The sequence below is a fragment of the Enterobacter sp. A103 genome (genome assembly GCF_034427535.1).
GTDB classification, from domain to species: Bacteria; Pseudomonadota; Gammaproteobacteria; order Enterobacterales; family Enterobacteriaceae; genus Enterobacter; species Enterobacter asburiae_B.
In genome coordinates, this window is sequence record NZ_JAXQPQ010000009.1 from 56,605 (window position 1) to 114,275 (window position 57,671).

General features: G+C 56.0%; 48 protein-coding genes and 3 tRNA genes (2 of these 51 only partly in view). 17 read left to right on the forward strand and 34 right to left on the reverse strand.

The window, feature by feature from the left end; genetic code table 11:
- The 8 genes from SPH27_RS19060 to syd form a co-directional block, all read right to left on the reverse strand.
- Positions 1–201, reverse strand: the 5' end (the start) of a protein-coding gene (locus SPH27_RS19060) for a glycerate kinase (protein WP_182071552.1). Its footprint begins 939 nt before the window's first position; only the first 201 of its 1,140 coding nucleotides appear in the window; its start codon is at positions 199–201; the stop codon falls past the left edge of the window.
- A 77-nt stretch (positions 202–278) separates the two neighbouring features.
- Positions 279–1,616: a glucarate dehydratase gene (gene gudD / locus SPH27_RS19065; protein WP_182071551.1), complete on the reverse strand. Its 1,338-nt coding sequence runs from the start codon at positions 1,614–1,616 to the stop codon at positions 279–281.
- A 15-nt stretch (positions 1,617–1,631) separates the two neighbouring features.
- On the reverse strand, positions 1,632–2,972 hold the full coding sequence (locus SPH27_RS19070) for an enolase C-terminal domain-like protein (protein WP_182071583.1): 1,341 nt from the start codon (positions 2,970–2,972) through the stop codon (positions 1,632–1,634).
- The gene (gene gudP / locus SPH27_RS19075; protein ID WP_023309021.1) at positions 2,972–4,327 is read right to left on the reverse strand and encodes a galactarate/glucarate/glycerate transporter GudP; all 1,356 of its coding nucleotides are present in this window, start codon (positions 4,325–4,327) and stop codon (positions 2,972–2,974) included. Before gudP ends, SPH27_RS19070 begins: the two co-directional genes overlap by 1 nt.
- Positions 4,328–4,622: 295 nt before the next feature.
- Positions 4,623–5,072, reverse strand: coding sequence for a flavodoxin (locus tag SPH27_RS19080; protein WP_029741558.1), 450 nt, complete (start codon positions 5,070–5,072; stop codon positions 4,623–4,625).
- Positions 5,073–5,096: 24 nt separating this feature from the next.
- Positions 5,097–5,873, reverse strand: coding sequence for a tRNA pseudouridine(65) synthase TruC (gene truC, locus SPH27_RS19085; RefSeq protein ID WP_182071550.1), 777 nt, complete (start codon positions 5,871–5,873; stop codon positions 5,097–5,099).
- Positions 5,870–6,199 carry a YqcC family protein gene (locus SPH27_RS19090; protein ID WP_047060002.1) on the reverse strand — a complete coding sequence of 110 codons (330 nt, stop codon included), beginning with the start codon at positions 6,197–6,199 and terminating at the stop codon, positions 5,870–5,872. The genes truC and SPH27_RS19090 overlap by 4 nt, the downstream gene beginning before the upstream one ends.
- Positions 6,200–6,829: 630 nt before the next feature.
- A complete protein-coding gene (syd, locus tag SPH27_RS19095) occupies positions 6,830–7,375 on the reverse strand; it encodes a SecY-interacting protein (protein WP_045888075.1) in 546 nt (181 codons plus the stop codon).
- A gap of 69 nt (positions 7,376–7,444) precedes the next feature.
- On the opposite strand from syd, the gene queF reads away from it, so the two are divergent.
- The 5 genes from queF (at position 7,445) to xni (ending at position 13,879) form a co-directional block, all read left to right on the forward strand.
- Entirely contained in the window at positions 7,445–8,287 is an 843-nt protein-coding gene (gene queF, locus SPH27_RS19100) for an NADPH-dependent 7-cyano-7-deazaguanine reductase QueF (protein WP_021241894.1), read from the forward strand.
- A 116-nt stretch (positions 8,288–8,403) separates the two neighbouring features.
- Complete coding sequence (gene ppnN, locus SPH27_RS19105; protein ID WP_047060004.1) at positions 8,404–9,768, forward strand: nucleotide 5'-monophosphate nucleosidase PpnN; 1,365 nt, start codon at positions 8,404–8,406, stop codon at positions 9,766–9,768.
- Positions 9,769–10,282: 514 nt separating this feature from the next.
- The gene (locus SPH27_RS19110; RefSeq protein ID WP_029741560.1) at positions 10,283–11,578 is read left to right on the forward strand and encodes an HAAAP family serine/threonine permease; all 1,296 of its coding nucleotides are present in this window, start codon (positions 10,283–10,285) and stop codon (positions 11,576–11,578) included.
- 65 nt (positions 11,579–11,643) lie between these two features.
- On the forward strand, positions 11,644–13,011 hold the full coding sequence (locus tag SPH27_RS19115; RefSeq protein WP_033146431.1) for an L-serine ammonia-lyase: 1,368 nt from the start codon (positions 11,644–11,646) through the stop codon (positions 13,009–13,011).
- 112 nt (positions 13,012–13,123) lie between these two features.
- A complete protein-coding gene (xni, locus tag SPH27_RS19120; protein WP_048979245.1) occupies positions 13,124–13,879 on the forward strand; it encodes a flap endonuclease Xni in 756 nt (251 codons plus the stop codon).
- A 110-nt stretch (positions 13,880–13,989) separates the two neighbouring features.
- Here xni and rlmM read toward each other — a convergent pair whose 3' ends face one another.
- The 4 genes from rlmM to SPH27_RS19140 all read right to left on the reverse strand — a co-directional run bounded on the left by rlmM (position 13,990) and on the right by SPH27_RS19140 (position 17,012).
- Positions 13,990–15,090: a 23S rRNA (cytidine(2498)-2'-O)-methyltransferase RlmM gene (gene rlmM, locus SPH27_RS19125; RefSeq protein WP_023309030.1), complete on the reverse strand. Its 1,101-nt coding sequence runs from the start codon at positions 15,088–15,090 to the stop codon at positions 13,990–13,992.
- A complete protein-coding gene (locus SPH27_RS19130; RefSeq protein ID WP_023309031.1) occupies positions 15,083–15,478 on the reverse strand; it encodes a DUF423 domain-containing protein in 396 nt (131 codons plus the stop codon). The genes rlmM and SPH27_RS19130 overlap by 8 nt, the downstream gene beginning before the upstream one ends.
- A gap of 39 nt (positions 15,479–15,517) precedes the next feature.
- On the reverse strand, positions 15,518–16,435 hold the full coding sequence (gene gcvA, locus SPH27_RS19135; protein ID WP_023309032.1) for a glycine cleavage system transcriptional regulator GcvA: 918 nt from the start codon (positions 16,433–16,435) through the stop codon (positions 15,518–15,520).
- A gap of 349 nt (positions 16,436–16,784) precedes the next feature.
- Entirely contained in the window at positions 16,785–17,012 is a 228-nt protein-coding gene (locus SPH27_RS19140) for a YgdI/YgdR family lipoprotein (protein WP_008499648.1), read from the reverse strand.
- Between the two features lie 192 nt (positions 17,013–17,204).
- Between SPH27_RS19140 and csdA the strand changes: the two genes are divergently transcribed.
- Both csdA and csdE read left to right on the forward strand, forming a co-directional pair.
- Positions 17,205–18,410, forward strand: coding sequence for a cysteine desulfurase CsdA (gene csdA, locus SPH27_RS19145; protein WP_047743884.1), 1,206 nt, complete (start codon positions 17,205–17,207; stop codon positions 18,408–18,410).
- Positions 18,410–18,856: a cysteine desulfurase sulfur acceptor subunit CsdE gene (gene csdE, locus SPH27_RS19150; protein ID WP_096151044.1), complete on the forward strand. Its 447-nt coding sequence runs from the start codon at positions 18,410–18,412 to the stop codon at positions 18,854–18,856. The genes csdA and csdE overlap by 1 nt, the downstream gene beginning before the upstream one ends.
- Here csdE and tcdA read toward each other — a convergent pair.
- Entirely contained in the window at positions 18,847–19,653 is an 807-nt protein-coding gene (gene tcdA, locus SPH27_RS19155) for a tRNA cyclic N6-threonylcarbamoyladenosine(37) synthase TcdA (protein ID WP_182071549.1), read from the reverse strand. The genes csdE and tcdA overlap by 10 nt on opposite strands.
- A 75-nt stretch (positions 19,654–19,728) precedes the next feature.
- Positions 19,729–20,826, reverse strand: coding sequence for a murein transglycosylase A (gene mltA, locus SPH27_RS19160; protein ID WP_048979242.1), 1,098 nt, complete (start codon positions 20,824–20,826; stop codon positions 19,729–19,731).
- Positions 20,827–21,034: 208 nt separating this feature from the next.
- Here mltA and SPH27_RS19165 point away from each other — a divergent pair.
- The 3 genes from SPH27_RS19165 (at position 21,035) to SPH27_RS19175 (ending at position 21,353) form a co-directional block, all read left to right on the forward strand.
- A tRNA-Met gene (locus SPH27_RS19165) sits at positions 21,035–21,111 on the forward strand.
- Positions 21,112–21,155: 44 nt separating this feature from the next.
- A tRNA-Met gene (locus SPH27_RS19170) sits at positions 21,156–21,232 on the forward strand.
- 44 nt (positions 21,233–21,276) lie between these two features.
- Positions 21,277–21,353 (forward strand) — tRNA-Met (locus tag SPH27_RS19175).
- A gap of 88 nt (positions 21,354–21,441) precedes the next feature.
- On the opposite strand, the gene amiC is transcribed toward SPH27_RS19175, so the two are convergent.
- Positions 21,442–22,695, reverse strand: coding sequence for an N-acetylmuramoyl-L-alanine amidase AmiC (gene amiC / locus SPH27_RS19180; RefSeq protein WP_029740496.1), 1,254 nt, complete (start codon positions 22,693–22,695; stop codon positions 21,442–21,444).
- Positions 22,696–22,922: 227 nt separating this feature from the next.
- On the opposite strand from amiC, the gene argA reads away from it, so the two are divergent.
- Positions 22,923–24,254: an amino-acid N-acetyltransferase gene (gene argA / locus SPH27_RS19185; RefSeq protein WP_039263334.1), complete on the forward strand. Its 1,332-nt coding sequence runs from the start codon at positions 22,923–22,925 to the stop codon at positions 24,252–24,254.
- A 57-nt stretch (positions 24,255–24,311) separates the two neighbouring features.
- Here the strand turns inward: argA and recD are convergent, their stop codons facing one another.
- The 12 genes from recD to rppH form a co-directional block, all read right to left on the reverse strand.
- Complete coding sequence (gene recD, locus SPH27_RS19190; protein WP_182071548.1) at positions 24,312–26,132, reverse strand: exodeoxyribonuclease V subunit alpha; 1,821 nt, start codon at positions 26,130–26,132, stop codon at positions 24,312–24,314.
- Positions 26,129–29,671: an exodeoxyribonuclease V subunit beta gene (recB, locus tag SPH27_RS19195; protein WP_182071547.1), complete on the reverse strand. Its 3,543-nt coding sequence runs from the start codon at positions 29,669–29,671 to the stop codon at positions 26,129–26,131. Before recB ends, recD begins: the two co-directional genes overlap by 4 nt.
- Entirely contained in the window at positions 29,668–32,535 is a 2,868-nt protein-coding gene (gene ptrA / locus SPH27_RS19200) for a pitrilysin (RefSeq protein WP_048979868.1), read from the reverse strand. The genes recB and ptrA overlap by 4 nt, the downstream gene beginning before the upstream one ends.
- Before the next feature lie 140 nt (positions 32,536–32,675).
- Positions 32,676–36,050 (reverse strand): exodeoxyribonuclease V subunit gamma, encoded by a 3,375-nt coding sequence (recC, locus tag SPH27_RS19205; RefSeq protein ID WP_048979867.1) that lies wholly within the window; start codon positions 36,048–36,050, stop codon positions 32,676–32,678.
- A gap of 12 nt (positions 36,051–36,062) precedes the next feature.
- Positions 36,063–36,386 carry a prepilin-type N-terminal cleavage/methylation domain-containing protein gene (locus SPH27_RS19210; protein ID WP_023309042.1) on the reverse strand — a complete coding sequence of 108 codons (324 nt, stop codon included), beginning with the start codon at positions 36,384–36,386 and terminating at the stop codon, positions 36,063–36,065.
- Entirely contained in the window at positions 36,371–36,772 is a 402-nt protein-coding gene (locus SPH27_RS19215; RefSeq protein WP_048979866.1) for a DUF2509 family protein, read from the reverse strand. Before SPH27_RS19215 ends, SPH27_RS19210 begins: the two co-directional genes overlap by 16 nt.
- Entirely contained in the window at positions 36,769–37,329 is a 561-nt protein-coding gene (locus tag SPH27_RS19220) for a prepilin peptidase-dependent protein (protein ID WP_048979865.1), read from the reverse strand. The genes SPH27_RS19215 and SPH27_RS19220 overlap by 4 nt, the downstream gene beginning before the upstream one ends.
- Positions 37,320–37,784: a prepilin peptidase-dependent protein gene (locus SPH27_RS19225; protein WP_048979875.1), complete on the reverse strand. Its 465-nt coding sequence runs from the start codon at positions 37,782–37,784 to the stop codon at positions 37,320–37,322. Before SPH27_RS19225 ends, SPH27_RS19220 begins: the two co-directional genes overlap by 10 nt.
- A 184-nt stretch (positions 37,785–37,968) precedes the next feature.
- Positions 37,969–38,763 carry a thymidylate synthase gene (gene thyA / locus SPH27_RS19230; protein ID WP_014885081.1) on the reverse strand — a complete coding sequence of 265 codons (795 nt, stop codon included), beginning with the start codon at positions 38,761–38,763 and terminating at the stop codon, positions 37,969–37,971.
- A gap of 6 nt (positions 38,764–38,769) precedes the next feature.
- The gene (gene lgt / locus SPH27_RS19235) at positions 38,770–39,645 is read right to left on the reverse strand and encodes a prolipoprotein diacylglyceryl transferase (protein ID WP_023309046.1); all 876 of its coding nucleotides are present in this window, start codon (positions 39,643–39,645) and stop codon (positions 38,770–38,772) included.
- 193 nt (positions 39,646–39,838) lie between these two features.
- On the reverse strand, positions 39,839–42,085 hold the full coding sequence (gene ptsP / locus SPH27_RS19240) for a phosphoenolpyruvate--protein phosphotransferase (protein ID WP_023309047.1): 2,247 nt from the start codon (positions 42,083–42,085) through the stop codon (positions 39,839–39,841).
- A 12-nt stretch (positions 42,086–42,097) separates the two neighbouring features.
- On the reverse strand, positions 42,098–42,628 hold the full coding sequence (gene rppH, locus SPH27_RS19245) for an RNA pyrophosphohydrolase (protein ID WP_013098553.1): 531 nt from the start codon (positions 42,626–42,628) through the stop codon (positions 42,098–42,100).
- 683 nt (positions 42,629–43,311) lie between these two features.
- Between rppH and mutH the strand changes: the two genes are divergently transcribed.
- The 3 genes from mutH (at position 43,312) to SPH27_RS19260 (ending at position 45,523) form a co-directional block, all read left to right on the forward strand.
- The gene (gene mutH, locus SPH27_RS19250; protein WP_033146444.1) at positions 43,312–44,004 is read left to right on the forward strand and encodes a DNA mismatch repair endonuclease MutH; all 693 of its coding nucleotides are present in this window, start codon (positions 43,312–43,314) and stop codon (positions 44,002–44,004) included.
- 128 nt (positions 44,005–44,132) lie between these two features.
- Complete coding sequence (locus SPH27_RS19255; RefSeq protein ID WP_008499668.1) at positions 44,133–44,351, forward strand: YgdI/YgdR family lipoprotein; 219 nt, start codon at positions 44,133–44,135, stop codon at positions 44,349–44,351.
- A gap of 131 nt (positions 44,352–44,482) precedes the next feature.
- Positions 44,483–45,523 (forward strand): NADP(H)-dependent aldo-keto reductase, encoded by a 1,041-nt coding sequence (locus tag SPH27_RS19260; RefSeq protein ID WP_038417288.1) that lies wholly within the window; start codon positions 44,483–44,485, stop codon positions 45,521–45,523.
- Positions 45,524–45,616: 93 nt separating this feature from the next.
- On the opposite strand, the gene lplT is transcribed toward SPH27_RS19260, so the two are convergent.
- Together lplT and aas are read right to left on the reverse strand one after the other, a co-directional pair.
- A complete protein-coding gene (lplT, locus tag SPH27_RS19265) occupies positions 45,617–46,810 on the reverse strand; it encodes a lysophospholipid transporter LplT (protein ID WP_182071546.1) in 1,194 nt (397 codons plus the stop codon).
- On the reverse strand, positions 46,803–48,962 hold the full coding sequence (aas, locus tag SPH27_RS19270) for a bifunctional acyl-ACP--phospholipid O-acyltransferase/long-chain-fatty-acid--ACP ligase (RefSeq protein ID WP_048979860.1): 2,160 nt from the start codon (positions 48,960–48,962) through the stop codon (positions 46,803–46,805). The genes lplT and aas overlap by 8 nt, the downstream gene beginning before the upstream one ends.
- A gap of 623 nt (positions 48,963–49,585) precedes the next feature.
- Here aas and galR point away from each other — a divergent pair.
- Complete coding sequence (gene galR / locus SPH27_RS19275) at positions 49,586–50,602, forward strand: HTH-type transcriptional regulator GalR (RefSeq protein WP_023309052.1); 1,017 nt, start codon at positions 49,586–49,588, stop codon at positions 50,600–50,602.
- Here the strand turns inward: galR and SPH27_RS19280 are convergent.
- The gene (locus SPH27_RS19280) at positions 50,563–51,039 is read right to left on the reverse strand and encodes a GNAT family N-acetyltransferase (protein ID WP_069303922.1); all 477 of its coding nucleotides are present in this window, start codon (positions 51,037–51,039) and stop codon (positions 50,563–50,565) included. The genes galR and SPH27_RS19280 overlap by 40 nt on opposite strands.
- A gap of 228 nt (positions 51,040–51,267) precedes the next feature.
- On the opposite strand from SPH27_RS19280, the gene SPH27_RS19285 reads away from it, so the two are divergent.
- Positions 51,268–52,305: a LacI family DNA-binding transcriptional regulator gene (locus SPH27_RS19285; RefSeq protein ID WP_045888659.1), complete on the forward strand. Its 1,038-nt coding sequence runs from the start codon at positions 51,268–51,270 to the stop codon at positions 52,303–52,305.
- Here the strand turns inward: SPH27_RS19285 and lysA are convergent.
- On the reverse strand, positions 52,275–53,537 hold the full coding sequence (lysA, locus tag SPH27_RS19290; RefSeq protein WP_033146450.1) for a diaminopimelate decarboxylase: 1,263 nt from the start codon (positions 53,535–53,537) through the stop codon (positions 52,275–52,277). The two genes, SPH27_RS19285 and lysA, sit on opposite strands and share 31 nt — an antisense overlap.
- Before the next feature lie 121 nt (positions 53,538–53,658).
- Between lysA and SPH27_RS19295 the strand changes: the two genes are divergently transcribed.
- A complete protein-coding gene (locus SPH27_RS19295; RefSeq protein WP_048979858.1) occupies positions 53,659–54,585 on the forward strand; it encodes a LysR family transcriptional regulator in 927 nt (308 codons plus the stop codon).
- Here the strand turns inward: SPH27_RS19295 and SPH27_RS19300 are convergent.
- From SPH27_RS19300 to SPH27_RS19310, 3 genes are all read right to left on the reverse strand, one after another.
- Complete coding sequence (locus SPH27_RS19300) at positions 54,580–55,272, reverse strand: aspartate/glutamate racemase (protein ID WP_096150338.1); 693 nt, start codon at positions 55,270–55,272, stop codon at positions 54,580–54,582. The two genes, SPH27_RS19295 and SPH27_RS19300, sit on opposite strands and share 6 nt — an antisense overlap.
- 88 nt (positions 55,273–55,360) lie before the next feature.
- Positions 55,361–56,485: an LPS O-antigen length regulator Wzz(fepE) gene (gene wzz(fepE), locus SPH27_RS19305; protein ID WP_045888663.1), complete on the reverse strand. Its 1,125-nt coding sequence runs from the start codon at positions 56,483–56,485 to the stop codon at positions 55,361–55,363.
- 218 nt (positions 56,486–56,703) lie between these two features.
- Positions 56,704–57,671, reverse strand: the 3' portion of a protein-coding gene (locus SPH27_RS19310) for a sugar porter family MFS transporter (RefSeq protein ID WP_182071545.1). It continues 448 nt past the right edge of the window; the window shows 968 of its 1,416 coding nt (coding positions 449–1,416); its start codon lies beyond the right edge, outside the window; its stop codon occupies positions 56,704–56,706.

The following is a 57,671-nucleotide window of genomic DNA, read 5'->3' on the forward strand; positions in this document are numbered from 1 at the left end:
GCCGGTCACCGGAACATGCACAATGCGTCCCTGCGTTGCCGCGATCATCGCCTCAACCGTCCCTTCGCCACCGTCCGCGACCGGCAGTTTGACGTAAACCGCCTCGGGAAAGATCTCGCGAAAACCACGTTCTATCGCTGTCGCAACCTCAAGCGCACTCAAACTTTCCTTATACGAGTCCGGTGCGATAACAATTTTCATAAGCCATCCTTACGCATAGTCGTTACGTTAAGCATACACCACGTAAAAGACCGCTTGTGGGAGCGGTCCCAATGCGTTTATCGTACCATGCACGGGCGTTTATTGTCGAATGTCCAGTCGGGGATCAGATACTGCATCGCCATGGCGTCGTCACGGGCGCCCAGACCGTGTTTTTGATACAGCTCATGGGCTTTCATGACCTGGTCCATATCCAGCTCAACCCCCAGCCCCGGCGTGGAAGGCACCTGCACCATGCCACCTTTGATCTCAAACGGCTGCTTAGTCAGACGCTGATTACCCTCCTGCCAGATCCAGTGCGTGTCGATAGCGGTAATCGTGCCCGGCGCGGCGGCGGCAACGTGCGTGAACATCGCCAGCGACACGTCGAAGTGGTTATTAGAGTGCGAGCCCCAGGTCAGGCCAAACTCGTGGCACATTTGCGCCACGCGCACCGACCCCTGCATCGTCCAGAAGTGCGGGTCCGCCAGCGGAATATCGACGGACTGCAATGACAGGGTGTGTCCCATCTGACGCCAGTCGGTGGCAATCATATTGGTCGCGGTCGGCAGCCCCGTGGCGCGACGGAACTCCGCCATAACTTCACGGCCCGAGAAGCCCTGTTCAGCCCCACACGGATCTTCCGCATACGCCAGCACGCCTTTCAGCTGCTTGCCAATTTTGATCGCTTCATCTAGCGACCACGCGCCGTTCGGATCCAGCGTCACGCGGGCCTGCGGGAAACGTTTTGCCAGCGCGGTAACGGCTTCCGCCTCTTCCTCACCTGCCAGCACGCCGCCCTTCAGTTTGAAATCGTTAAAGCCATATTTTTCGTACGCGGCTTCCGCCAGGCGCACCACCGCATCCGGGGTCATCGCCTCGTCGTGGCGAAGTCGGTACCAGTCGCATTGTTCATCCGGCTGGCTCTGATAAGGCAATGGCGTCAGCCTGCGGTCGCCGACAAAGAACAGATAGCCCAGCATTTCCACTTCGCTGCGCTGCTGACCCTCGCCCAGCAGCGACGCAACGTTGACGCCCAGATGCTGACCCAGCAGATCCAGCAACGCGGATTCAATCCCGGTCACCACGTGGATGGTGGTGCGCAGATCGAAAGTCTGCAGGCCACGCCCTCCGGCATCGCGATCGGCAAAGGTGTTACGCACGGTGTTGAGGACATTTTTATACTCACCCAGCGTTTTGCCTACCACCAGCGGAATGGCATCTTCCAGCGTCTGGCGGATTTTCTCCCCGCCCGGAATTTCGCCCACGCCCGTATGCCCGGAATTGTCTTTGATAATGACAATATTGCGGGTGAAGAATGGCGCATGCGCGCCGCTCAGGTTCATCAGCATGCTGTCATGGCCCGCAACCGGAATGATTTGCATGGAAGTGACGACAGGGGTCGTAAAAGTACTCATCGTGTAATCCTTTTATCAGTGACGTCCAAAAACAGGGCGCTTACGGTCAAATGTCCAGCCGGGGATCAGGTACTGCATCGGGCCCGCGTCGTTACGCGCGCCGCCCGGTAGCTTTTTATACGCCTCATGGGCTTTATGGATCTGATCCCAGTCAATCTCCACGCCCAGCCCCGGCGCATCCGGTACGGCAATCTTGCCGTTGATGATTTCCAGCGGATTTTTCGTCAGGCGGGCTTCCCCTTCCTGCCAAATCCAGTGGGTATCGATGGCGGTCGGGTTACCCGGCGCCGCCGCGCCAACGTGGGTAAACATCGCCAGCGAAATATCAAAGTGGTTGTTAGAGTGACAGCCCCAGGTCAGCCCCCAGTCATCGCACAGCTGCGCCACGCGCACTGCGCCTAAAAGCGTCCAGAAGTGAGGGTCCGCCAGCGGTATGTCGACGGCGTTCAGCATCACCGCATGACCCATTTCACGCCAGTTGGTGGCGATCATATTGGTCGCGACAGGCAGCCCGGTGGCGCGGCGAAACTCGGCCATGACTTCACGGCCCGAGAAGCCCTGCTCCGCACCGCAGGGATCTTCCGCATAGGTCAGGACATCCCCCAGCCCCTTGCACAGGCTAATCGCTTCCTCCAGCAGCCAGGCGCCGTTGGGATCGACGGTGATCCGCGCATCAGCAAAGCGTTTTTTCAGCGCCCGGGCCGTATCAATCTCCTGCTCGCCGGGCAGCACGCCGCCCTTCAGCTTGAAATCCTTAAAGCCGTAGCGATCCTGCGCAGCCTCGGCCAGCCGCACCACCGCGTCGCTGGAGAGCGCTTCCTGGTGGCGCAGGCGATACCAGTCGTGATCGCCCGTGGATCGAGCCAGATAGGGGAGATCGGTCTTAGTGCGATCGCCAACGTAGAATAGATAGCCCAGCACGGTAACCGCATCACGCTGTTTGCCGGGCCCCAGCAGCTCGCAAACCGGAACATTGAGCGCCTTACCCAGTAAATCGAGCAGGGCGGCCTCCAGCGCGGCGACCGCGTTGACGCGCAGTTCAAACGTCCAGGCACCTTTACCGAACGTATCAAAGTCTGCCGACTGATTGCCCTTATGCACCCGCTGAACCACCTTGTTCAGACGGGCGACCTCCTGGCCCACCACTTGCGGAATGGCATCGACCAGCGTCTGGTAAATCACCTCTCCGCCCGGGGCCTCGCCCACGCCGGTATTCCCAGCGCTGTCTTTCAGCACGACGATATTACGGGTAAACCAGGCGTTATGTGCCCCGCCGATATTGAGCAGCATGCTGTCCTGCCCGGCCACCGGAATAACCTTCATCTCCGTAACGGTTGGGCTCGATTGCGTTGTCATCATCCACGCTCCGCAACAGGTTTAAGTTCGACGCGTTTGATATCCCCTACCAGCACCAGGTAACTCAGCACCGCCACCAGCGCATGCACACCCACGTAGATTAGCGCACCGTTGAAAGAGCCGGTGGTGCCGACGATGTAGCCGATAGCGATCGGCGTAACAATCCCGGAGATGTTGCCGAACATGTTGAACAGGCCGCCGCTCAGGCCGCTGATCTCTTTCGGTGCCGTATCCGCCATCACCGCCCAGCCCAGCGCGCCAATGCCTTTGCCGAAGAAGGCCATTGCCATAAAGCCGATAATCATCCATTCGGCGTTGACGTAGTTACAGAACACCATGGTCATGGAGAGCAGCATGCCGAGCACAATCGGGGTTTTACGCGCGATGTTCAGCGAGCCGGTACGGCGCATCAGCCAGTCGGAAATCACTCCGCCGAGCACGCCGCCGACGAAGCCGCAAATTGCCGGGACCGACGCGACAAATCCCGCTTTCAGAATCGACATGCCGCGTGCCTGCACCAGGTATACCGGGAACCAGGTGATGAAGAAGTAGGTTAAGGCGTTAATACAGTACTGGCCCAGATAGATACCGATCATCATGCGCGAGCCGACGAGCTGCTTGATCTGCGCCCATTTCTGGCTGAACGGGACTTTTGCTTTTGCGGATTTCTGATCCATATTGATCAGCGCGCCGCCTTCCGCGATGTACTCCAGCTCTTTTTTGTTCACGCCAGGATGCTGATTGGGTTCGTGGATCACTTTCAGCCAGACGAAGCTGATGACGATCCCAAGCCCGCCCATGAAGAAGAAGACGTGCGACCAGCCCACCTCATGCGTCAGCCAGCCCATGATTGGCGCGAAGATCACCGTCGCGAAGTACTGTGCGGAGTTGAAAATCGCCACCGCCGTTCCCCTCTCCTGCGCCGGGAACCAGGCAGCGACAATGCGGCTGTTCCCCGGGAAGGAAGGTGCTTCCGCTAAGCCTACCAGGAAGCGCAGCGTGAAGAGCGCCACGATAATGCCGAAGCCGCTGAAGATATCGACGAAACCCTGCAACAGGGTAAACATCGACCAGATAAAGATAGACCAGAAATAGACGCGTTTAGATCCAAAACGGTCCAGCAGCCAGCCGCCAGGAATTTGTCCGATGACGTAGGCCCATGAGAATGCGGAGAAAACGTAACCCATGCCCACCGGATCAAGGCCGATATCTTTTGCCATTTCCGAACCGGCAATCGACAGCGTGGCGCGGTCACCATAGTTAAAGGATGTGACGATAAACAGCATCACCACTATCCAGTAGCGGGCATTAGTGCGCTTTTCAGCGCTGCTCGCTGCGTGGCTTAATGTACTCATTGTTGCACTCCTGAAACATAGCTTTCGCCTGGTTCATTCTGTACAGCACCGGTAGGGTAATCAGAATGAGATTGGTGTTTTGTCGTTTTGGTACGGCCTGACGCCGTTTTATAGTGACCGGAAAAGTATATGAAGGAGTGCCTCATCACCTCACCGTGCAGAAACACAGTATTAAAGGGTGTATGAGAGGTTGTTTATGGCATAAGCCCAGGGGAATGGAAGGTGGTTCACGGATTTGGCGTTTGGAGCGGGGTGTATCGCCGGGTGGCGGCTATGCCTTACCCGGCCTGGATAACTATTTAAGGAGAGTTGCCCAGTGCTCGACCCATGGGTTCGATTCGCTTTCGGGTTCAGGATGCTCCCCGGCATCAATCAGCAGCATCTCGCCGACGCGCTGAGCGCTCTGCTCCTGCAGGAGCGCATCGAACTGCTTGCCGCCGCCGCAGAAGTTGGCGTAAGAGCTGTCGCCCAGGGCAATGATGCCGTAGTGCACGTCTGGCTGATAGCCAAGCTGGTCTTTAATGCCCTGAAACAGCGGCACGATGCTGTCCGGCAGATCGCCCTGCCCGGTGGTGGAGGTCACCACCAGAATGTATTTATCTTTATACTTTTCCCAGTCTGCCAGTTCCGGGTCTTCATAGACCGTGGCTTTATGGCCCTGGCTGGCGAGTATTGCCTCAGCCTCTTCCGCTACCAGCAGCGAGTTGCCGTACATTGTGCCGACAAAAATGCCTACTTCAGCCATGATATTTTCCCATAATGAATGCGTTTACCGTTCATCCTGAACGTTGCCCGATACAAACTCAACCCTTTCATTTTCGGGGAGTTGTCCCAGCCAGCCAAACTGTGACAGCGCCTGCATCCAGACGTCGTCCAGCCCCGCACGGATGGTCAGCGGCTCGCCGGTAAACGGGTGCATCAGGCTCAGCTCGCTGGCGTGCAGCATCAGACGATGGCAGCCAAAGTGTTCGGCCGCACTACGGTTCTGGCGCAAATCACCGTGTTTGCTGTCGCCAATAATCGGGTGGCGCAGGTGCGCAAGATGGCGTCGCAGCTGGTGCTTACGCCCGGTTTTAGGCAAAAGCTCAACCAGGCTGTAGCGTGTGGTCGGGAATTTGCTGGTTGCAACCGGCATTTCGGTCGTCGCCATGCCGCGATAATCCGTTACTGCGGGCTGCGGACCTTTGTCATCGCGGGCAAATTTATCGGCGATTTTGTCCAGCTCCTCCACCAGCGGATAGTCCAGCGTGGCGGCTTCCGTCAGCCAGCCGCGCACGATCGCGTGGTAGCGCTTTTGCATCTGATGCTGTTCAAACTGCTGTGACAGCAGACGCCCCGCCTCGCTGGAAAGCCCCATCAGCAGCACGCCGGAGGTCGGCCTGTCGAGACGATGGGCGGTAAAAACATGCTGACCAATCTGGTCGCGAACGGTCTGCATCACCACCACTTTCTCATCGCGATCGAGCCAGCTGCGGTGTACCAGCCAGCCTGACGGTTTATTCACCGCCACCAGCCACTCGTCCTGATAGAGGATCTCAAGCGTCATGCATCTTCACCGGCAAACAGGGCATCCAGTTTTTCCAGTTCGACCAGCATCACGTCGCGCGCCGGGTGTGTCGCCTCGAGCGCCATTTCATAGTAGGGAGAGACAGCAAACGCCTGCGGAAGCGGGTGATCGCCCTCAAGCAGGGCGTGCATGCGCGGAATTAACACCCACTGCAGCCATTCAAACGGGGCCAGCGTATCCAGGCAGAAGGGCTGAGTGCTCGCGAACGCTTCTGGCTGCGGCGCGGTCTCCTGCCACAGCTGATGTTGGCGCAAAAGGGCTTCGATGGCGTGCAACTGAGCACGAACGCTATCGTGTTGCGTCATAGTAACCTCAACTGAAAAAGTGAACGGCGCGCAGCATAGCATTGCGGAAGGCAGAAATAAAAAAAGGGAGCACTGTAAAAACAGTGCTCCCGGTTCGTTTCGCAGCATTCCAGCTACAATTCGTGCTCCCTGCTCATCCGTGACAACTTTTCCTGACGCCCGAAGGCCTGGTCATCCGTAAGCCGATGCATCCTGCACACATCTTCCTGACGTGTTTGTCTCATCCTGAAACGTCCTGGCCTTCCTGACCCACCGACCATCCTGACCGGCTCTCGTTCTCCTTCCTGGAGGTGTCCCTTACGCATCCTGCGTTATCCACTTCGCTTCATCCTGAAGCCTTCCTGAAGCGCCATCCTGACGAGTCCTGTGTAAGAAACGCCATCATCCTGATGTTCGTTTCTCGTGTCGGCGTCCTGTCGACAGAAATAGAATCCGCTATTCCGCTTCGTCTTACAACCCACCCTTTCTGGGTTGTAAGCCGTAAGAAATCCCTAAAAACAATACGATGAACAAGTAATTCGTTGAAAAATAGAGTGATATTAATCTGAATTAAATGAGGTAATACTGAATCTTCAGCGATCTCTCACAAACGTTGTAAGAGATCTCTCACACGCGCTATAGCATCAAGGATTACAGAAGTGGCTCAAGTCGGGTAAGGAAATCCGCAAGAGAGGGGGCGAGAGTCTCGCGATTGCGGGTGCCGATAGTCTCTTTAACCACTTCACCTGACAGGTTACAGACGGAGATAACGTCCAGTTCGCTGTCCAGCGTGGCAATAAAGAGCGTCGGAGAAAGCTTCAGGCGTTTTTGCGTGACCAGGTGACCAATCAGGTTTTCCTGAACACGCTGCAGATCGTCTTCGCTCCAGGTCTGCAACAGCGTCAGCGTGATATCAGCAAAGCGCGCAGGCATATCCCCTGCGAACTGCGTGGTATAAAACGCATGAACTGCTGGTTGTACCACAATGTCCATTGCCCGCTCAACCGCATTTACATTTTGCTCGCCGTCGAAAGGTTTTGGCTGCCAGATAACGTAATCGTCGACTGAAGAGATAATGCACGGCGAAGGTACGCCATACAAATCAGCACTTTGCGGCCATGTCTGGTCCTTTTCATGCCATGCGTCGCAATAGCGGGTCGTGAAGCTAGTGAGGGCATTTGCAGTTTCGATGTCCACCGATTTCTCTCTTCTTGTCAGACAGGATAAACTCAGGCCATAAGTGTACCTGTAAAGTGGCTATGAAACATGTCTTACGAAAATCATCAGGCGTTAACCGGCTTAACGCTGGGGAAATCGACCGATTACCGCGATACCTACGATGCAAGCCTGCTGCAGGGCGTGCCGCGCAGCCTGAACCGCGATCCTCTGGGCCTGCATGCAGACGCATTGCCGTTTGTCGGCGGTGACATCTGGACGCTGTACGAACTCTCGTGGCTTAACGCGCGCGGTCTGCCGCAGGTGGCGGTGGGCCACGTTGAGCTGGATTACGCCAGCGTTAATCTCGTGGAATCCAAAAGCTTTAAGCTCTATCTCAACAGTTTTAACCAGACAAAATTCAACAGCTGGGACGACGTTCAGCACACCCTGGAACGTGATTTAAGCGCCTGCGCGCAGGGAAAGGTGAGCGTTTCACTGTATCGCCTGCACGAACTGGAAGGGCAGCCGGTCGCCCACTTCAACGGGACCTGCATCGACGATCAGGATATTGAGGTGGAGAATTATGAATTCAGCGCCGATTACCTCGAAAACGCGGCGAGCGGAAAGGTGGTCGAAGAGACGCTGGTCAGCCATCTGCTGAAATCCAACTGCCTGATCACCCACCAGCCGGACTGGGGCTCGGTGCAGATCCAGTACCGCGGTCCGAAAATTGACCGGGAAAAGTTGCTGCGCTACCTGGTGTCGTTCCGCCATCACAACGAATTTCACGAGCAGTGCGTGGAGCGTATCTTTAGCGATATTCAGCGTTTCTGCCAGCCAGAAAAACTGAGCGTTTACGCGCGCTACACCCGCCGTGGCGGTCTGGACATCAACCCGTGGCGCACCAACACCGATTTTGTGCCAGCAACGGGGCGGCTGGTGCGTCAGTAATATAAATATTTTCACAATATGCGCGGTATCTTCCGCGCTTTAGGTTGTGAAACGTCACGCGCCAGGGCTATTGTAATCAACAGGGAAAGACGATAATCGTCCCGTAAGGAGCTCACTTGATTACACATATTAGCCCGCTTGGCTCAATGGATATGTTGTCGCAGCTGGAAGTGGACATGCTTAAGCGCACGGCCAGCAGCGATCTTTATCAACTGTTTCGTAACTGTTCACTTGCCGTACTGAACTCCGGAAGCCTGACAGATAACAGTAAAGAACTGCTGTCCCGCTTCGAAAGCTTTGATATCAACGTGCTGCGCCGCGAGCGTGGCGTGAAGCTTGAAGTCATCAACCCGCCGGAAGAGGCCTTTGTCGACGGCCGTATCATTCGTTCACTTCAGGCTAACCTGTTTGCCGTGCTGCGTGACATCCTGTTTGTTAACGGGCAGATCCACAACGCAGGCCGTTTCCAGCATCTCGACCTGGAAAGCTCAGTCCATATCACCAACCTGGTGTTCTCCATTTTGCGTAACGCCCGTGCCCTGCACGTTGGCGAAGCGCCGAACATGGTCGTCTGCTGGGGCGGCCACTCCATTAACGAAACCGAATACCTTTATGCGCGTCGGGTGGGCACACAGCTTGGCCTGCGCGAGCTGAATATCTGTACCGGCTGCGGTCCGGGTGCGATGGAAGCGCCAATGAAAGGTGCCGCAGTGGGACACGCGCAACAGCGTTACAAAGAGGGACGGTTTATCGGCATGACCGAGCCGTCAATCATAGCCGCTGAGCCGCCTAACCCGCTGGTTAACGAGCTGATTATCATGCCGGATATCGAGAAACGTCTTGAAGCGTTTGTCCGTATCGCCCACGGCATTATCATCTTCCCGGGCGGCGTGGGGACAGCGGAAGAACTGCTCTATCTGCTGGGTATTCTGATGAATCCGGCCAACAAAGATCAGGTTCTGCCGCTGATCCTGACCGGTCCAAAAGAGAGCGCCGACTACTTCCGCGTGCTGGACGAGTTTATCGTACACACGCTGGGCGAATCCGCGCGTCGTCACTATCGCATCATCATTGACGATGCCGCAGAAGTGGCGCGCCAGATGAAAAAAGCGATGCCGCTGGTAAAAGAAAACCGTCGCGATACCGGCGATGCGTACAGCTTTAACTGGTCAATCCGTATCGCGCCGGACCTGCAGATCCCGTTCGAGCCAACGCACGAAAATATGGCGAACCTGAAACTCTATCCGGACCAGCCGGTGGAAGTCCTGGCTGCCGATCTGCGTCGTGCCTTCTCCGGGATTGTTGCGGGCAACGTGAAAGAGATGGGCATCCGCGCCATTGAACAGTACGGTCCGTACAAGATCCACGGCGACCCGGAGATGATGCGCCGCATGGACGACATGCTGCAGGGCTTTGTCGCTCAGCACCGCATGAAGCTGCCGGGCTCAGCCTATATTCCTTGCTACGAAATCTGCACATAACGCTCAACAGCATCTGATCAAAGCCGGGTCGCCCTGTTGCGCGTCCCGGCTTTTTTTATTACGAGGTAATTCATACGCATCACTTATGTCTTTTACAAACTATGCGCAAACGCAAACGATTACCTAGTTTTTTCAACCGTAAATTATCAGCCTTAATCCAAATTATCTGCCAGAAAATACTAAAAACCCATTTCTTTACAGCTAAAGACACCTATATCACGGGCCAGTCTTTCAGCTCACATGTCGTTGGTGGTAGCCTTCGCGCCCGTAAATTCTCTTTGACGTTTTTTTAACAGATAAATGGTCTAAAGATGCCCACATCATAAGTGGATTATTGCATTTGGGATCAGGATCACTGATAGATTCATAACTAGAATGTATCTTTCCGCCCGCCAATAGTTACGGGCGAAAATTATTAAAAAACCGTCACTGAACGAATTTCATATTACCGTCAGGCACTTTTTCATCGGATTTGACTAAAAACCTGACAATTTGCTTCCTCCAGGAGATACAGATGGAAACCACTCAAACCAGCACCGTTGCTTCGATTGAATCCCGAAGTGGTTGGCGCAAAACGGATACCATGTGGATGCTTGGCCTTTACGGCACAGCAATCGGCGCTGGTGTACTGTTCCTTCCTATCAACGCAGGCGTCGGCGGTCTGATCCCGCTGATCATCATGGCTATCATTGCTTTCCCGATGACCTTCTTCGCACACCGCGGTCTGACCCGCTTCGTGCTGTCCGGTAAAAACCCGGGCGAAGACATCACTGAAGTTGTTGAAGAGCATTTCGGCGTTGGCGCAGGTAAACTGATTACCCTGCTCTACTTCTTCGCGATTTACCCTATTCTGCTGGTCTACAGCGTGGCGATCACCAACACCGTTGAAAGCTTCATGATGCACCAGCTGCACATGACGCCGCCGCCGCGTGCGATTCTGTCGCTGATCCTGATCGTGGGCATGATGACCATCGTTCGCTTCGGTGAGCAGATGATTGTGAAAGCAATGAGCGTACTGGTCTTCCCGTTCGTTATTGCTCTGATGGTACTGGCTTGCTACCTGATCCCACAGTGGAACGGTGCAGCGCTGGAAACCCTGTCCCTGAGCAGCGCATCGGCAACCGGTAACGGCCTGCTGATGACCCTCTGGCTGGCAATTCCGGTGATGGTATTCTCCTTCAACCACTCTCCAATCATCTCTTCTTTCGCTGTGGCGAAACGTGAAGAGTACGGTAATGGCGCAGAGAAGAAGTGCTCCAGCATCCTGGCGCGCGCTCACATCATGATGGTACTGACCGTAATGTTCTTCGTCTTCAGCTGCGTACTGAGCCTTTCCCCGGTGGATCTGGCGGCAGCGAAAGAGCAGAACATCTCTATTCTGTCTTACCTGGCGAACCACTTTAACGCACCGGTCATTGCGTGGATGGCACCAATCATCGCGATTATCGCCATCACCAAATCCTTCCTGGGCCACTACCTCGGCGCGCGTGAAGGCTTCAACGGTATGGTGATTAAATCTCTGCGCGGTAAAGGCAAGAGCATTGAAATCAACAAGCTGAACAAAATCACTGCGCTGTTCATGCTGCTCACCACCTGGGCGGTAGCGACCCTGAACCCAAGCATCCTGGGCATGATTGAAACCCTGGGCGGCCCGGTCATCGCGATGATTCTGTTCCTGATGCCGATGTACGCGATTCAGAAAGTCCCTGCTATGCGCAAGTACAGCGGTCATGTGAGCAACGTCTTTGTGGTTATCATGGGTCTTATCGCAATCTCTGCGATCTTCTACTCCCTGTACACCATGTTCTGATTATCACCCGCGCCGTCTTCGGACGGCGCACTCCTCCCTCTCTGACTGAAAGCAATGGACGCATCATGATTAGCGTATTCGATATCTTCAAAATCGGTATTGGTCCTTCCAGCTCTCACACCGTCGGACCAATGAAAGCCGGTAAGCAGTTCACGGATGACTTGATTGCACGCGGCATCTTGCATGACATTACCCGCGTGGTTGTCGATGTATACGGCTCGCTTTCCCTGACCGGGAAAGGCCACCATACCGATATCGCCATTATCATGGGCCTGGCGGGAAACCTGCCGGACACCGTTGATATTGATGCGATCCCTGGCTTCATCCAGGATGTGAACACCCACGGCCGCCTGCTGCTGGCGAACGGTGAGCATGAGGTTGAATTCCCGGTTGACCACTGCATGAATTTCCATGCGGACAACCTGTCGCTGCACGAAAACGGCATGCGCATTACCGCGCTGGCCGGCGACAAAGCGGTATACAGCCAGACGTATTACTCTATCGGCGGCGGCTTTATCGTCGACGAAGACCACTTTGGTCAAACCAATACCTCTTCTGTAGAAGTGCCGTATCCGTACAAAACGGCGGCGGATCTTCAGCGTCACTGCCAGGAGACGGGCCTTTCCCTCTCCGGCCTGATGATGAAAAACGAGCTGGCGCTTCACAGTAAAGAAGAGCTCGAACAGCACTTCACTAACGTCTGGGAAGTGATGCGCGGCGGTATTGAGCGCGGGATCACCACCGAGGGCGTTCTGCCGGGCAAGCTTCGCGTGCCGCGTCGCGCTGCTGCGCTGCGCCGTATGCTGGTGAGCACCGACAAAACGACGACGGACCCGATGGCCGTTGTAGACTGGATCAACATGTTCGCCCTGGCGGTAAACGAAGAGAACGCCGCAGGGGGCCGCGTGGTCACCGCGCCGACTAACGGTGCCTGCGGTATCGTTCCGGCGGTGCTGGCGTACTACGACAAGTTTATCCGTGAAGTGAACGCGAACTCACTGGCACGCTACCTGCTGGTCGCCAGTGCGATTGGTTCGCTGTATAAGATGAACGCGTCTATTTCCGGTGCGGAAGTGGGCTGTCAGGGTGAAGTCGGCGTGGCGTGCTCCATGGCGGCGGCGGGTCTGGCCGAACTGCTGGGTGCAAGCCCTACACAGGTGTGCATTGCTGCGGAAATCGGCATGGAACATAACCTGGGACTGACCTGTGACCCGGTTGCCGGACAGGTACAGGTACCGTGCATCGAACGTAACGCGATTGCCTCCGTGAAGGCGGTGAACGCGGCACGTATGGCGCTGCGCCGCACCAGCGAGCCGCGCGTCTGTCTCGATAAGGTTATCGAAACCATGTACGAAACCGGTAAAGATATGAACGCCAAATACCGCGAAACCTCTCGTGGCGGCCTGGCGATGAAGATTGTGACCTGCGATTAAGCCTCTCAGGAAGCCTCGTTTTGCGAGGCTTCTTCCTGTTTTCCCCACCATTCATAGTTTCACGCTGCTGACAGTGTTACCCTTCACGCATGAGATAGAAGGGAGATTATCTGTGGCCGTTCATTTACTTATCGTCGATGCTCTTAACCTGATCCGCCGTATCCATGCGGTACAGGGGACGCCTTGTAAAGACACCTGCCTGCACGCGCTGGAGCAGCTTATCCGCCACAGTGAGCCCACCCACGCGGTCGCAGTATTTGATGACGAAGCCCGCAACACGGGCTGGCGTCACCAGCGTCTGCCCGACTACAAAGCCGGACGCGCCCCGATGCCGGACGATCTTCACGCTGAATTGCCCATGCTGCGCGCTGCATTTGAACAGCGTGGCGTTCCCTGCTGGGGTGCACAGGGAAATGAAGCCGACGATCTCGCTGCCACTCTGGCCGTAAAGGTGGCAAGCGCCGGGCATCAGGCCACTATCGTTTCAACTGACAAAGGCTACTGCCAGCTGCTTTCTCCGACTATCCGCATTCGCGACTATTTTCAAAAACGCTGGCTGGACGCGCCGTTTATTGCCAGCGAGTTCGGCGTCTCGCCTGAGCAACTGCCGGATTACTGGGGGCTGGCAGGCATCAGCAGCTCTAAGGTTCCGGGTGTCGCCGGTATTGGGCCGAAGAGCGCCGCGCAGCTGCTGAAGGATTTTCAGAGTCTGGAAGGGATTTACGCCCGTCTGGATGAGGTGCCAGAAAAGTGGCGCAAGAAGCTGGAGGCGCATAAAGAGATGGCGTTTATTTGCCGGGAAATCGCAACGCTACAGACGGATTTACAGCTGGACGGGAATTTACAGCAGTTGCGGTTAGAACGTTGATATCCCCTCACCCTAACCCTCTCCCCATGGGGGAGAGGGAACTGCCCGGTGCGGTCTTTTCCCCCCTCGCCCCTTTGGGGAGAGGGCCGGGGTGAGGGGCAATCAGCGCACTATCGCTCGTCGCGACGCCCGCCAACCGCTGCCCACCAGCGACGAATATGCACCGTCACCTCTTCACGGTCGTGATACAGCTGACGCGCCTGGATCTCCACGTTAATACCGTGCTCGTCCATCTGCTCCTGAATGTAGGCCAGGTTCTGCGACACTTCCTCATAGCGCTTTTTCATCGGCAGCTTGAGGTTGAAAATGGTCTCACGACACCAGCCGTTCACCAGCCAGGAGGCCATCAGCGCGGCCACTTTTGCTGGCTTCTCAACCATATCGCACACCATCCACGAGATGTTGTTACGGTTCGGGCGATAGCGGAAACCGTCTTCCCGCAGCCAGGTAACCTGCCCGGTGTCCATCAGGCTTTGCGCCATTGGACCGTTATCAACGGACGATACCCACATATTGCGTTTCACCAGCTGATAGGTCCAGCCGCCCGGGCACGCGCCAAGGTCGACGGCGTACATGCCGTTTGCCAGACGTTCATCCCACTCATCCGCCGGGATAAAGACGTGGAACGCCTCTTCCAGCTTGAGCGTGGAACGGCTTGGCGCATCGGACGGGAAGCGCAAACGCGGAATGCCCATAAAGAAGGGAGAGTTGTTGGTGGTGTACGAATAGCCTGTATAGCAGCAGCCTGGTGCGATAAAGAAGATATGCACCACCGGACGCTTCGGCGTTTCGTAGTTCGTCAGCACGCCTGCATCACGCAGCGCCGCACGCAGCGGCACGGTGAACTTACGGCAGAACTTCATCAGCTCTTTACTTTCGTTGGTATCCGCCACTTCAACGCGCAGATCGCCGCCCTTCTCCACCACGCCCTGCAGCATGCCGACAATTGGCGTGATGCGGTCTTCCGGCGGAAGATCCTTCAGCAGCTCACCCGCGACAAACATCTGGCGAGCAAAGATCAGCGAGCTGAACGGCAGCTCGCGCGCCAGCTTGTCTGCGTCTTCAGGCTGATAGCACTCGAATACCACATAGCCCGCGTTTTCTTTAACGCGGGCAAAGCCGAAGACTTCGCGCTTCGCCGCTTTATCGGTAATTTCCGCGGCGCACTCTTTCTCAAACCCCGGGCGACAATATAAAACAACCTTATTCATGAACAACGCCCTTGCGTTTCAGACGGATAGCTCCGATAAACATTAATACCCAACCCGCCAGGAAGCTGAAGCCGCCGACAGGTGTAACGAACGCCCACAGGCGCAAATGTGAGAGCGCAAGGCAGTACAAGCTACCGCTGAACAACACGGTACCCAGCGCCATAAACACGCTGCTCCAGTAAAACCAGATACTGATACGACGCTGCATCGCCACCGCCAGCCCAAAAATAGCCAGCGTGTGGAACGCCTGATATTCAAGGCCGGTCTGGATCCAGCCCATCTCTACTGCGCCTAAAGACTTGCTTAATACATGTGCGCCAAAGGCGCCCAGTGCAACAAAAATAAAGCCACTCACCGCGGCAAAAATCAGCATGAATCGGCTGGTCATGTTTAAGTCCTGAGTTGATGCGTGCCCGGCACACAAACGTTATTGCTCATACCTGAAGCGGAATTTTTCTTGCTCGGTTGCCGCTTTCGCCAGTATCCACTGCCGGAAGGCGGCTATTTTACCCAGTTCTGCCTGACTGTCATGACAAACCAGATAAAACGCATTCTTGCTGACCAGTACATCATTAAAAGGGCAAACCAGGCGGCCTGCCTCAATTTCGGACTGCGCCATGACGTTGTTCGCCAACGCCACGCCCTGCCCGTGAATGGCAGCCTGTAACACCATCGCACTGTGGCTAAAAATGGGTCCCTGCTGCACGTTAATATGTGTAAGACCTAATTGACGGGTATAAGTTTGCCAGTCGCGGCGAGAGGCATCATGCAAAAGCGTATGCTGAGCCAGATCGGCGGGTGACTTCAGCGCCTTCTCACCTGTTAACAGCAGAGGAGAACAGACCGGCAGGAGATATTCTGCGTATAATTTTTCTACGCGCAAGCCCGGCCAGTTACCGCGACCATAAAAAATGGCGACATCCACGTCATCGGCCAGCTTGTCCTCCTGACGATCTACCGCCTGGATTCGAACGTCGATCCCCGGATAAGCTGAGTTAAAGCTTGAGAGTCTTGGCACCAGCCAATGAATGGCAAAACTGGGCAATAAACTGACGGTCAGAGCACCTTTTGCACTGCGAGCCTGCAGCTTACGCGTGGCTTCCGTAAGCTGGGAAAAAATCTCTTTAATATCCTGAAAATAGCTCTGCCCCTCTTCAGTCAACAGCAACGAACGGTTGCGTCGACGAAACAGCTTAAGGCCCAGAAAATCCTCCAGAGACTTGATTTGGTGACTTACTGCGGCCTGTGTCACAAAAAGCTCATCTGCTGCGCGGGTAAAGCTCAGATGACGTGCTGCTGCATCAAAAACTCGTAATGCATTAAGAGGTGGCAATCGCTTTGACATGGTTATCTGGCTTAGATGTTAACGGAATTTAACAAACAGGAAACAACGTTTAACCTATTAGTTTTTTTTATCTGAGCCATTATAATTTGTCCGTTGAGGAACTACCAGCAAATACCTATAGTGGCGGCACTTCCTGAGCCGGAACGAAGAGCTTTTTTCGGAATGCGTGTTCTGAAGGGCTTTTGGCTTACGGTTGTGATGTTGTGTTGTTGTGTTTGCAATTGGTCTGCGATTCAGACCACGGTAGCAACGCTACCAATTTTTCACTTCCTGTACATTTACCCTGTCTGTCCATAGTGATTAATGTAGCACCGCCAATTTGCGGTGCTTTTTTTTCGCCTGCGATCTGTTAATGCTCGATCTCTTTCATCTCTTTCACGTCCGTGCGGTTGATCTGCTGCTTGTTCCCGTTAGCATCTTTGTACGAAATCATCCCGGTATCATTATCGGTAGTCGGTTTCCCTTCCGAAACGATAGAACGACCATCGTTGGTGTGCATCACGTAGTTGTTACCGGAACAGGCGCTCAGGGCAAAAGTAAACGCACAGGCAGAAATGATTGCAGCTGTCTTATTCATGATTATTCTCCTTTAGCAATTAATGCTATTCAAACCTCGATTTATAACAGGCTAAAACATCCGCCTAACACTATTTAGCATAACCTGCTTTTTTGAGGCCGTAAGGATAAGCAGACAATTCTGATAGATATCAACCTCCTTGCCCTGCCGCTGAAATTGCGCGACGATCGCTATATTGAAATGAGGAATCCCATGAACGCTTTCAGTCCTGCGCAGTTCCGCGCACAGTTTCCGGCCCTGGCCGATGCCGGTATTTACCTGGATAGCGCCGCCACCGCCCTTAAGCCACAGGCGGTGATTGAGGCCACGCAGCAGTTCTACAGCCTGAGCGCCGGGAACGTGCATCGCAGCCAGTTTGCCGAAGCGCAGCGATTAACCGCGCGCTACGAAGCCGCACGCGATCAGGTCGCTCGCCTGATCAATGCCGAAAGCGGGAAAAACATCGTCTGGACGCGCGGCACGACCGAAGCCATCAATATGGTGGCCCAGTGCTACGCGCGCCCGCTGCTTCAGCCGGGCGATGAGATCGTCGTCAGCGAGGCGGAACATCACGCCAACCTGGTGCCATGGCTGATGGTGGCGGAGCAAACGGGTGCGCGCGTGGTGAAACTCCCACTGGGTGCAGACCTTCTGCCCGACGTAGCCCGTCTCCCCGAACTGATTACCCCTCGCAGCCGCATTCTGGCGCTCGGACAGATGTCGAACGTCACGGGTGGTTGCCCGGACCTGGCTCAGGCTATTCGCATCGCCCATGCCAGCGGGATGGTGGTGATGGTCGACGGCGCTCAGGGCGTGGTGCACTTCCCCGCTGATGTGCAGGCGCTTGATATCGACTTCTATGCCTTCTCAGGACATAAGCTCTACGGTCCAACCGGTATCGGGGCGCTGTACGGCAAGCCAGAACTGCTGGCAAAAATGACGCCGTGGCTCGGTGGCGGCAAAATGATTACCGAAGTGTCGTTCGATGGCTTCAAAACTCAGGATGTTCCCTATCGTCTGGAAGCGGGTACGCCGAACGTGGCGGGGGTGATTGGCTTAAGCGCGGCGCTGGAGTGGCTGGCAGAAACAGACATCGTTCAGGCTGAAAGCTGGAGCCGGGGGCTGGCGACGCTGGCAGAGGAAGAGCTCAAAAAGCGCCCGGGTTTCCGCTCGTTCCGCGTTCAGGACTCAAGCCTGCTCGCCTTTGATTTTGCGGGCGTTCACCATAGCGACATGGTGACGTTGCTGGCCGGATACGGCATTGCCCTGCGTGCCGGACAGCACTGCGCCCAGCCGCTGCTGGCGGCGCTTGGCGTTAACGGTACGCTGCGCGCCTCGTTTGCGCCGTACAATACCCAAAGCGATGTCGACGCGCTGGTTGCCGCCGTTGACCGCGCACTTGAAATACTGGTGGATTAATGACTAGCGCTGCTTTAGCCGGACATCCGTTTGGCACCGTCATCACAGAAGAGACCTTAAGACAGACCTTCGCCCCGCTCCAGCAGTGGGAAGATAAATATCGACAGCTGATCCTGCTGGGTAAACAGCTCCCGGCCCTTTCAGACGATCTTAAAGCGCAGGCGAAAGAGATCGCAGGCTGTGAAAACCGCGTCTGGCTGGGGGTTAGCGTTTCCGGCGAGAAGCTGCACTTCTTCGGCGACAGCGAAGGCCGCATCGTCCGGGGCCTGCTGGCCGTATTGCTGACCGCTGTGGAAGGGAAAAGCGCGGCGGAATTGCTGGCACATTCGCCGCTGGTGTTATTTGATGAGCTTGGGCTGCGCGCGCAGCTCAGCGCCTCGCGCGGTCAGGGGTTGATCGCGCTCAGCGACGCGGTACTGGATGCCGCACGTCAGGCTCAGGCCTGACGTTCCGCCTTCGCCATCATTTTCTTGAGGGCGTGAGACACCGCAACAAAGCCGAAGGAGGCGGTCACCATGGTGGCCGCACCAAAACCTGAGGCGCAGTCCATTCGTTTTGGCCCTTCCGCCGTGCTTTTCATCGCGCAGACTGAGCCATCCGCCTGCGGGTAGACCAGCGCTTCGGTCGAGAACACGCAGTCGACACCGAGCTTGCCTTTGCTGTTCTTCACCACGTTAAAATCGCTCTTCAGGCGCTCGCGCAGCTTGGCCGCCAGCGGATCCTGGATCGTTTTCGCCAGGTCGGTCACCTGGATCTGCGTCGGATCGATTTGCCCGCCCGCACCGCCCGTCGTGACCAGCGGCACCTTGTACCGACGGCAGTAAGCGATCAACGCCGCTTTTGGCCGCACGCTGTCGATGGCGTCAATCACATAGCTGTAGCCTTTGCTCATGTACTCCGCGACGTTATCTGCCGTCACAAAATCATCAATCACCGTGACCCGACATTCCGGGTTTATCAGGCGAATACGATCCGCCATGACCTCAGACTTCGCCAGGCCGACGTTATCGCGCAGGGCGTGGATTTGACGGTTGGTGTTGGTGACGCAAACGTCATCCATGTCAATCAGCGTGATTGCGCCAATACCGGTTCTCGCCAGCGCTTCTGCCGCCCACGACCCCACACCACCAATGCCCACGACGCAGACGTGCGCATCCGCAAACAGCTGCAGGGCTTTTTCACCATATAAACGTGCCGTCCCGCCAAAACGCTGGCGCCAGGCGTCGCTGATTACCACAGACATAAAACCTCAAATGTAAAAAGGGTGAGGTTTTCCTCACCCTGAACAGTAATCCGTATTGTGCTCAGAATACCACAATCAGCCGCTGAATACGTTTCCAGCTCCCGGAGCTGCCTTCAGTACCCACACGCGTCCGTAGTGGTTATACCAGCCCGCGCGATGGCCTGCGTCAGGGCCAATGCCCTGATAGATGTCAAAGTGCTGGCCTTTAATCGCCCCGCCAACGTCCAGCGCCACCATCAGACGCAGCTCATACTGGCCGTTGAACTTACCGTTATTGTCCAGAAGAGGGACTTCAGCCAGCAGCGTGGTGCCTGCAGGAATAATCGAACGATCCGATGCTACCGACGCGCGGCCAATCAGGGGAACCGCACTCGCCCCTTTCACCGGCGCGAAGTTTTGCGGTTTGAAGAAGACGAACGACGGGTTCTGCTCCAGCAGCTCGCGAACCTCGGCTTCGCTGTGTTTCTCGCCCCACTCGCGGATCGCCTGCATCGACATATCTTCTTTCTTCACTTCGCCGCGGTCGATCAGCACTTTACCGATGCTGCGATAGGCGTGGCCGTTTTTACCGGAATAGCTGAAGAAGTTAAGCGGCGACCCGTCGCCAAAATCAATGTAGCCGCTGCCCTGAACGTCCATGATGAAGTTATCCATCAGGGAGTTGCTGTAGGCCAGAACATAGTTTTCGCTCAGCGCACCGGCGTAGATCTCAGCGCGAGACGGCAGACGACCGCGTTTTGGCGGCATACGATAGATAGGATACTGGAACTCGCCCTGACGCGAGTGTCGTGCCTGGATAACCGGGGTGTAGTAACCGGTAAACTGGACGTTGCCGTAGTTATCGGCCCCTTCCATCTGCCAGGCGTCGATACCAAACTGGCGCATGTTGCGCGTATCGCCGCCTGCTTTAAGCCAGTCCTGGACCGCGCTATAAACATTGTTCTGTGAGCTATACAGACGCGGCGACGCGTTGCGGATCTGGTAGACCTGCTCGGAGAAATCACCGGCATTAATCGGTGCGCCGACAGCATCAGGCTGATTAACTAAAGAGAAAGGCTGGGATAACTTCCCGTCTTTATACTGTTGACCGCGATCGGTCGGTTTGGAAGAACAGGCCGCAAGAATCGCTACCATTGCGCCCGCCATCAGATACTTCGCCCAACGTCCTTTCATTATATCTCGTCTTTAAGTTGCCCATTTCCGCGTGATGAAGATAACAAACCGCCAGGGCTAATGAAATGCGATCGCATGCCCTTTGGCAAATTTTGCGCAAAAAATAGTCCGAACAGAGCCATGTCGTTCAATTTGCATACAAAATCATGATTTATGTGAAAAAGGGGTTGCATCACAAACCTATCCGAGTATAGTGCGCATCCACGGACGCGGGGTGGAGCAGCCTGGTAGCTCGTCGGGCTCATAACCCGAAGGTCGTCGGTTCAAATCCGGCCCCCGCAACCAATTAAAATTTGATGAAGTATCTTCTACGACGGTAGAAAGACGGACGCGGGGTGGAGCAGCCTGGGAGCTCGTCGGGCTCATACCCCGAAGGTCGTCGGTTCAAAGCCTGCCCCCGCAACCAATCAAATTTGAAGAAGTAAGTTTCTACACGAGTAGAAAGACGGACGCGGGGTGGAGCAGCCTGGTAGCTCGTCGGGCTCATAACCCGAAGGTCGTCGGTTCAAATCCGGCCCCCGCAACCAACACTTCTGAAAACAATAAACACCCTCAAGGGTGTTTTTTTGTATCTGTCGTTTGTGAATTTGCCGGGCGTTTACCCGGCTGAAAGCATTATCCGCGTCGCGCCAGCGTCGCCCCGTCAGAGAAATACGCCCGTATCCCCGCCAGAATCGACTCCGCAACCTCCTGCTGGAATTTTGCCGTCTTGAGCTTACGCTCCTCTTCGACGTTACTGATAAACGCGGTTTCGACCAGGATGGACGGGATATCCGGTGCCTTGAGTACCGCAAACCCGGCCTGTTCAACGCTGTTTTTATGCAGCTTATTGATGTTCCCCAGCTTGCCCAGCACCGCTTTACCAAACTTCAGACTGTCGTTAATGGTCAGCGACTGCACCATATCGAACATAGTGTGGTCGACGTAGCGGTCGCCGCTTTTGCTCACGCCACCAATCAGGTCAGAGGCGTTCTGGCTGTCTGCCAGGAATCTTGCTGCGGTACTGGTCGCGCCTTTGGTTGAGAGCGCAAACACCGACGAGCCGCTTGGCTGGCGGCTGGTAAAGGCATCCGCATGGATCGACACGAACAAATCGGCGCGCTGCTTCTGCGCTTTCGCCACCCGGACCTTCAGCGGAATAAAGATATCTTCATTGCGCGTCATATAGGCGCGCATATTGCCTTCTTTATCAATCAACGCCTTCAGGCGACGTGCAATTTGCAGCACCACGTCTTTTTCACGCGTGCGGTATTTACCCACCGCGCCGGAGTCTTCGCCGCCGTGGCCGGGATCGAGCATGATCACAATCGGACGATCGCGCCCTGCTTTTCCGGGCTGCGGACCGCTTTGCGCAGGCGGCACCTGACGCTGAAGATCGCCCTTGTTGTAGTCTTCCAGCAGAGCGAGAAGCGGATCCTGGATATCCGTTGCGTTGGCCGGGTAGAGATCCATCACCAGGCGCTCTTTAAACGTCGCGACGGGCGCCAGGGCGAACAGCTGCGGCTTAACGTTCTGTTTAAGCTCAAACACCATGCGCACGGTTTGCGGATCAAACTGCCCGACGCGCGCCGATTTAATAAACGGATCGTCGCCGCGGATCTGCGCCGCCATCCCTTTCAGCACGGAGTTGAGGTTAACGCCTTCGAGATCCACCACCACGCGTTCCGGGTTGCTGAGGGCAAATTGCTTATATTTCAGCACGCGATTGGATTCGACCGTCACGCGCGTATAGGTCGACGACGGCCAGACGCGCACCGCCACCACCTGACTCGTGGCGGCAAGACCGACCTGACTGACGCTAAGCAACCACATTGCCCCGGCCCCTTTTAACAAACGGCGGCGGCTTATTGCTGAATTGGATCCCGACATGCTTCTCCCGAGCAAGAACACTGACTGATATACAAAATGTCCAAATTGACCGAAAACTTTAACGAATGACGCATAAACTGTCATCTATAAAAGGGTAAACAATCATACGCTAACGCACGGATTACTTACCAATTTCTGTGGGTCGCGGAAAATTTGCGCTTGCACACGCGGCCACAATCGAATAAAAATACAGAAATTACGAATAAACATTCATTAAGGGTTGTGCCATGGTGAAGGAACGTAGAACCGAACTGGTCCAGGGATTCCGCCATTCTGTTCCCTATATCAACGCCCATCGGGGAAAAACGTTTGTCATCATGCTTGGCGGCGAAGCCATTGAGCATGAAAATTTTTCCAGCATCGTCAATGACATTGGCCTGCTGCACAGCCTCGGGATCCGCCTGGTGGTGGTTTATGGCGCGCGTCCGCAGATCGACGCCAACCTGGCCGCTCACCACCACGAGCCGATTTACCATAAACATACCCGCGTCACCGATGCCAAAACCCTGGAGCTGGTGAAACAGGCGGCGGGTCTGCTGCAGCTGGATATTACCGCGCGTCTCTCCATGAGCCTGAACAATACGCCGCTGCAGGGCGCGCATATCAACGTCGTGAGCGGCAACTTTATCATTGCCCAGCCGCTCGGCGTGGACGATGGCGTGGATTACTGCCACAGCGGCCGTATTCGTCGTATTGATGAAGAAGCTATTCACCGCCAGCTGGACAGCGGTGCCATCGTGCTGATGGGCCCGGTCGCCGTTTCCGTGACCGGCGAAAGCTTTAACCTGACGTCAGAAGAGATCGCCACGCAGCTGGCAATCAAGCTGAAGGCGGAAAAAATGATTGGGTTCTGCTCCTCCCAGGGCGTCGTGGACGGTGAAGGAACAATCGTACCGGAACTCTTCCCGAATGAAGCCCAGGCTCGCGTGGAGGCGCTGGAAGCCGAAGGTGATTACCACTCCGGCACCGTCCGCTTCCTGCGTGGCGCCGTGAAGGCCTGCCGCAGCGGCGTGCGCCGCAGCCACCTGATCAGCTATCAGGAAGACGGGGCCCTGCTGCAGGAGCTGTTCTCCCGCGACGGTATTGGTACACAGATTGTGATGGAGAGTGCGGAGCAGATCCGCCGCGCCACCATCAATGATATCGGCGGCATTCTGGAGCTGATCCGCCCGCTGGAACAGCAGGGCATTCTGGTACGTCGCTCACGCGAACAGCTGGAGATGGAGATCGATAAATTCACCATTATTCAGCGCGATAACCTGACCATTGCCTGCGCCGCGCTCTATCCGTTCCCGGAAGAGAAGATCGGTGAAATGGCCTGCGTGGCGGTGCATCCTGATTACCGTAGCTCTTCACGCGGCGAAATGCTGCTTGAACGCGTGGCGGCACAGGCGCGCCAGATGGGACTGAGCAAGCTGTTCGTCCTGACGACGCGCAGCATTCACTGGTTCCAGGAACGCGGATTCACGCCGGTGGATATCGATTCTCTGCCGGAAACGAAGAAAGAGATGTACAACTATCAGCGTCGTTCAAAGGTGCTGATGGCTGACCTGGGATAATACAACGCTTGCCGGGTCGCGCTGCGCGTACCCGGCCTGGATGTCTGGCGTTGTTGTTCAGAGTGACTCAAATATCGCGCCCAGCCCGCTTCGGCGTTCCGTTCGGGTGGCGATCGCCTGCACCAGCACCCGTTCATCGGCATACAGCGACAGACGCTGACGCGCGCGCGTAATGGCGGTATAGATCAGCTCGCGGGTAATGACGGGTGAAAGCTGCGTGGGCAGGATCAGCGCCGCATGGTTAAACTCGGAGCCCTGGGATTTATGCACCGTCATCGCCCAGGCGGTTTCATGCTCGGGCAAACGGCTGGGCTGGAAGGACTTCACGCTCCCGTCCGGCATCTGGAACCAGACGCGCAGGCCCTGGCCGCAGTCGAGCGCAATCCCGATATCCCCGTTAAACAATCCCAGCGCGCTGTCGTTGCGGGAGATCATCACCGGTCGCCCTTCATACCAGCGCGAGTGCTGGGTACGGTTAATTTTGCGTTTTTGCGCCAGCAGCTGTTCCAGCCTGTCGTTCAGACCCCGGACGCCAAAGGGGCCTTCCCTCAGCGCACAAAGCAGCTGGTATTCGCCAAACGCGGCAATGACCTGCTCCGGCGTACTTTGCTGTTGTACGCCCGTCAGAAAGTGCTGGTACCCCTGCTGGGCATCGTCCAGCATCGCCTGATACTCTTCCCCGTTTTGCAGCGATTTTTTCTCAATATCCGTAAAGGTACCGTCAAATACCGCTGTGGTGGTGCGCCGGTCGCCCCGGTTCACCGCCGCCGCAAGCTGGCCGATGCCGGAGTCGCTGCCGAAACGGTAGCTTTTTTGCAGCAGACACAGGCTGTCGCGCAGCGCCCCTGCAAGCGAATGGTTTTCAGACGTGAGCGAACATCCGGTGAGACGGGCTAACTCCTGCGCGCGTTCCGCGGTATATCCCAGGCTGGCATAGGTGCAGATATCCCCCAATACGGCCCCGGCCTCAACGGAGGCAAGCTGGTCGCGGTCGCCGAGGAAAATGACGCGCGCGTGCGGCGGCAGCGCATCGATCAAACGCGACATCATCGTCAGGTCAATCATCGACGCTTCATCCACGACCAGCACGTCAAGGTGCAGTGGGTTACCGGCATGATAGCGCAGACGCTGGCTACCCGGCTGTGCGCCAAGCAAACGGTGCAGCGTGCTCGCCTCATTGGGGAAAAGCGCAAGCTGATCCCCGGTTAGCGGCAGTTTTTGCAGCGCGCCGCCTAACGACTCCGTCAGACGTGCCGCCGCTTTACCGGTGGGGGCCGCCAGGCGAATACGGCACTTTTGCTCACCCGATAACTGAATCAGCGCGGCAAGCAGTTTTGCCACAGTGGTCGTTTTCCCGGTGCCCGGGCCACCAGAAATCACCGAGATCCGTCGGGTTAAGGCCACGGCTGCCGCCACTTTCTGCCAGTTTGTCTCGTCGTCAGAGGTAAACAGCGTATCCAGCGTTTGCCGGAGCTGCGCTTCATCGCAGGGAAGCGGGGCGTTGGTCTCGCTGAAGAAGCGCGCTACCGTCAGTTCGTTACGCCACAGCCGGTTAAGATACAAACGCTCGCCGACAAGGATCATCGGCGTCCCGGTATCGGCTCCGCTCACGGCAGGCGAGCCGAGTAATATCCCCTGCCAGTCCACTTCGTCACCCAGCAGCGCGAAACACGCCTGTAAAGCCGGAGGCATTTTCTCATCCACCGCCAGACGCGACAGCGGCAGACATACGTGCCCTTCCCCCGCGTCTTTGCTCAGAATGGCTGCGGCCAGCATGACGGCAGGCTCCTCGCCTGCCACCATCATGGCGAACTGCACATCCAGGTGACGCAGTAACCGTTGTTCAACCGCGTCCAGCAGTAGCGCCTGCATCGTCATGCCACCTCCTCCGTGCTTGCAGCAAACAGGTTATCCATTTTTTCAATCAGTTCCGCAGCCGGACGCGTGCTAAAGACGCCGGAACGCGGGTCGTTAGCATCCACTCCGCGCAGGAACAGGTAAATGACGCCACCAAAATGATCTTCGTAGCGGTAATCGGCCATGCGATGGCGCAGGTAACGGTGCAGCGCAAGGGTGTAAAGCTGGTACTGCAGATCGTAGCGATGCATTTGCATTGCCGAGGCCATCGCGTCCTGGGTGTAGGCTTCGCTGCTTTCACCCAGCCAGTTCGATTTGTAATCCAGCAGGTAGTAGCGCCCTTCGTGGCGGAAAACCAGGTCGATAAAGCCTTTAAGCATCCCCTGCACCTGGCGGAAATTCAGCGTCGGGCACCCGGCGGATAACGGATCGTACTCGCGGATCAGCGCATCAAGCGCCTCGGCCCTGAGCGGGCTGGCGATGGGGAGATAAAACTCCATCTCCACCTGCTTATCTTTGGCAGTCAACTGGTTCAGCGAGATCCCCTGCGTCGTGAGCGGCGCGTGCAGTACCGCGCGGATCCAGTCGGTGAGAACCGGCTGCCACTGCGCGTCGTAGCCGCCACTCTGTAACATTTTCAGCACCCACTCTTCGGAAACCGGCTGGGTAAAATCCAGCTCTTCAAACAGGCTGTGCAAAAACGTACCCGGCGAGGCGCCGCGCGGGAACTGGTGCGGCGTGAGCACCGGCTCAGCGGGTACGCTACCGGCTCCTGCGGCATCCACGTCCAGTTTTGGCATCAGATCCTGCGCAATACTCTGCCCGTGCTGCTGTAAACCGGAGTAGCTGGTGACGCGCCAGTCGTCGGCAATGGTACGTACAACCTGGCGGGCATGGAGCGCTGACTCACGCAGCTCCGGCATCTGCCAGCGGCTGTTGTCGGGCTGCGACGGAATATGCAGGGCAACATGCTCCGTGCAAAGCGATTCGATGCACTGGCGCAGGCCCACCGCATCTTTGGGTTCGCCGTGCTGAATAAGCCGCCCCAGCGCGCTCAGATGAAAATCACTCTCCCCGCTCTTTTCGCCACGGCGACGGAACAGCGGCGCAACGCCCAGGCTGCAGTGCCAGACCGAACGGGTCAGCGCCACGTAAAGCAGGCGCAGGTCTTCCGCCAGACGCTCGGCTTCGGCCAGCTCAACGCTGGACTCCGCGTTGCTGAGATCGAGCACCGCCTCAAAAGACTCGCGATCGTGGTAAAAGGCCTGATCCTGCACGCGATAATTGGCGATAAACGGCAGCCAGACCAGCGGATATTCCAGGCCTTTCGACTTGTGAATGGTGACGATCTGCACCAGATGTTTATCACTCTCTAGTCGCATCTGCTGGCTGGACGAATTACTGTTCGGATCGGCAATCTGCTGCGCCAGCCAGCGTACCAGGGCGTGTTCGCTCTCCAGCTGCGTACCGGCTTCCTGCAGCAGTTCGCTGATATGTAAAATATCGGTCAAACGGCGCTCGCCGCCTGCTGTCGCCAGCATATTCTCCGCAATGTGGCGCTGCGCCATGAGCTCACGCACCATCGCCATGACTCCACGCTTCTGCCATTTTTCGCGGTAGTGAACAAACTCTTCTACTACGGCATCCCAAGCGGCTTCGTCATTGTTGAGCGCATCAATATCCCGCGCGTTCAGCCCGAGCATCGCGCTCGCTAATGCGCTACGCAGCGTGCTTTCCCGCTCCGGGGCCAGCACGGCCTGCAGCAGCCATAGCATCTCCTGCGCTTCCAGCGTTTCAAAGACGCTGTCGCGGTTTGAGAGATAGACGGAGGGAATATTCAGTAACGTCAGGGCATCGCGGATGAGCGCGGCCTCCTGACGGCTGCGCACCAGCACCGTGATATCGGATGCCTTTACCGGGGTTGGTTTATCCCCCTTCCACAGCAGCGCTTTACCGTGCGCGCCCGCACTGAGCCAGTCGCGGATTTGCGCGGCACAGTACTGGGCCATGGCATTTTGATAGTCGGCAACGCCGCAGCCTTCCCCGTCCAGTAGCCAGAAGTTCATGGCAGGCTGCGTCTCGCCGTTGAACTCAAAGCGCAACGAGGCATTTTTCTCGGCGAACTTTACCGGCTGAAACGGGATCTCCCGGAACATAAACGCCGTATCCATGCGGCTGAAGAGCGCGTTGACGCTTTCCACCATGCCGGGAGAGGAGCGCCAGTTGGTGTCGAGCGTATAGTGCGCGTCAACCTCGCTGCGGGCTTTCATGTAGGTGAAAATATCCGCACCGCGGAAGGCGTAGATGGCCTGTTTCGGATCGCCGATTAACAACAGCGCGGTACCGGGCTGCTGGCGCCAGATACGGCGGAAAATGCGGTATTGCTGAGGGTCGGTATCCTGAAATTCGTCAATCATCGCCACCGGGAATCGGGTGCGGATCGCGGCGGCAAGCGCTTCGCCATTTTCACTGCACAGCGCAGCATCGAGGCGGCTCAGCATATCGTCAAACCCCAGTTCACCCCGGCGGCGTTTCTCACGCGCGACGGCGTCGCGAATTTCCGTCATGGCGCGGGTAATCATCAGATCGTTGAGCGTTAAGGGCTCAGCCAGCAGGGTTTCAATCGCCACAAACAGAGGATGCTCAGGCACAATGCCGTCGGCTTTGGTCCGCTCAGCCAGGAAACGTTGGGAGAATTTCTCCAGCGCATCCGGGAGCTGGTAGCCTCGCGTCTCCTCCTGCGCCCAGGCGCTGATCTTGTCGATCCATTTTCCCTGATTGCCACGGTTAAACTTGCGTCGGTCAATCCCGGAATTTTCGATGATTGCGTCAATCTCGCCAACGGACTCAATCCATTTTTGCTTGATGTCGGCAATTCTCGCGATGATTTTTTCATGCCGTGAGGCCAGGGTTTCATCCGCTGGCGGCGGGGATTTTATGACCGGCGCTTCACCCTGCAGATAACGATCGATAGCGCGCAGCAGCGCCTCCGGACCCTTCCACAGCGCATGAACCGCTTCGGCGATATCGCGCTGTAACGGGTAGCAGTGGCGACGCCAGAAATCCGCGCAGGCCTGATAGCGAAGCACGGATTCATCTTCAATGAGCTGCTGTTCAAACAGCATCCCGGATTCAAACGCATTCAGGCTCAGCATACGCTGGCAAAAACCGTGAATGGTGAAGACGGACGCTTCATCCATCTGCCGTTCAGCGAGCAATAGCCACTGGGCTGCCTGTTGCTTATCGGCAATTTCTTCCAGAAGGCTCGCGTAGAGAGGGTTATCCGTGCTCTGACGCAGACAGGCGATGCGCAGCTCGTGGATATTGCTGCGAATACGGCCCCGCAGCTCAGCGGTGGCAGCCTCGGTGAAGGTCACCACCAGCAGTTCCTCCACGCTCAAAGGACGTGGAAAAGCGGCGTTGCCGCCAAGCCCCAGCAGCAGACGCAGGTACAGAGCGGCAATGGTGAAGGTTTTTCCCGTTCCCGCTGAGGCTTCAATCAATCGTTCACCCTGCAGAGGTAAACGTAAGGGATCAAGGGACTCAGCGGTATCGGTCATTCTTTCTTACTCCAGGGCATAGATTGCTGCAGCGCGCTGACGCTCTTCCAGACTTTCCAGCCTTTCGGGTTCACGTACTCCGTTTTCCCGTTCTGGCTACCGGAAACCTGAGACAGGATGGTGATTCCCTGCGGCTTAATGACCGCCTGATGGAAGAAGTCGGCAACCTTCTGCGGCGTCAGCTGTTTTATCTCGGCCACTACTTTATCACGCGAATCAAATTTCAGATTACCGCGATCGAAATCTTTGCTCAGCTGCGAGGCTTCTTCACCCAGCGTCTGCGGCGGCTGCATCACCTGTGCGATGACGGCCTGCTGGATCTGCGCAAACTCTTCCGGCTTCATGGCGCGCAGTTTCGCTTCCACCTGCGGGAAGAAGGCCTGGTAACGCTTCCAGAGATACGCCGGCTGTTTATCGCTGCTTTGCAGCAGGAAACCCAGCCCCCACTGTCGGCCTACGTTCATGGAGAAGGCAAACACCGCGTAGCCAAGCTGCTCCTCTGTGCGTAACTGGTTGTAGAACCACGGCTGAATAATTTGCCCCAGTACGGCACTCTGCGCTGAGCTGGCGAATTCATCGTAGCCCGTTGGCACAAATACCGCGGCCAGCGCGGAATCCGTGCTGTTACCCGCCTTTTCAAAAATCACATTCTGTATTTTCTCAACCAGCACGTCCTGGTTGCGGCACCACTCGTCGCCTTTCGAACCGAGCTGAGTGCGTACATTCTCTGCCAGGGTTTTGGCCTGATCCTCACTCATGTTGCCGACGATCAGGAACTCCGGACGCGTGTTGGTTTTCAGCGCATCACGGTAAACCAGCACGTCTTTTAAGGTGATCGAAGGCAACAGCGCGCGGCGATCCTCTCGCTGGAAATAAGGAACTTGCGACAGCATTTGCGCCGGCATAAGCGCCATATCGTAAGCTTTGCCCTTCTCCGCAGAATCCATCATCTGCGCATACCACGATTTAGCCTGTTCAAGCTGCTCTTCCGTTGGCGTATAGCTGAAATAGCCCTCCAGCAGTGCCTGGAATAGCTGAGGCAAACGCTGGGTATAGCCGTTTGCATTGAGCATCAAACCGTTGTTGGCGTTGGTGGAGAAGCTGATCCCGCCCACGGCCGCCTGGTTGCTGAGCTGATCGAGCGCAATCCCGGCGAGATAGTCATTGAGCGCGAACATCACCTGATTTTTAGCGCTGTTCATCGCTTTCGGGTTACGCAGCACCACGCTGACATCGGCCTTTGGCTCGCTTGCGAAGTAGCGGCTGGGGGTGTACACCACGCGCAGCGTCGGTTCATCAACGATGAGCGCCGGGTGCGGGTAATCTTTAGTCGTTTTGGTCAGCGAGAAGTCATCCGGAATATAGGGGTTCAGCTCCGGCAGCTTCAACGCAATCTCCCCGGCCTTCTTCTGCCAGTCGGCGAAGGTCTGCGCGCTGATTTTGTCCACCTGATAAGGAGCATCGACAAAATACGCCGTCTTGTTATGCGGTTCGTTCGGGCTGATGTACCAGATGCGGGCATTCTCCGGCGTCATCATCGCCAGGCGGGCTTTTACCGCATCGGCATCATAGCGGTCGGCAATATTGACCGCATCGAGGGTGTGTTCCACCGGCACGCGGATCATGGTATCCGCCAGCCACTCAACGTAATCCATATCGCGGGTAATGGACGGGTAACGGAAATCGAGATCCAGCACGTGGGCGAGCTCATCAAAGTAGCGCTTATCGACGCCTTTCTCACGCAGTAAAGAGAGGTAGCTGAAGATCGCCGCCACCACTTCGTCACGGTTTGCCAGGCCCTTGTCGGTCAGGGTGGCGGAGATCGCCAGCACGCCGCTATTGCCGTTCACAACCGGATCGGAGTCGGCGCGAATACCTTCCACCAGCCCCTGTTTTTGCAGCCAGTCAGAAAGCGTACCCGGGCTACGGTTACCTATCAGATAGGTCACCAGCTCATCGGTTTTACTGCGAAACTGTGCGGTGTTGTTATCGATGCGGAATTCCACGCGCAGCACTTTGCGCGGCAGCGCAGGCACGTAGTGGATCACGATGCCCTTTTGCGCATCCGTGACCACCGGTACGTCTATCTGCGGCAGGTCGATATTTTTATTCGGCACCCGGCCAAACGTTTTAGCCGCCATGCCTGCCAGTTCTGGCAACGGTTTATTGCTGTAGATGACCGCTTTCATCAGGTTGGCGGAGTAGTATTTATCGCGAAACGCGTGCAGGGCATCAAGCACCGGGCTGTTCGGTTTGTCGCTTAACGTCTCAAGGTTACCGCCGGAGAAGCGCGAACCCGGGTGCGCAGGGTTGATGGTTTCGGCGCTGACCTGGGCCATGCGCATACCGTCTCGCGTGCGGGCAAGGGTCAACTCAGCATTGACGGCATTGCGTTCACGGTCGGCATATTTTTTATCCAGCAGGGGGGCGGCGATGGAATCAGCAAGGCGATCGACCGCGCCTTCCAGCGCATCATTTTCGACTTCAAGATAAAAGGCCGTGCGGTACGGTGCCGTACTGGCATTGTGGCTCCCGCCATGCATTTTCAAAAATTCGGACAGGCTATCCGGCTGCGGGTATTTTTTTGACCCCATCAGCGTCATATGTTCCAGATAGTGTGCAAGCCCAGGATGCGCGTCAGGATCTTCCAGCGATCCAACCGGCACCACTAATGCCGAGAGGGACTTCACCGCCTGCGGATCGGAAACCAGCAGCACGGTCATGCCGTTATCAAGACGAATAGCCTGATATTGACGGGTATCTTTTTCGCTTTTACGAATAGTTTCCTGAACGGGTTGCCAACCGGAGTCTGCCTGAGTGACAGGTACCCAGAGGGCGAAAAACAAAACAAACGCTTTAAACAAGGTGCTACCTCTTTATCACGGCTACATCATTAATACATTGCGTGCTGGACACGCCAACATCTCTTTATTGGGTACATCAGTCCGTGATAAGAAGTGCATCATAATTGAACACCCCACACTGCGCAATTTTTATACAGCGCTCAGGACTGATTAAATTTAAACAACGGCAGCAGGTAGCGCTGCGCCTCTTCCGTGATGGCCTCAAAGTACTCTGGCTCAAGCGTTCGCCATAAGCGCTGATACCAGACATCTTCACCTTCGCCCCGCACCATCATGTTTCCTTCGTAGGCCTGCATAAATTTACTGCGCGCTTTCTGCAGTGACGCCTCATCCGTTAACATCGCATCATTCTGTGCGTCATAACAGGCTTTTATCCAGGCCCCGCCACTTTCCGGCAACAGCAGGAGCGGTTTGTTCATTCCCTGACGGTAGCCCTCAATGTACAAAGACAGATACCGTAACGCCTGCTCAGACTCCATCGGCGGGAAGCGCCATTCGCCCTCTTTGCGCACGAAAATCCGACTTTCACCTTTATGACCATCCGCACTGTAGACAAGATGTTCCAGCCAGAGTTGCAAACCCTGTGAAACGCTCAGTATAGAAGGCCGCCAGCGCAGCAGCCCGTCCGGCTGAACCTGGGTTAACCAGCCCGTAAGCTGTACACCATTGCAGTTGAGATCGATTTCAATGCTTTTCCCTGGCTGTCGGCACGCTCTTACGCGCTCTGCCAGGGCGGTCATCTCCTGACACTGCGCCTCCCACACAATTTCTCCGAACGCCCCATAGGGCAGCTGTCCTGCAGCACGGTAGCGGCGGTAAAGTTTGTCCGCATCTTCCTCTTCAACCAGCGCATTCAACAGCTGCAGGTTTAACTGGTAGCGCTCCAGCCCTTCCAGCGTAAAAGGCTCTGCATCAGGAATTTCACTCTCTTCAGAACGGAAGTTGACCTGCAATCGCTGCTGGAAGAAGGCGCGCACCGGATGCGCCCAAAACCGCTGAAGCTGTTCGAAGGTCAGGGTATCGACAGGGCGCGGGTCAAGCTCCTGAATGAAATCGGTATGCGCACTCCCCTCCTTTTTCGCCGCCGGTAGCCACTCCTGCGCATAGCTCTGGCGCTCGCTGGGCGTGTAGTTCACCGGGTCAAACGGCATGCGGCTGTGGAAACAGGTGATATGGGCTTTCACCCTCATCTCGCTTTCATCGCAGTTGCGCTCTTCATCCCCCGTCAGATAGTGACTCTGGCCGATATAGTCCACCAGCTCCTGCACCAGAACGGAGGGAAAACGCTCGCTGTTGTCCTGAATGGAACGGCCGATATAGCTAATATAGAGCTTACTCTGGGCGGAAATGAGCGCCTCAAGGAAGAGGTAGCGGTCATCATCGCGGCGGCTACGGTCGCCCCGCTTTGGATTTGCGCTCATCAAATCGAACCCCAGCGGCGCCAGCGCGCGCGGATAAACGCCGTCGTTCATGCCAAGCAGACAGACCACTTTAAACGGGATAGAACGCATTGGCATCAGGGTGCAGATATTGATGGGGCCTGCCAGGAAACGCTGGCTGATTCGCTCCTGGTCAAGCCGCTGCGTTAGCTCATCCCTCAACAGCGACAGTGGGATTGCATCCTGATAGTGGGAATTCACGCCTTCATCGACGATCGCCTGCCACTGCGTTTCAATCAGTGCCATTGCCGCTTCGGTGTCACTGTCTGGCAGGAAGAAATCATTAAGCAATGCCCTGCAAACCGGGAGCCACGCTTCAAGCGGACGCGGCTGCATCAGTTCGTGTCGCCAGCGGTTAAGCTGCATCAGGAGTGACGCTAAATGCCCCACCAGTTCAGCAATTAACCCGCTGGACTCATCGTAAGGCAGCACCTCATTCCACTCGCCCTGGCTGCTCTCCATGGCGTAGCCCAGCAGCATACGCGTCAGGCCAAAACGCCACGTGTGCTGCCCGGTTGGAGGAAGTTCGAACTCCTGAACGTTATCGTCATCGATCCCCCAGCGTACGCCAGATTCATTCACCCACTGGCGAAGGTAGCGCAGCCCCTCTTCATTGATGTTGAAGCGTGCAGCCAGCACGGGAACATCCAGTAACGCCAGGACATCTTCGGAGATAAAGCGGCTATCCGGCAGTGAAAGCAGAGTGATAAAGGCCTGCAGTGCCGGATGCGACTGACGGGCACGACGGTCAGAGATAGCGTAAGGCAGATATCGCTCGCCCGTCGCACTGCCAAAAACGGCCTGAATGAAGGGACTGTAGCTGTCGATATCCGCCACCATCACCACAATATCGCGTGGCGTCAGTTCGGGATCGTCATGCAGCATCGCCAGCAACTGGTCGTGAAGCACTTCGACCTCACGCTGAGGGCTATGGCAAACATGGATCGTGATGCTGCGATCGTCAGCATCCAGCTTGCGCTTGCTGTCGCTGCGTTCGAATTCTTTCGCCGTCACGCCCATCACGGCACGGTTTTCCAGATCGAGGATATCCAGCTGAATATGATGCAGCAGGCTATCCGGGGCAATATCGACAAAGGCATCCACGTCACCTTCGCCTGATGAAGTGATGTCTGAAAGCATGTGAATGTAGTCACGCCCCAGCTTCCCCCACGAGGCAAGCAGTGGATTGGGCAGGTTCTGGATACCGTCTTCATCAAAAAGCTGCCCGGCAGTCGAGCCGTCTTTAAACAGCGGGACGGAACGTTCTTCAAAAAGGCGCTTTCGTTGGCGAGTCACCAGCCGCGCAAGCCAACGTTCGTCGAGGATATCCCCCCAATACTGTCGGCAAGGGTTGGTGAACAAAATATGAATATCAATATGTTTACCCAGCGCGTTCAACGCCTTCAGATAAACAGGCGGTAATGCGGATATCCCGCAGATAAAAACGCGTGACGGCAGTCGGGCCGGGCGCTCCGACGCATTCTCGAGTATGGAGATAAACCGATCGTACAGGTTGGCACGGTGCCACTTAGGCTGCCCAAGTTTCTCCGTATGCTCTACCAGCGCTTTCCACAGCGGTGCCTGCCATATTTGCGCCTCCGGTAGCCCTTCAACCAACTCGCCCGCTTCCCAACGAATTAACCAGTCAGAACGGTAAACAAGGTATTGATCGTAGAGATCGGCGGTGCGCGACGCCAGCTGGAACAGCTTGCGCTTATCGGTATCATCATTGAGGTAGTGGCGCAGCATGGCGAATTCATCGTGCTGCAGCATTTCCGGCAGCAGCGCCATGAGCTTCCAGCTCATGCCTTGCTTGTTGAAGGCGCTCTGCTCCGGGATGTCCGGCAACACGCGCACAAACATCTCCCAGATAAAGCTCGCGGGCAGCGGGAAATCAATATTTGCGGCTATGCCAAATTTACGGGAAAGCGACATTTGCAGCCACTGTGCCATACCGGTGCTCTGCACCAGCACCATTTCAGGCTCAAAAGGATCGTCAAGCCGCTCGCGCTCAACGATAAATTCCATCAGCGCTTCCAGCACATCCAGACGATTTGAGTGGTAGACCCTTAACATAGACGCTCCCGACTACTGGCTAACCGGGCAATGCAGGCGCGTTATCTCACCGCGCCGCCCCAGAGGAGAAATAAGTGTGACCGTGATGCTGACACATCCTGCGTGCGTTGTCTGCCCCCGACTGGCCTGCCAGCCAGCCGGGAGAACATTTGTTGAGAGCTGAGACTGATTCCAGGCATGATGCCAGAGCTGTCGATACTGGTTAAACAGGGTAAACCGAGCCGCCAACGCCCGATGATAACCGGACAAAGCCGTCACGACGATCACCAGCAGCATCATCGCCAGCAGTACCTCAACCATGCTAAACCCTTTTTCTCTGTTCACGGCAGCTGGCATAACGCGCTCTCCTTAAGGGGACAAAAATCACTCCAGCCGTGAGGCGAAAAGCGAACGTTCCCGTCGACAATCTCTCCTGAGCGCCAGAGCAGCAGGTCGCTGTCTCCGGCAATCAGCAGCACACGCGCCCCACTCAGCTGGCGCAAACACGCTCGCCACGCAGGAGTCTTCTTGCACTGAACCTGTGGCTCTGACGACCAGCTCTGAACTCGTCCCCACTCAAGCGCGGACTGCACCGTCGCCTGCTGCTGAAGCGAACGGCTCTCACCGCCGACGAGCGCGCTAAACGTTGTGAGCTGCTGATAGAGACCGGTGAGGATCAGGGTACCGAGCACCAGTAAAAGCAGAACCATCGCCAGCGAAGACATGCCGCGTTGACGATTCACAGGTTGTACCCCGTGACCGTATACAACGCCTGCCAGGGCTCCCCCTTCTCGCCTTTACGAATCGCCGCCAGTTCGATATTCACCTCTGGCGCAAAACCGGCATGTTCCACTGTCCTCACCACAAAATGCGCGATAGTAAGCCTGTCCGGGTCCGTGAGCTTTTCCCATCCTTTTCCTTCACATGAGGTCGCTCCACGCTGGGTTTCAAGCGCACCAGACTCCAGTCGAAAACCGGTGCTGTCATTTTCTGATGCGCTGTTATCCCAGCTGCCGTTACTGTTGGCATCCCACCGCACAATGACGCAACTTCCTTGCCTGGCTGTCACCAGCGCCTGTCCCTGACAGTTTCCCGCGCAGTACCCCGCACGCTGGAGCTGTTTGCCCAGGGCGAACAGGTGGTGCCAGACCTCTTCCTCCAGTTGTCTCTGGCCGGATTGCGCTAAGACCGCACGCTGCAAGCCGGGTAAAAAACGCGATGCGCTTATCAGCAGGAGGCTGCTAATCGCCGTGGCAATCAGAACTTCAGTCAGTGAGAAACCTCGCTGCTTCATCGACATGAACCTCCCGCAGAGACCTTACACATCCTGATGCGTCCTCCATTTGAGACAATAATCAGCCATTCTCCTGCACGACTTTGAACGCGTATCCGCCCTGCCCATGCCGTATCCTTTAATCCATAGAACGCGAGCGACGGCGTTACCTCGCCGATCGCGACCTCAGGCCAGAGTGGTATCAGCACAAAGGGATTGCCCTTCTCACAGCCTTGCGCGGCAGAGCTCAGCAGACAATCCATGCCTCCCATCCGCTGATGGGTAATTTGATGGTCGCGGTTGTAGCGGTTGGCATGATTGCGCAGAAACAGCAGGTAATCTCGTACCTGACTGGCGGTTTGCCACAGCCGCTGCTGCCGCTGCCAGCTGTCCCAGCCGTAAAGACCTGAGGCGCTGAGGATAACGACAAGTGAAATCGCGACCAGCGTTTCGATAAGCGTAAAACCGTTCTCTTTTTTCATATCGGGAGTGTGGCGAAGCGCGGTGAACATGACGAGCGACGGATCCTCGTTTTACGAGGCGTTATCCGGAGAATCAGGAGTGTTGCAGCGCGTTGCACGCTTTCTGGATAGCGCTTAGGGAAACGGGATAAAGCCGAAAAAAAACCGGCGCTAAACAGCACCGGTTGTGTCACGATTTATCGCATCAGATAGCGACGGGCGCTTTGATGCCCGGATGCGGGTCATAACCCTCAATCTCGAAATCATCAAAGCGATAGTCGAAGATTGATGCCGGTTTGCGTTTGATAATCAGCTTCGGCAGAGCACGCGGTTCGCGGGTCAGCTGGAGATGCGTCTGTTCCATATGGTTGCTGTAAAGATGGGTATCACCACCGGTCCAGACAAAATCGCCCACTTCCAGATCGCACTGCTGCGCCATCATGTGGACCAACAGCGCATAGCTGGCAATGTTAAACGGCAGGCCGAGGAACACGTCACAGGAGCGCTGATAGAGCTGGCAGGAGAGCTTGCCGTCAGCGACATAGAACTGGAAGAACGCGTGGCAAGGTGCCAGCGCCATTTTATCCAGTTCGCCGACGTTCCAGGCGGAAACGATGATTCGGCGCGAGTCCGGATCGTTTTTCAGCTGGTTCATCACGGTGGTGATCTGGTCAATATGGCGGCCATCAGGCGTTGGCCAGGCGCGCCACTGCTTGCCGTAAACCGGGCCCAGGTTGCCATTTTCATCTGCCCATTCGTCCCAGATTGAGACGTTATTTTCGTGCAGATACGCAACGTTGGTATCGCCTTGCAGGAACCAGAGCAGTTCATGAATGATCGAGCGCAGATGGCAGCGCTTTGTCGTCACCAGTGGGAAGCCTTCTTGCAGGTTGAAGCGCATCTGGTGGCCAAAAATGGAGAGCGTACCGGTGCCGGTGCGGTCGTTTTTCGGCGTGCCCTCGTCGAGCACTTTTTTCATCAATTCAAGATACTGTTTCATGGTTCCTCAAGAAATTTGTTGCTGTGGACGACGACGATACGCCCAAATCATCATAATGGCACCCGCGACAATCATCGGAATGGAGAGGATCTGCCCCATGCTGATGTACTGTACCCATTCGCCGGTAAACTGTGCGTCTGGCTGACGGAAGAACTCGACGATAATACGGAATGCGCCGTAGCCAATCAGGAACAGGCCGGAGACAGCGCCCATCGGACGCGGTTTGCGGATAAACAGGTTGAGGATGATAAACAGCACCACGCCTTCCAGCGCCAGCTCATAAAGCTGAGACATATGGCGCGGCAGAACGCCGTAGGTATCGAAAATGGACTGCCACTCCGGGTGTGATGGCAGCAACGCGATATCTTCTGCGCGAGAGCCCGGGAAGAGCATCGTGTACGGCACGCTCGGGTCGACGCGGCCCCACAGCTCACCGTTGATAAAGTTACCCAGACGGCCAGCGCCCAGCCCAAACGGGATCAGCGGTGCGATAAAATCTGAAACCTGGAAGAAGTTGCGTTTGGTGCGTTTGGCAAAAATCACCATCACCAGGATCACCCCAATCAGGCCGCCGTGGAAGGACATGCCGCCGTCCCACACGCGGAACAGATAGAGCGGATCGTTCAGGAATACCGGGAAGTTATAGAACAGCACATACCCAATACGGCCACCGAGGAACACGCCGAGGAAGCCCGCATAGAGCAGGTTTTCAACTTCGTTTTTCGTCCAGCCGCTGCCTGGACGACTGGCGCGACGGCCAGCGAGCCACATGGCAAAAATGAAGCCCACCAGGTACATCAGACCGTACCAGTGAAGCGAAACAGGTCCTACTGAGAAAATGACCGGATCAAATTCCGGAAAATGCAGATAACCACTGTTCATCTGTCACCACAAGATGTTGTTATTCCGCTGAAAGTGGACAGCGGTAGAAATGCGATTCTGCCGTAAGCAGAGGCTCCAAAGTTGCGAATCATAGCACAAGGCGGGCGCGGAGGATGCGCCAGAGATGTAAAAGATGTGTATAGGGTTTTATGCGCGCTGGAGCCCTCTCCCGGAGGGAGAGGCAGAAAGATGATTAGCGGCCGCCGCGGATCAGGCCGCCCATACCGCGCCGTTCCATAAACGCCGCGACCTGATGACGAACCTCAGCGGCCAGCTGCGCGTCAAGGCTGCGTTCAGCCAGCTCGCGGGCATCGTTGATGTCGATATGCCGCAGCAGGTACTTCACGCGGGCGACAGCGCGACCGTTCATCGACAGATGGCGGTATCCCAGACCAATCAGGATCGCAACGCACATTGAATCCCCGGCCATTTCACCGCACAGGCGTAAATCAATGCCGTACTGTTCCGCTTCACGGGCAATCATCGCTAACGCGCGAATGATCGCCGGATGCAGGCTGTCGTAGATACTGGCGACGCGGGTATTGTTACGGTCGACGGCCAGAATATATTGCGTCAGGTCGTTCGTGCCGACAGAGATAAAATCAACACGGTTTGCCAGCTGCGGCAGCATAAAGACCATAGACGGCACTTCAAGCATCACCCCGATCCGCGGTTTCGGGATCGCATAGCCGATCATCTCTTCCACTTCACGGCCTGCACGTTCGATCAGTCGCCTGGACTCGTCGATCTCATCAATGCTGGTGACCATCGGGAGTAAGATGCTGAGATTGCCCGTCGCCGCGTTGGCGCGCAGCATCGCACGCACCTGGATCAGGAAGATCTCCGGCTGATCGAGCGTAATGCGGATCCCACGCCAGCCCAGGCACGGGTTTTCTTCGCTGATCGGCATATAGGGCAGCTGTTTATCCGCGCCGACATCCAGGGTTCGCAGGGTGACAGGTTTGTCGTTAAACATCTGCAGCATCCCCTGATACTGCGCCACCTGCTCCTCTTCGGAGGGGAAACCGCTCTGCAGCATGAACGGGATTTCAGTACGGTACAGGCCAATACCGTCGATGCGGCTGCCAAGCTTTTCTTCATGCTCAGGGCTTAAACCGGCGTTGAGCATGACTTTGATCCGCTCACCGCTCTTAAGCTGTGCGGGCAGGTTAACGTCATCTTCCGCCAGCTTGCTTAATTCATTCTCTTCGCTTATAAGACGCTGGTATTCCTGGAGCAGAACTGGCTCAGGATCGACCAGCAGCTCACCGCGATAGCCGTCAACTACCAGTGTACGGCGGTGCAGTACCGACGGCTGGATATCCGCCCCCATAACGGTTGGGATACCCAGCGCGCGCACCATAATGGCGGCATGCGAGTTGGCGGCGCCATCGCGCACCACCACACCGGCCAGCCTGTCCTGAGGCAGTTCAGCCAGCGTCGTTGCCGAGAGCTCATCGGCGACCAGAACAAACCGTTTTGGCCAGGCATTCGGCCCCTGAATGGTGTCATCGAGATGGAACAGCAGACGCTGTCCCAGGGCGCGGAGATCGCCAGCCCGTTCTTTCAGGTAACCGTCGGTCAGTGCCGCAAATTGGTCGGCAAATTTTTCGATGACCTTCTTAACCGCCCACTCTGCGACCGAGCCTTTATCCACTTCCGCAAACAGCTCACGACGCAGACGCGCGTCGGAGAGCAGGTGCGAATAGAGGTCGAAGATGGCCGCCGTCTCTTTCTGTGCGCCTGCGGCAAAGCGCTTGCTGTAACGACGAAATTCATTCGCCGCCTCTTCCAGCGCGGCGGTAAGACGCTCTCGCTCAAGCGCTTCATCAAGCGTTGAGGCTTCGTAAACCTGCTCCATCAGTGGCAGCGTGGCGTCCATCCAGCCTTCCGCAATCGCTACGCCTGGTGATGCCGGAAGGGCACGAATGCGCGTATGGCGATACTGACCAAAGAGCGCGGCAAGCTGGGACTGGGAGAGGATCGCCGCCATCTGAGTGGCCAGCGTGACGAGGAAAGACTCTTCGCTTTCATCGTACTGACGTAGCTCGCGCTGCTGGACAACCAGCACGCCAAGCAGCTGGCGACGCTGGATAATCGGCACGCCAAGGAAAGCGCGAAAGCGCTCTTCTTTTACGGAAGGGATGTATTTAAAGCTGGGGTGTTTTTGCGCGTCAGCAAGGTTGATGGGTTCAGCCAGCCGCCCAACCAGGCCCACGATACCTTCATCAAATGCGAGCGTGACGGTGCGTCCACGTGGTTTTTTCAAACCACGGGTCGCCATCAGGTAATAGCAGCGCCGATCGTGGTCGGCCAGATACACCGAACAGACCTCGGTCTCCATCGCAAGACAGATGTCAGTGACCAGAATATTCAGCGCCTCGTTCAGACGCGGAGCACTGGCCACCTTCTCGACTATTTCTCGCAAGCGGGTGAGCATGATTTGCGTAGCTTAACCTCTTTTACGTCGCCAGGCAGGTGCGCTCTGCGGCTTAGGCGGGATCTCCTGAAGCTGCATTACCACACTTGCAAACTCTTTCATCACCCTACGGTAAACATCGCGTTTAAATGACACGACCTGACGAACAGGATACCAATAGCTCACCCAGCGCCAGCCATCGAACTCCGGCGTACTGCTGGTTTGCATATTGATGTCTGAATCGTTGCCCACCAACTGCAACAGAAACCACTTCTGTTTCTGGCCGATACAAACCGGCTTTGTGTCCCAACGCACCAAACGTTTCGGTAACTTGTAACGCAACCAGTTGCGGGTCGAAGCCAGGATGCGAACATCTTTTCGGCTTAAACCGACCTCTTCAAAAAGCTCCCGGTACATCGCTTGTTCTGGGGACTCTCCCGGATTGATCCCGCCTTGAGGGAACTGCCAGGAGTGCTGACCATATCGCCGGGCCCACATTACCTGGCCCTGACGATTACAAATTACTATTCCTACGTTCGGGCGGTAGCCATCGTCATCAATCACCGGACTACCCCAAACTAAACCTTATATATGAATGATTGTTTCACACTACAGGGAGGCGGTAAACCACTCTCTTACAGGGCTGCAACCTAATAACATTTGAATAACTCACAAATAAGTGCTGAGTTATAAACAGATGAGAGGTGGTGAAGGGAATTTTATTCACCTTTTCTGTGGATATAGTTGTGAAGAAGTGTCTGATTACCGATGAACAACCTCAAACGATGCAGTCTCCCCTTTTTCACCTTAATTAGATAATGCAATTATTTTCAAATAGTTAAATGTATTTCCATGAGCACAAAACAGAATATCGTGACGATCGTCACATCAGGGATCGTCGTGCTGATGAAAGATCGAACAGCGTCGGTTTTATCCACAGATTGTGCCAATAAGTTAGTCACAATTTGTTTGAAAATTCGATTTTCATCGCACGTCAAGGCTGTAAATTGAAACAGTAGTCAGGGTTATGCCCAGTTATCCCATTTTTCTGTGGATAACATGGTGTAAGATCCTGTTCATTGTCAGTGACCAGATTTGAACAACCGGTTTTCTGAGTCTGGCAAAACGATTTCAAACCAATAAAAAAACATATAAATCATAGACATGGAATATTGGTACAGAAATAGTTAAACTCTATCCACAGGGGACAATTTCTTCGTTTATTTTTTAATCAAAAGGTTACCTTCATGCATCCGCTTACACCCTTGCTCTCACCGCCATCCAGCGAAGGTCAGTTGCTACAGCAGGCACGGCGTCTTGCAGGCTTTTCGCTTGGCGAGCTGGCGGCAATGGCAGGGCTTCAGATCCCGAAGGATCTGAAACGGGATAAAGGCTGGATCGGCATGCTGCTTGAGCTGTGGCTGGGTGCCAGCGCAGGAAGCAAACCCGAGCAGGATTTTGCAGCGCTTGGCGTGGAGTTAAAAACCATCCCTATAGACAGCCAGGGCAAGCCCCTTGAGACCACCTTCGTCTGCGTTGCGCCACTAACCGGCAACACCGGCGTGACGTGGGAAACCAGCCACGTTCGCCACAAGCTGAAGCGCGTGTTGTGGGTACCGGTCGAAGGTGAACGTCAGATCCCCCTGGCTGACCGTCGCGTTGGCGCGCCGCTGCTCTGGAGCCCGAACGACGATGAGGAGCAACAGCTGCGTCTGGACTGGGAGGAGCTGATGGACATGATTGTGCTTGGGCAGGTAGAGCGCATCACCGCCCGACACGGAGAAGTTTTACAATTGCGCCCGAAAGCGGCCAACAGCAAAGCGCTTACCGAGGCAATCGGCGCGAAGGGTGAGCCGATACTGACGTTACCGCGCGGTTTTTATCTCAAAAAGAATTTCACCGGCGCACTCCTTGCCCGTCATTTCCTGTTAAAAACATAGTTTTTTACTTATTTTGCGAGCTCTCAAACATAATCGACTGCTTTTTAAGATTTTACCGCTTCCTCAAGTCGCCATATCGGGTTAATACTAGATTATGATTTGATACGCGCCAGATGAGGACGATAACGATGAAAAAATGGGCAGTGTTAGTTTCAGCAGTCGGTTTAGCGTTTGCCGTATCGGGCTGTAGCAGCGATTACGTCATGGCGACAAAAGATGGTCGAATGATCCTGACCGACGGCAAACCCGAAGTCGACGATGATACCGGTCTGGTCAGCTACCGCGACCAGGAAGGCAATAAAATGCAGATCAATCGCGACGAAGTATCGCAAATTATCGAGCGATAAACAGATAAAGGTCAGTCGCTTGCTGGCCTTTTTGATTTTTTTCTTCCCCTTTTGCTTCCCCTCTGCCATGTTTATATTCCTTTGTCGGGCACGCCCTGACGCGGTCTATAAGTCTACTGAGGAAGCCGGCTATGCATTATCACCGTATCCCCCACAGCGCTCTGGAAATTAGCCAACTGGGGTTGGGCACGATGACATTTGGTGAACAAAACAGCGAAGCCGATGCCCATGCACAACTCGATTACGCCGTCAGCCAGGGGATTAACCTGATTGATGTTGCAGAGATGTACCCTGTTCCGCCACGTCCGGAAACGCAGGGACTTACCGAAACCTACGTCGGTAACTGGCTGGCAAAACATGGCAACCGTGAAAAGCTGGTGATTGCCTCAAAAGTCAGTGGCCCCGCGCGCAACAACGATACCGGGATCCGCCCGAATCAGATCCTCGATCGCAAGAATATCCGCGCCGCACTGGACGCCAGCCTGAAGCGCCTGCAAACCGACTACCTCGACCTGTATCAGGTGCACTGGCCGCAGCGCCCAACCAACTGCTTTGGTAAGCTCGGCTACAGCTGGAATGAGAGCGCCCCCGCCGTAACGCTGCTGGAAACGCTGGAAGCGCTGACCGAGTGCCAGCGCGCGGGAAAAATCCGCTACATTGGCGTCTCTAACGAAACGGCCTTTGGCGTAATGCGCTATCTGCATCTGGCGGATAAACACGATCTGCCGCGTATCGTTACCATCCAGAATCCGTACAGCCTGCTTAACCGTAGCTATGAAGTGGGTCTGGCCGAAGTGACGCAATATGAAGAAGTGGAACTGCTCGCCTATTCCTGTCTCGGCTTTGGTACGCTGACGGGGAAATACCTGAACGGTGCGAAACCGGCCGGGGCGAGAAATACCCTCTTTAGCCGCTTTACCCGCTACAGCGGCGAGCAGACGCAGAAAGCCGTTGCAGCCTATGTGGATATCGCAAAGCGTCACGGTCTTGACCCTGCACAGATGGCTCTGGCCTTCGTGCGTCGTCAGCCGTTTGTTGCCAGCACCCTGCTGGGCGCAACCACGATGGAACAGTTGAAAACCAATATTGAGAGCTTCCATCTGAACCTGAGTGAAGAGGTGTTAGCGGAGATTGAAGCGGTGCATCAGGTTTATACGTATCCTGCGCCGTAATAAAAGCAAAACGGCAACGCAGGTTGCCGTTTTTAGGGTTTACTCCCTCTCCCTGTGGGAGAGGGCCGGGGTGAGGGCATCAGGCCGCACTTATCAGCGCCGACGTTGCCAGACCCACAATCCCGCAATCGCCAGCGCAAACAGCCCACCAAACCCGACGCCAATCCCCACCACCGGCACACCCACTTTTACCGCCAGCGAGTAGAGCCCCAGCATTAACAGCATCGCCAGGTTTTCACCCAGGTTTTGTACCGCGATGGCATTCCCCGCCCCGACGGTCTGTTTGCCACGTTCCTGCAGTAACGCGTTCAGCGGCACCACGAAGAAACCGCCCAGAATACCAATCAGGATGAGGAGGGCATAGGCAGGCAATAATGCATGTTGCAGCGAGAAAACAAGCACCACAACGCCAATCAGGATCCCTGCGGGCATGCAGCGTGCTACCGTCTCGAGCGTCACCAGCTTCGCCGCCGCACCGGCCCCCACCACAATGCCGATGGCCACCATCGCATTCAGATAGGTCGGCGTCGCGTTGTCGGTAATCCCCAGAGCTACCGGCACCCACAGCACCAGCAGGAAGCGCAGCGTGACGCCCGCGCCCCAGAACATGCTGGTTCCCATCAGGGAAAAACGCGTTTCTCCGTTACGCCACAGCACGCGACAGGCGGTAAAGAAACTGCCGGTCATTGGTTTAAAGCGCCAGGATTGCCCCGGGCGAGCCACCGGCAGTTTGGGAATAAACAGGTTCGCCACAACCGCCCCGCCATACACCACCGCGCAGATGCCCAGTGCCGCCAGGACATGCCAGTCGGCCAGTACGCCGCCCGCGACGGATCCGAGCAGGATTGCGGCAATGGTTGACGACTCCATCAGGCCGTTGGCTTTCACCAGCTTATCGCCCGTGGTCAGCTCTCCGAGAATGCCATACTTCGCCGGGGAGTAAGCGGCAGCGCCAATGCCCACCAGCGTGTAGCCAATAAACGGATTGAAGCCAAAGCAAATGCTGGCGGCACCCAGCAGCTTGAGGCCGTTGGCAAACATCATCACCCGGCCTTTCGGGAAACTGTCCGCCACCTGCCCGACGAACGGAGCAAAGATAATGTAAGCGCCCACAAACACCATCTGCAGGATCGGCTGGCTCCAGTCGGGGTAAAACTCGGCCTTCAGCAGCGCCAGCGTGGCAAACAGCAGCGCGTTATCACCGAACGCAGAGAGAAACTGCGCGGCGATGACGGCCATCATGCCTTTCGACCTGAGTGATGTGTTAGTGTGTACTGACTCACGCATTTTGCTGTTCCGCCTCTTCAACCATGCCTTTCAGGGTCACGAAATCGGGCTTCCCGCTACCCAGCACCGGGAGCTGCTTCAGGTAGCGAATATCGCGCGGCACTGCCAGTTCAGGAATACCGTGTTCACGCGCATAGCTCAGTAACCTGTCGCGCTTAAGCTCAGCGTCGGTCGTAAACAGCACCAGCGCCTCGCCTTTGCTGGCATCGCTCTTCACCACCGTCGCATGCATCTTATCCGCGGACACGGCCGTCGCCAGTTGCTCAACCATTTCCAGCGAGACCATTTCACCGGCGATTTTGGCGAAGCGCTTCGCACGTCCCTGAATCTGTACAAAGCCTTGTTCATCAAAACGGACAATATCACCGGTGTCGTACCAGCCGGTTTCAACCTCGCCGTTGACGTTTTCAGCCGTCGGCACCTCAAGCACGCCTGGGTTTTCCACGCGCAGATAACCGTTCATCACGTTTGGCCCTTTCAGCTGCAGACGGCCACCGTCTTCAATGCCCGGCACGGCCAGCAGACGCGCGTCCATCCCCGGCAGAATTCGGCCCACCGTACCCGGCTTCGCCGCCATCGGAACGTTAATCGAGACCACGGGAGCACACTCGGTAACGCCATAGCCTTCGAGAATGCGCAGGCCAAACTTGTCCTGCCAGATCTGACGCGTGCTCTCCTGCAGTTTTTCCGCACCGGCCACCACATACCGCACGCGATAGAAGTCATACGGATTGGCGAAGCGCGCGTAGTTGCCGAGGAACGTTGAAGTGCCGAACAGGACGGTGCAGTTACGGTCATACACCAGCTCCGGCACAATGCGATAATGCAGCGGACTTGGGTAGAGGAACACTTCTGCGCCGGTCAGCAGCGGCGTAAACAGCCCCACCGTCAGGCCAAAGGAGTGGAACAGCGGCAGCGCCGACATAAAACGGTCATTCGCGGTAAAGTCGGCAATGCTTTTGATCTGCTCAACGTTCGCCAGAATGCTCTTGTGGCTGTGGACAACGCCTTTCGGGTTGCCCTCCGAACCCGACGTGAAGAGGATAATCGCGTCATCTTCCGGCTGCTGTTTGACCTGCGCCAGACGCGGCATCATCAGGTGAGCAAAAATCCACAGCTTGTCGCCGGTGGTTACGTCCGCTTTCAGATCCTCCAGGAAGACCCAGCGCACCTGGGTGAGCTGCTCGGGAAGATGCCAGAGCTTGCCTTTGTCCAGGAACTGACGAGAGGTAAAGACGGTATTAATCTGGGCAGCGGTGATGGCGCTGGTCAGTCCTTTCACCCCCGCCGTGTAGTTCATCATTGCCGGGATGCGCCCCCGGGAAACCGCACCAAAAATCACCGCCGCGCTGATGCCCGCGTTAGGCAGCATCAGGCCAATCTTTTCGCCCTTTTTGCTGTACTTCTCCAGAATGCGGCCCACAAACAGGGTCTTGGTCAGCAGCTTGCGATAGGTATCCGGGGTAAAGTTGATGTCTTCGATGCAGTTTTTCTTCGCGCCATAGCGGTGCTGCGCGGAAAGCAGGGACTCGTACAGCGTTTCGCGCGGGCGCACGGCCATGCGCGCTTCCATCATAATCTGGTGCAGCATTTCCCCGGCGATTTTACGGCGATCGCGGGCACGCGGCGCGTCCGGCATCGGTAACGACGTGGGCGGCAGAATATGCAGCGTGATTTTTGGGAACAGACGCTGCTTCACCAGCCCCTTCAGGCGGCTGAAATGGGTCAGTTCTGCGCCTTCAATGCGCAGCGGCACCACGGTCGCTTTTGATTTCGCGGCAACAAACCCCGCCCCGTCGTAGATTTTCATCAGCGAACCGGTCACTGAAATACGCCCTTCCGGGAAAATAACCACCGGACGCCCCTGCTCAACCAGACGCACCAGATGCTTAATCATCATCGGCTTTGTCGGGTCAAGCGGTACAAAATCAATCAGCGGCGTGAGCCAGCGCATGTACCACTGCTGGCTGATAGAGGTATAGACCGCAAAGACCGGGCGCACGGGTAAAAATAGCGCCAGCAGAATGCCGTCTATAAAGGAAACATGATTTGGTGTGATAAGAACGCGTTCACCGCGAAGCGCCTGGGCATCGCCAGTGACGCGGATGCGAAAAAGAATACGGAACAGTGTACGGAAGAACCCAAATAGCATCTCAACTCCCTTTGCCGGCCAGTGTGGAGGGTTGATAGTAAATGGTGGCAGATTACACGAGAAGTGATACGGGAGCGACAGCAAAAGTGGAGGCGAAAAAAAACCTGCGCATCCGCGCAGGTTGGTGCAAGAGATGAGTACGAAACCGTACTAAGAATTCTCACCAATCAATACCTCTGGGATCTTGATTGTGGCCGTTCGTCCTGCGCTTCGCCAGCAGGAAAACGCAAGGGAATGAGCCTAAGTGCAACCAGGTGTGAATATTCTCTGTTGCTGTTACAGATTGAACTATCAGGCAAAAAAAACCTGCGTAAAAACGCAGGTTGGTGTAAAGCGTGTTAATCAACCGGAGTTGATTCCACCTATCAATACCTCTGGGACTTTGACTGTATCAACCTCTTTGACCACCTCGCCATTGGCCAATCGCAACAGCCTGACGCAAAGTGTAACCAAAGGTTCAGATTGACATTCTTCAGACACGACTGCGCGTGTAACGATTACACTACCAGGGTTGTCCTGCGTCACGTTTGTGGAGCGAGGAAATCCGCTCCCCTTGAATGCGTGCCGCTTTTCCGCAACACTATTTGGTGTGTAAACGCTTACCCCCAATAAGAAGGTAATGAATGGCGACAATAAAGGATGTGGCCCGTCTGGCAGGTGTGTCGGTGGCAACCGTCTCTCGTGTGATTAACGACTCCCCAAAAGCCAGTGACGCATCGCGCCAGGCGGTACAAACCGCCATGGAATCCCTGAATTATCATCCCAATGCTAATGCCCGCGCGCTTGCCCAGCAGTCCACCGAAACCATTGGGCTGGTAGTGGGTGATGTTTCCGACCCCTTTTTCGGCGCCATGGTGAAAGCGGTTGAACAGGTCTCTTATCAGACAGGCAATTTTTTGCTGATCGGCAATGGCTATCATAATGAGCAAAAAGAACGCCAGGCCATCGAGCAGCTGATCCGCCACCGCTGCGCGGCGCTGGTAGTTCACGCCAAAATGATCCCGGATGCCGAACTGATTCACCTGATGAAGCAGATGCCCGGAATGGTGATCATCAACCGCATTATTCCCGGGTTTGAAAAACGCTGTGTGGCCCTAGACGACCGCTACGGCGCCTGGCTTGCGACCCGTCATCTGATTCAACAGGGCCATACCCGAATTGGCTATCTCTGTTCCAATCACCCGATTTCTGATGCGGAAGACCGCCTGCAGGGCTACTACGACGCCCTGCGCGAAAACGGCCTGCCGTGTAATGACCGTCTGGTGGCCTACGGTGAACCGGATGAGAGCGGCGGTGAACAGGCCATGACCGAGCTGCTGGGTCGCGGACGAAATTTCACGGCGGTTGCCAGCTATAACGACTCGATGGCCGCAGGGGCAATGGGGGTGCTGAATGACAACGGGATTGAGGTACCGGCAGAAATTTCGCTGATTGGCTTCGATGACGTGCTGGTCTCTCGCTACGTGCGCCCGCGTCTGACCACCGTGCGCTACCCGATTATCACCATGGCAACGCAGGCCGCCGAGCTGGCGCTAGCGCTGGCTGAACAGCGCCAGCCGCCGGATATTACGCATCTGTTTAGCCCGACGCTGGTTCGCCGTCACTCCGTTGCTTCACCTGCGGAAGCGCAGAGCGAATAACGATAGAGGTGAACCCGCGTGTTGGGGTATTCCAGCCCATCACCGATATACTGCCAGCCGTAACGTTCGTAGAAGTCGCGGCAGGCAGACCAGAGGTGCAGTTCTTCATATCCCGCCTGCGCGGCCCAGGTAATAACGTGCTGCTGTAGCTTTCCTGCCAGCCCCTTGCCTCGCGCCGCGTCGTCAACGTAGAGCGCCGCCAGCCACGGAAAGAGATCCTGACGGGTGATCAAATCGCAGCGCCAGAGCCCTACCGTACCAACAAGCTGTTCGTCTTCTACGGCGATAAAGGTCAGCGGTAATGCTCCCGGCGTCTGGCTGTGCTCAACAATGCTGTGGAAAAATTCCCGAGAAAGCCCTTCGCCAAAGGCCTGCCAGAGCCAGTCGGTGACCTGCTCCGCATAGTGCGGTGCCTGGTAAAGCGGGAGGATGGCTATCTTTTTCACGTTTCACCTGCGTTTTCTCATGTTTTGCTGGCCTGTCGCCCCAGCTCGGTTCGGCGATTATTTTACCAGAGTCAGACTATTTAGTTTTACTTCACGCAGGCCAGACGAATCGTGACCAAAAAGCGTGATCGTGGCAGAAGTTTTGCGCTTCCCGCATCGCTTATACGCCGTGAGGTCTGTGTTAAACTGCAAATCATTACGTGGAAGCAGGAATGTAGAATGGCAACAATGCTGGATGTCTCACTGCGTGCGGGCGTGTCGAAGGCTACCGTCTCGCGCGTGCTGAACGGCACAGGTCAGGTTAAAGAGAGTACGCGTCAGCAGGTCTTTGCTGCGATGGAAGAGCTGGGCTATCGCCCGAACTTTCTCGCGCGTTCACTGGCTAACCAGACCAGCAACAGCATTGGTCTGGTCGTCTCGACCTTCGACGGCTTTTACTTTGGTCGTCTTCTCCAGCAGGCGTCGCGGCAGACGGAAACTCACGGGAAACAGCTGATCGTTACCGACGGTCACGATGCGCCGGAACAGGAAGAACAGGCGGTGCAGATGCTGGCCGATCGCCAGTGCGATGCCATCGTGCTTTACACGCGCTACATGAGCGAAAAAGCGATCGTCAAACTGATGAACACCGTGAAAACGCCGCTGGTGGTCATTAACCGTGAAGTGAGCCAGGCGCCGGATCGCTGCGTGTTTTTCGAACAGCAGGATGCCGCATTTAAGGCCGTGGATTACCTGATCGCCCAGGGCCATCGGGAGATCGCCTGTATCACCGTTCCGATCCACACCCCCACGGGTAAAGCGCGACTGATGGGCTACCGTAAGGCGCTGGAAAAGCACGGCATTCGTCTGGACGAACGTCGGATAAAGTACGGCGATGCGGGAATGACGCGGGGATACGAGCTGTGCAAGGAGTTGATTGCCGACGGAGTGCCGTTTAGCGCCCTGTTTGCCTGTAACGACGATATGGCCCTGGGTGCATCCAAAGCGTTACACCAGGCGGGGCTTAAAATTCCGCATGATATTTCACTGTTCGGCTTTGACGATGCCCCAAGCGCGAAATGGCTGGAGCCTGCGCTCTCATCGGTTTATCTGCCCATCGACAATATGATTGTCACGGCCATCGATCAGGCGATCCGGCTGGCAAAAAACCAGCCGGTCGATGCTATCCCGCCGTTTACCGGCACGCTGGTGTTACGCGATTCGGTCACAACGGGGCCGTACTTTCATCAGATGAGTTCTAAAGCCAGCAGTTCCTGAATGGTCTGGCGACGACGGATCAGCCGTGCCTTGCCGTTATCAAACAGCACTTCCGGCAGCAGCGGGCGGCTGTTGTAGTTAGATGACATCGACGCCCCGTAGGCACCGGTATCATGCAGCACAAGATAATCACCCGGTTTGACCTCTGGCAGCGCGCGGGTCTCCACTTTGCCGCCTTCCTGCTGGGTAAACACGTCACCCGATTCGCACAGCGGCCCCGCAACGACCGTCTCAACGCGCGGCGCCTGCGTTAAATCACGGCCGTCGGCAGCCAGGGCGGTAATGTGGTGATAGCTGCCGTACATGGACGGACGCATCAGATCGTTAAAGCCTGCATCAATCAAGACGAAGTGGCGAGACCCCATATCTTTGACGCTGCGCACCTGCGAAACCAGCACGCCGGCTTCCGCCACCAGGAAACGACCCGGCTCAATTTCCAGCTTCACCGCGTGACCAAGATGCGCGGCGATTTGGTCGCGCGCGGCGCTCCACAGACCGTAATAGTGATCGGTATCGATCGCCTCTTCGCCTTCGCGATAAGGAATGGAGAGGCCGCCACCGGCGGAGATCGCCTCCAGATCCTGACCGAAGTCGACAACCTGGCGCACCATCGCACCGCACACCTGCTCCAGGTGGCCGTAATCGACGCCAGAGCCAATGTGCATATGAATCCCCACCAGCTTCAGGCCATAGCGCTGTAATACCTCCAGCGCGGCAGGCATATCGGCATACCAGATCCCGTGCTTGCTGTTTTCACCGCCGGTATTGGTTTTTTGGCTGTGACCATGACCAAAGCCTGGATTCACGCGCAGCCAGACGCGATGGCCGGGAGAAACCTGGCCCAGCTGCTCCAGCATATCTACAGAACCGGCATTCACCGGGATCTGCAGTTCGTGGACGCGCGCAAGCGTCGCATCGTCGATCACATCGGCGGTGAAGACGATCGCGTCGCCGTCGGCTTTCGGATCGAATCCGGCCGCCAGCGCGCGCTCGATTTCGCCAAGCGAGACGGAGTCGACCTTCACGCCCTGCTCACGCATCAGGCGCAGAATATGAATATTCGAGCACGCCTTCTGGGCAAAACGCACCACGTCAAACTGATGCAGGGCGGCGATCTTCTCGCGAACGATCTGCGCGTCGTAGACCCACACCGGGCAGCCAAACTCGGCAGGCAGGCGCAGCAGGTTGTCGGCGTTCAAATCGGTCTCAGTCTGGTTCAGCGGGCGTGGCATGGTCTTCTCCGGGTAAATGCGTTTTGAAGATTACGCCACAGCGCGAAGAGAATAAAAAATATCGTTTTATCGCGAGTCTATGCAAAAATGATATGGACAGTTATCTGCTTTCAGGTGCCCTATGCCCGCCGTCAATTTACGCCACATCGAGATTTTTCACGCCGTGATGACCACCGGCAATCTCACCGAAGCCGCACAGATGCTGCATACCTCACAGCCGACGGTGAGCCGCGAGCTGGCGCGCTTCGAGAAAGTGCTGGGGCTGAAGCTGTTCGAGCGTACCCGGGGCAGGCTTCACCCGACGGTGCAGGGGTTGCGCCTGTTCGAGGAAGTCCAGCGCTCCTGGTACGGACTGGACAGAATAGTGAGTGCAGCGGAAAGCCTGCGCGAGTTTCGCCAGGGCGAGCTGTCGATCGTCTGTCTGCCCGTCTTTTCGCAATCCTTTTTGCCGATGCTGTTGCAGCCCTTTCTGGCCCGATACCCGGAGGTCAGCCTCACTATCGTGCCTCAGGAATCCCCTCTGCTTGAAGAGTGGCTTTCGGCCCAGCGCCATGATTTAGGGCTAACCGAAACCCTTTCCACGCCAGCGGGAACGGCACGCACGGAGCTGATCTCGTTAGATGAAGTGTGCGTTCTGCCCGCAGGACATCGGCTTGCCGGTAAGGCAGTGCTCACGCCGGAGGATTTCCACGGGGAAAACTACATTAGCCTTTCGCAGACAGACAGTTACAGACAGCTGCTGGATACGCTGTTTGCCGAGCATCAGATCAAACGGCGAATGGTGGTGGAAACGCACAGTGCGGCTTCGATTTGCGCGATGGTGCGTGCGGGCGTCGGCGTCGCGGTGGTGAATCCGCTCACGGCGCTGGACTATGCCGGAAGCGGGATCGTCATCCGCCGCTTTAGCGTGTCCGTCCCGTTCACCGTGAGCCTGATCCGCCCGCTGCACCGTCCGGCTTCCGCGCTGGTGGACGCTTTCACCGAACACTTAATGGAGCACGCGCGTCAGGTGGCGCTTCGTTTACCTGACCTGCAAAACCCCTTATGACAGCATAAACGCCACGGCATCTGCCGCGTGAATGGCGGTGGTATCAAATACCGGGACGGGGCTTCGATCGGCCGGCACCAGCAGGCCAATCTCGGTGCAGCCGAAGATCACCCCTTCAGCCCCCTGCTGCGCCAGCTTTTCAATCACGCTGACGTAATACGCCCGGGAAGATTCGCTGAAGGTGCCAAGGCAGAGCTCGTCAAAGATAATCTGATTGATGCGCGCCCGATCGTCTTCATCCGGGATCAGGCTCTCGATCCCAAATTCACTGTGCAAACGCCCGCGATAGAAATCCTGTTCCATAGTGTAGCGTGTGCCCAAAAGCGCTACGCGGCGCATACCGGATGCGGCAATCGCACGACCGGTCGCGTCCGCGATATGCAAAAACGGCAGCGAGCAGCGGTCCTCAATATGCGACGCCACTTTGTGCATGGTATTGGTACAAAGCACGATACCCTCGGCGCCGGCACGCTCCAGTCCCAGCGCCGCCTGGGCCAGGATCTCTCCGGCTTTATCCCACTCCCCGCTCGACTGGCAGGCTTCGATTTCATGGAAATCAACGCTGTGCAGCAGCAGGCTTGCGGAGTGCAGACCACCCAGACGCTGCTTTACCCCTTCATTAATCAGGCGGTAATAAGGGATTGTCGATTCCCAGCTCATTCCACCTAACAGGCCGATCGTTTTCATCATCCCTCCTTTTCTTTGTTTCTTTTTTAACACAACCGAAGTACATAAAAAAAGGCGCTGTATTCAGCGCCTTTTTAAACTGCAGAGCTTATTTCGCCACCGGCTCTGGCGGCGAAGTACGGGTGAGCATCGCCTCGCGCAGTAAAACGCTACCGCAGGCAAACATCCCCCCCAGAAGCGCCGCTAGAACGACAATCAGCGCCTTGCCCGGGCCATCCTTTTTCACCGGCATGGAGGGAGAAAGCTGGTATCTGAATGGCTCAAGTTTAACATCGGCAAAGGAGAGCTTTTTCAGCTGTGCGAGGTAGTATTCCCTGTTCTGGAAATCCGCATTCAGCTCGGTCACGTCCTTCAAATTTTTTTCAATCTGCAGCTTTTGCGCGATACCGTCAGCACCGAGCGCAACGGAGTAATCCGGGTCATCTTTTACGGCCTGCCCGTTGCTGTAAACCGGCCTCTTGATGCCTGCGGCATTTGCCACTTCCAGCGAATAATTCAGTCGCTGCAGGTTGGTATTGTGAATATTGGTCAGACGAACTCGATCCAGTTCCAGCTGCTGCTCAACGACGTTCGTTTTTAGGGCGATCAGGTTGCGGATATTCTGCACCGTCTCTTTTTCTACAATAGCCGCGATATAATCAATATACCCCGCCAGGACGGCTTGCGCATCGTCAGCTGTCGGCGCAGTAAAGCTCAATGTCCAGGAAACATAAGGCGTTTTATCCGCCTCTTTTCCCTGAGCGTTATTCACCGCTTTCATTCGATCTGAAATGTTGACTATCGCGCGATGCAGCTCAAGCGGATCCACCGTGGTGCCTTGCAGCTTCGATGTTACGTAAGGAGAGGTTGTCATATACTCTTCGAGCAATGACTGAGACTGGAACTTTTTAATAAACAGGTCAAAAATTTGCGGACGGGTAATCTTCACGTCCACATCAAGCACCTGTAACGCCACCATCATCTGGCGCAGTGGGTTCCACTGCAGCTGTTCTGCCGGGGTGATCACCGCTTTACTGGTCCATTTCTGCGGCAGTAAAAATGAAACGGCCAGCCCCACCAGCGCGAAAGTAAAGATAATGGCGGCGATACGTTTTTTCGCCGCCAGAAGGACCTCAAACAATCCCAGAAGATCTATCTCTTTTGCGCTTACAGCCGGGGCGGCAAAACGGGGAAAGTCGAGGTCCGTGCTTTTTCTTAAATCCATTTCTGACATAGTGATTCTTCTTTTTCCGGCTGCAACGCGTCTTTGCTCAATTGATAGCGGTGGCCCGACAATTCAACAATCTAAGAAAAATCCTAATGCCAGTTCCCTCTCTGTATCTACTCCCTACCAGAGTTAGTAGTGATCTTAGTCACATTATTATTGTGGCTAAGCCACCTTTTTCTTTTCCCGTTACGGCATAGAGTGAAACCTTCGAACATGCAAAACAATCACACGCCAATGTTTCGCAGTTTCTCTCCTGCCATCAGCTTGCGCTCGATATGTTCCAGCGTCACGCCTTTGGTTTCCGGGATCAGCCAGAACGTAACGCCAATAAACGCCACGTTCAGCACCGTATAGAGCCAGAACGTTCCCGCTGCGCCAATCGCGTCCAGCAGCGTCAGGAACGTCGCGCCGATGATCATGTTCGACACCCAGTTGGTGGTCGTGGAACAGGTGATGCCAAAGTCACGGCATTTGAGCGGCTGAATTTCGGAGCACAGGATCCACACCACCGGCGCGGCGCTCATCGCGTAACCTGCGATACACATCATGGTCATACCGACAGAAAGCCAGGAAAGCCCGCTTGAGGCCGTGCCGTTATCAAACTGCATCAGGCAGTAGCCCAGAATCAGCGTGCCGAGCGCCATCACGCTGAAGCCAATTTTCAGCGCCGGTTTACGCCCGGCTTTGTCCACGGTGAATACCGCAATAAAGGTGGCGAACATGAAGGTCAGCCCGACCACCAGGGTTGCAATCATCTGCTGTTCCGTGGTGGTGAACCCGGCCATTTTGAAAATGCGCGGCGCGTAATACATGATGATGTTCATGCCGGTGAACTGCTGCATTGCCTGCAGCAACATGCCGAGGAAGACCGCGCGGCGCACGTTGCGGTTGATCTTAAACAGCACCCAGCCGCCCTGTTTTAGCTTCAGGCTTTCGCGGATTTCGTTCAGCTCTTCGCGCGCTTTTTCCGAGGTATCGCGCAGCATGCGCAGAACCTCTTCTGCCTCCACGTGACGCCCTTTTTGCGCCAGCCAGCGCGGGCTGTTTGGCAGGAAAATCACCAGGACGATCAGCACCAACGCCGGTAAGGCCAGCACGCCCAGCATCGCGCGCCAGTTCCCGCTGTAGCTGAAGTAGGTGTCAGACAGGAACGCCAGCACAATACCCAGCGTGACCATCAGCTGATACATGC

Bases quoted from the DNA above. Each gene is read 5' to 3' on its own strand.
- recC (WP_048979867.1), bottom strand. From the start codon at position 36,050: ATGTTAAGGGTCTACCACTCAAATCGTCTGGATGTGCTGGAAGCGCTG.
- rlmM (WP_023309030.1), bottom strand. From the start codon at position 15,090: ATGAATAAGGTTGTTTTATATTGTCGCCCGGGGTTTGAGAAAGAGTGC.
- SPH27_RS19070 (WP_182071583.1), bottom strand. From the start codon at position 2,972: ATGACAACGCAATCGAGCCCAACCGTTACGGAGATGAAGGTTATTCCG.
- SPH27_RS19210 (WP_023309042.1), bottom strand. From the start codon at position 36,386: ATGCCAGCTGCCGTGAACAGAGAAAAAGGGTTTAGCATGGTTGAGGTA.
- recB (WP_182071547.1), bottom strand. From the start codon at position 29,671: ATGACCGATACCGCTGAGTCCCTTGATCCCTTACGTTTACCTCTGCAG.
- SPH27_RS19140 (WP_008499648.1), bottom strand. From the start codon at position 17,012: ATGAATAAGACAGCTGCAATCATTTCTGCCTGTGCGTTTACTTTTGCC.
- gcvA (WP_023309032.1), bottom strand. From the start codon at position 16,435: ATGTCAAAGCGATTGCCACCTCTTAATGCATTACGAGTTTTTGATGCA.
- truC (WP_182071550.1), bottom strand. From the start codon at position 5,873: ATGACGCTTGAGATCCTCTATCAGGACGAGTGGCTGGTGGCGGTGAAT.
- lgt (WP_023309046.1), bottom strand. From the start codon at position 39,645: ATGAACAGTGGTTATCTGCATTTTCCGGAATTTGATCCGGTCATTTTC.
- csdE (WP_096151044.1), top strand. From the start codon at position 18,410: ATGACTAGCGCTGCTTTAGCCGGACATCCGTTTGGCACCGTCATCACA.
- SPH27_RS19300 (WP_096150338.1), bottom strand. From the start codon at position 55,272: ATGAAAACGATCGGCCTGTTAGGTGGAATGAGCTGGGAATCGACAATC.
- SPH27_RS19080 (WP_029741558.1), bottom strand. From the start codon at position 5,072: ATGGCTGAAGTAGGCATTTTTGTCGGCACAATGTACGGCAACTCGCTG.
- SPH27_RS19115 (WP_033146431.1), top strand. From the start codon at position 11,644: ATGATTAGCGTATTCGATATCTTCAAAATCGGTATTGGTCCTTCCAGC.
- csdA (WP_047743884.1), top strand. From the start codon at position 17,205: ATGAACGCTTTCAGTCCTGCGCAGTTCCGCGCACAGTTTCCGGCCCTG.
- SPH27_RS19225 (WP_048979875.1), bottom strand. From the start codon at position 37,784: ATGAAAAAAGAGAACGGTTTTACGCTTATCGAAACGCTGGTCGCGATT.
- thyA (WP_014885081.1), bottom strand. From the start codon at position 38,763: ATGAAACAGTATCTTGAATTGATGAAAAAAGTGCTCGACGAGGGCACG.
- SPH27_RS19255 (WP_008499668.1), top strand. From the start codon at position 44,133: ATGAAAAAATGGGCAGTGTTAGTTTCAGCAGTCGGTTTAGCGTTTGCC.
- gudD (WP_182071551.1), bottom strand. From the start codon at position 1,616: ATGAGTACTTTTACGACCCCTGTCGTCACTTCCATGCAAATCATTCCG.
- SPH27_RS19130 (WP_023309031.1), bottom strand. From the start codon at position 15,478: ATGACCAGCCGATTCATGCTGATTTTTGCCGCGGTGAGTGGCTTTATT.
- tcdA (WP_182071549.1), bottom strand. From the start codon at position 19,653: ATGTCTGTGGTAATCAGCGACGCCTGGCGCCAGCGTTTTGGCGGGACG.
- lysA (WP_033146450.1), bottom strand. From the start codon at position 53,537: ATGCCACGCCCGCTGAACCAGACTGAGACCGATTTGAACGCCGACAAC.
- SPH27_RS19295 (WP_048979858.1), top strand. From the start codon at position 53,659: ATGCCCGCCGTCAATTTACGCCACATCGAGATTTTTCACGCCGTGATG.
- aas (WP_048979860.1), bottom strand. From the start codon at position 48,962: ATGCTATTTGGGTTCTTCCGTACACTGTTCCGTATTCTTTTTCGCATC.
- ptsP (WP_023309047.1), bottom strand. From the start codon at position 42,085: ATGCTCACCCGCTTGCGAGAAATAGTCGAGAAGGTGGCCAGTGCTCCG.
- gudP (WP_023309021.1), bottom strand. From the start codon at position 4,327: ATGAGTACATTAAGCCACGCAGCGAGCAGCGCTGAAAAGCGCACTAAT.
- mltA (WP_048979242.1), bottom strand. From the start codon at position 20,826: ATGAAAGGACGTTGGGCGAAGTATCTGATGGCGGGCGCAATGGTAGCG.
- SPH27_RS19285 (WP_045888659.1), top strand. From the start codon at position 51,268: ATGGCAACAATGCTGGATGTCTCACTGCGTGCGGGCGTGTCGAAGGCT.
- argA (WP_039263334.1), top strand. From the start codon at position 22,923: ATGGTGAAGGAACGTAGAACCGAACTGGTCCAGGGATTCCGCCATTCT.
- SPH27_RS19220 (WP_048979865.1), bottom strand. From the start codon at position 37,329: ATGTCGATGAAGCAGCGAGGTTTCTCACTGACTGAAGTTCTGATTGCC.
- queF (WP_021241894.1), top strand. From the start codon at position 7,445: ATGTCTTACGAAAATCATCAGGCGTTAACCGGCTTAACGCTGGGGAAA.
- amiC (WP_029740496.1), bottom strand. From the start codon at position 22,695: ATGTCGGGATCCAATTCAGCAATAAGCCGCCGCCGTTTGTTAAAAGGG.
- mutH (WP_033146444.1), top strand. From the start codon at position 43,312: ATGCATCCGCTTACACCCTTGCTCTCACCGCCATCCAGCGAAGGTCAG.
- galR (WP_023309052.1), top strand. From the start codon at position 49,586: ATGGCGACAATAAAGGATGTGGCCCGTCTGGCAGGTGTGTCGGTGGCA.
- SPH27_RS19110 (WP_029741560.1), top strand. From the start codon at position 10,283: ATGGAAACCACTCAAACCAGCACCGTTGCTTCGATTGAATCCCGAAGT.
- SPH27_RS19090 (WP_047060002.1), bottom strand. From the start codon at position 6,199: ATGACGCAACACGATAGCGTTCGTGCTCAGTTGCACGCCATCGAAGCC.
- recD (WP_182071548.1), bottom strand. From the start codon at position 26,132: ATGACGATGCAGGCGCTACTGCTGGACGCGGTTGAACAACGGTTACTG.
- SPH27_RS19260 (WP_038417288.1), top strand. From the start codon at position 44,483: ATGCATTATCACCGTATCCCCCACAGCGCTCTGGAAATTAGCCAACTG.
- lplT (WP_182071546.1), bottom strand. From the start codon at position 46,810: ATGCGTGAGTCAGTACACACTAACACATCACTCAGGTCGAAAGGCATG.